General features: G+C 45.2%; 47 protein-coding genes and 4 tRNA genes (1 of these 51 only partly in view). 32 read left to right on the forward strand and 19 right to left on the reverse strand.

Translation table 11 applies throughout. The annotated features are described in order from the left end of the window. Positions 1-78: 78 nt before the first annotated feature. Complete coding sequence (locus FHS57_RS25945; protein WP_183978827.1) at positions 79-2466, forward strand: M1 family metallopeptidase; 2388 nt, start codon at positions 79-81, stop codon at positions 2464-2466. Between the two features lie 173 nt (positions 2467-2639). Continuing rightward, the gene (locus FHS57_RS25950; protein ID WP_183978829.1) at positions 2640-4016 is read left to right on the forward strand and encodes a TlpA disulfide reductase family protein; all 1377 of its coding nucleotides are present in this window, start codon (positions 2640-2642) and stop codon (positions 4014-4016) included. Here FHS57_RS25950 and FHS57_RS25955 read toward each other — a convergent pair. Beyond that, positions 3998-4669, reverse strand: coding sequence for an outer membrane beta-barrel protein (locus FHS57_RS25955; protein WP_183978831.1), 672 nt, complete (start codon positions 4667-4669; stop codon positions 3998-4000). The genes FHS57_RS25950 and FHS57_RS25955 overlap by 19 nt on opposite strands. An 86-nt stretch (positions 4670-4755) precedes the next feature. Between FHS57_RS25955 and FHS57_RS25960 the strand changes: the two genes are divergently transcribed. Continuing rightward, a complete protein-coding gene (locus FHS57_RS25960) occupies positions 4756-6798 on the forward strand; it encodes an FAD-dependent oxidoreductase (protein ID WP_183978833.1) in 2043 nt (680 codons plus the stop codon). Positions 6799-6906: 108 nt separating this feature from the next. Here FHS57_RS25960 and FHS57_RS25965 read toward each other — a convergent pair whose 3' ends face one another. Next, the gene (locus FHS57_RS25965; protein WP_183978940.1) at positions 6907-8139 is read right to left on the reverse strand and encodes a serpin family protein; all 1233 of its coding nucleotides are present in this window, start codon (positions 8137-8139) and stop codon (positions 6907-6909) included. Positions 8140-8305: 166 nt separating this feature from the next. Here FHS57_RS25965 and FHS57_RS25970 point away from each other — a divergent pair, with 166 nt between their 5' ends. From FHS57_RS25970 to FHS57_RS26070, 21 genes are all read left to right on the forward strand, one after another. After that, the gene (locus FHS57_RS25970) at positions 8306-8872 is read left to right on the forward strand and encodes an RNA polymerase sigma factor (RefSeq protein ID WP_183978835.1); all 567 of its coding nucleotides are present in this window, start codon (positions 8306-8308) and stop codon (positions 8870-8872) included. Between the two features lie 12 nt (positions 8873-8884). Further along, positions 8885-9712: a hypothetical protein gene (locus FHS57_RS25975; RefSeq protein ID WP_183978837.1), complete on the forward strand. Its 828-nt coding sequence runs from the start codon at positions 8885-8887 to the stop codon at positions 9710-9712. 50 nt (positions 9713-9762) lie between these two features. Beyond that, positions 9763-10806 (forward strand): outer membrane beta-barrel protein, encoded by a 1044-nt coding sequence (locus tag FHS57_RS25980; protein ID WP_183978840.1) that lies wholly within the window; start codon positions 9763-9765, stop codon positions 10804-10806. Between the two features lie 178 nt (positions 10807-10984). Then, positions 10985-11067: transfer RNA gene (locus FHS57_RS25985), tRNA-Tyr, on the forward strand. A 21-nt stretch (positions 11068-11088) separates the two neighbouring features. Beyond that, a tRNA-Gly gene (locus tag FHS57_RS25990) sits at positions 11089-11161 on the forward strand. Positions 11162-11313: 152 nt separating this feature from the next. Continuing rightward, positions 11314-11385 (forward strand) — tRNA-Thr (locus FHS57_RS25995). 146 nt (positions 11386-11531) lie between these two features. Continuing rightward, complete coding sequence (gene tuf / locus FHS57_RS26000; protein WP_028522379.1) at positions 11532-12716, forward strand: elongation factor Tu; 1185 nt, start codon at positions 11532-11534, stop codon at positions 12714-12716. A gap of 201 nt (positions 12717-12917) precedes the next feature. Beyond that, positions 12918-14690 carry a sensor histidine kinase gene (locus tag FHS57_RS26005; RefSeq protein WP_183978842.1) on the forward strand — a complete coding sequence of 591 codons (1773 nt, stop codon included), beginning with the start codon at positions 12918-12920 and terminating at the stop codon, positions 14688-14690. Positions 14691-14727: 37 nt separating this feature from the next. Beyond that, complete coding sequence (locus tag FHS57_RS26010) at positions 14728-15936, forward strand: TCR/Tet family MFS transporter (RefSeq protein ID WP_183978844.1); 1209 nt, start codon at positions 14728-14730, stop codon at positions 15934-15936. Positions 15937-16011: 75 nt separating this feature from the next. Continuing rightward, positions 16012-16082 (forward strand) — tRNA-Trp (locus FHS57_RS26015). Between the two features lie 15 nt (positions 16083-16097). Further along, positions 16098-16289, forward strand: coding sequence for a preprotein translocase subunit SecE (secE, locus tag FHS57_RS26020; RefSeq protein ID WP_122933100.1), 192 nt, complete (start codon positions 16098-16100; stop codon positions 16287-16289). 34 nt (positions 16290-16323) lie between these two features. Beyond that, on the forward strand, positions 16324-16878 hold the full coding sequence (nusG, locus tag FHS57_RS26025) for a transcription termination/antitermination protein NusG (protein ID WP_028522383.1): 555 nt from the start codon (positions 16324-16326) through the stop codon (positions 16876-16878). Between the two features lie 99 nt (positions 16879-16977). Beyond that, complete coding sequence (gene rplK / locus FHS57_RS26030; RefSeq protein ID WP_028522384.1) at positions 16978-17421, forward strand: 50S ribosomal protein L11; 444 nt, start codon at positions 16978-16980, stop codon at positions 17419-17421. Between the two features lie 31 nt (positions 17422-17452). Further along, a complete protein-coding gene (rplA, locus tag FHS57_RS26035; RefSeq protein ID WP_028522385.1) occupies positions 17453-18151 on the forward strand; it encodes a 50S ribosomal protein L1 in 699 nt (232 codons plus the stop codon). A 2-nt stretch (positions 18152-18153) separates the two neighbouring features. Further along, positions 18154-18687, forward strand: coding sequence for a 50S ribosomal protein L10 (gene rplJ, locus FHS57_RS26040; protein WP_183978846.1), 534 nt, complete (start codon positions 18154-18156; stop codon positions 18685-18687). A 114-nt stretch (positions 18688-18801) separates the two neighbouring features. Further along, positions 18802-19182: a 50S ribosomal protein L7/L12 gene (gene rplL, locus FHS57_RS26045; protein ID WP_028522387.1), complete on the forward strand. Its 381-nt coding sequence runs from the start codon at positions 18802-18804 to the stop codon at positions 19180-19182. A 340-nt stretch (positions 19183-19522) separates the two neighbouring features. Then, positions 19523-23380: a DNA-directed RNA polymerase subunit beta gene (rpoB, locus tag FHS57_RS26050; RefSeq protein WP_183978848.1), complete on the forward strand. Its 3858-nt coding sequence runs from the start codon at positions 19523-19525 to the stop codon at positions 23378-23380. 109 nt (positions 23381-23489) lie between these two features. Continuing rightward, the gene (gene rpoC / locus FHS57_RS26055; protein ID WP_183978850.1) at positions 23490-27821 is read left to right on the forward strand and encodes a DNA-directed RNA polymerase subunit beta'; all 4332 of its coding nucleotides are present in this window, start codon (positions 23490-23492) and stop codon (positions 27819-27821) included. Between the two features lie 138 nt (positions 27822-27959). Then, positions 27960-30269: a glycoside hydrolase family 20 protein gene (locus tag FHS57_RS26060; protein WP_183978853.1), complete on the forward strand. Its 2310-nt coding sequence runs from the start codon at positions 27960-27962 to the stop codon at positions 30267-30269. Between the two features lie 235 nt (positions 30270-30504). Continuing rightward, positions 30505-32862, forward strand: a complete 2358-nt coding sequence (locus FHS57_RS26065) for a TonB-dependent receptor (RefSeq protein ID WP_183978855.1) — start codon at positions 30505-30507, stop codon at positions 32860-32862. Between the two features lie 5 nt (positions 32863-32867). Beyond that, positions 32868-33800 carry a DUF4249 domain-containing protein gene (locus FHS57_RS26070; RefSeq protein WP_183978858.1) on the forward strand — a complete coding sequence of 311 codons (933 nt, stop codon included), beginning with the start codon at positions 32868-32870 and terminating at the stop codon, positions 33798-33800. A gap of 3 nt (positions 33801-33803) precedes the next feature. Here FHS57_RS26070 and FHS57_RS26075 read toward each other — a convergent pair whose 3' ends face one another. After that, a complete protein-coding gene (locus FHS57_RS26075) occupies positions 33804-35261 on the reverse strand; it encodes an ATP-binding cassette domain-containing protein (RefSeq protein ID WP_183978860.1) in 1458 nt (485 codons plus the stop codon). A gap of 74 nt (positions 35262-35335) precedes the next feature. Here FHS57_RS26075 and FHS57_RS26080 point away from each other — a divergent pair, with 74 nt between their 5' ends. Beyond that, positions 35336-36550, forward strand: a complete 1215-nt coding sequence (locus FHS57_RS26080) for an acyl-CoA dehydrogenase family protein (RefSeq protein ID WP_183978862.1) — start codon at positions 35336-35338, stop codon at positions 36548-36550. Positions 36551-36554: 4 nt separating this feature from the next. Here FHS57_RS26080 and FHS57_RS26085 read toward each other — a convergent pair whose 3' ends face one another. Together FHS57_RS26085 and FHS57_RS26090 are read right to left on the reverse strand one after the other, a co-directional pair. Then, positions 36555-40298, reverse strand: coding sequence for a sensor histidine kinase (locus FHS57_RS26085; protein ID WP_183978864.1), 3744 nt, complete (start codon positions 40296-40298; stop codon positions 36555-36557). Between the two features lie 103 nt (positions 40299-40401). Further along, positions 40402-40692 (reverse strand): HesB/IscA family protein, encoded by a 291-nt coding sequence (locus FHS57_RS26090; protein WP_122934537.1) that lies wholly within the window; start codon positions 40690-40692, stop codon positions 40402-40404. A 99-nt stretch (positions 40693-40791) separates the two neighbouring features. On the opposite strand from FHS57_RS26090, the gene FHS57_RS26095 reads away from it, so the two are divergent. Further along, positions 40792-41316, forward strand: coding sequence for a DUF7935 family protein (locus tag FHS57_RS26095; protein ID WP_183978867.1), 525 nt, complete (start codon positions 40792-40794; stop codon positions 41314-41316). A gap of 79 nt (positions 41317-41395) precedes the next feature. Here the strand turns inward: FHS57_RS26095 and FHS57_RS26100 are convergent, their stop codons facing one another. From FHS57_RS26100 to FHS57_RS26145, 10 genes are all read right to left on the reverse strand, one after another. After that, a complete protein-coding gene (locus FHS57_RS26100; protein ID WP_183978869.1) occupies positions 41396-42583 on the reverse strand; it encodes a T9SS type A sorting domain-containing protein in 1188 nt (395 codons plus the stop codon). A gap of 110 nt (positions 42584-42693) precedes the next feature. Next, on the reverse strand, positions 42694-44139 hold the full coding sequence (locus FHS57_RS26105; protein ID WP_183978871.1) for an anthranilate synthase component I family protein: 1446 nt from the start codon (positions 44137-44139) through the stop codon (positions 42694-42696). 216 nt (positions 44140-44355) lie between these two features. Beyond that, entirely contained in the window at positions 44356-44943 is a 588-nt protein-coding gene (locus tag FHS57_RS26110) for an outer membrane beta-barrel protein (protein WP_183978873.1), read from the reverse strand. Between the two features lie 24 nt (positions 44944-44967). Continuing rightward, entirely contained in the window at positions 44968-45522 is a 555-nt protein-coding gene (locus FHS57_RS26115) for a YqgE/AlgH family protein (RefSeq protein ID WP_183978875.1), read from the reverse strand. A 61-nt stretch (positions 45523-45583) separates the two neighbouring features. Then, on the reverse strand, positions 45584-46300 hold the full coding sequence (locus FHS57_RS26120) for a Dph6-related ATP pyrophosphatase (protein WP_229601454.1): 717 nt from the start codon (positions 46298-46300) through the stop codon (positions 45584-45586). Continuing rightward, the gene (locus FHS57_RS26125; protein ID WP_183978877.1) at positions 46297-46887 is read right to left on the reverse strand and encodes a DUF6580 family putative transport protein; all 591 of its coding nucleotides are present in this window, start codon (positions 46885-46887) and stop codon (positions 46297-46299) included. The genes FHS57_RS26120 and FHS57_RS26125 overlap by 4 nt, the downstream gene beginning before the upstream one ends. Positions 46888-47003: 116 nt before the next feature. Then, positions 47004-47225, reverse strand: coding sequence for a DUF2795 domain-containing protein (locus FHS57_RS26130; RefSeq protein ID WP_013927448.1), 222 nt, complete (start codon positions 47223-47225; stop codon positions 47004-47006). Positions 47226-47365: 140 nt separating this feature from the next. After that, complete coding sequence (locus tag FHS57_RS26135) at positions 47366-47863, reverse strand: NADH-quinone oxidoreductase subunit C (RefSeq protein ID WP_183978879.1); 498 nt, start codon at positions 47861-47863, stop codon at positions 47366-47368. 20 nt (positions 47864-47883) lie between these two features. Then, complete coding sequence (gene nuoB / locus FHS57_RS26140) at positions 47884-48408, reverse strand: NADH-quinone oxidoreductase subunit NuoB (RefSeq protein WP_028522406.1); 525 nt, start codon at positions 48406-48408, stop codon at positions 47884-47886. Positions 48409-48464: 56 nt separating this feature from the next. Further along, positions 48465-49172 (reverse strand): phosphatase, encoded by a 708-nt coding sequence (locus FHS57_RS26145; RefSeq protein ID WP_183978881.1) that lies wholly within the window; start codon positions 49170-49172, stop codon positions 48465-48467. A gap of 114 nt (positions 49173-49286) precedes the next feature. On the opposite strand from FHS57_RS26145, the gene FHS57_RS26150 reads away from it, so the two are divergent. Beyond that, the gene (locus FHS57_RS26150; RefSeq protein ID WP_183978883.1) at positions 49287-49727 is read left to right on the forward strand and encodes a DUF2147 domain-containing protein; all 441 of its coding nucleotides are present in this window, start codon (positions 49287-49289) and stop codon (positions 49725-49727) included. Between the two features lie 60 nt (positions 49728-49787). Then, positions 49788-50354, forward strand: a complete 567-nt coding sequence (locus FHS57_RS26155; protein ID WP_183978885.1) for a precorrin-2 dehydrogenase/sirohydrochlorin ferrochelatase family protein — start codon at positions 49788-49790, stop codon at positions 50352-50354. A 3-nt stretch (positions 50355-50357) separates the two neighbouring features. On the opposite strand, the gene FHS57_RS26160 is transcribed toward FHS57_RS26155, so the two are convergent. Further along, the gene (locus FHS57_RS26160; protein WP_183978887.1) at positions 50358-50681 is read right to left on the reverse strand and encodes a hypothetical protein; all 324 of its coding nucleotides are present in this window, start codon (positions 50679-50681) and stop codon (positions 50358-50360) included. Positions 50682-50757: 76 nt separating this feature from the next. Between FHS57_RS26160 and FHS57_RS26165 the strand changes: the two genes are divergently transcribed. Continuing rightward, positions 50758-51744: a glycosyltransferase family 9 protein gene (locus FHS57_RS26165; RefSeq protein WP_183978888.1), complete on the forward strand. Its 987-nt coding sequence runs from the start codon at positions 50758-50760 to the stop codon at positions 51742-51744. Here FHS57_RS26165 and msrC read toward each other — a convergent pair. Next, a complete protein-coding gene (gene msrC / locus FHS57_RS26170) occupies positions 51722-52222 on the reverse strand; it encodes a free L-methionine (R)-S-oxide reductase MsrC (RefSeq protein ID WP_183978890.1) in 501 nt (166 codons plus the stop codon). The two genes, FHS57_RS26165 and msrC, sit on opposite strands and share 23 nt — an antisense overlap. 57 nt (positions 52223-52279) lie before the next feature. On the opposite strand from msrC, the gene FHS57_RS26175 reads away from it, so the two are divergent. The 3 genes from FHS57_RS26175 to FHS57_RS26185 are packed head-to-tail and all read left to right on the forward strand — an operon-like array spanning position 52280 to position 55899. Further along, a complete protein-coding gene (locus tag FHS57_RS26175; protein ID WP_310587018.1) occupies positions 52280-54616 on the forward strand; it encodes an efflux RND transporter permease subunit in 2337 nt (778 codons plus the stop codon). Then, complete coding sequence (locus tag FHS57_RS26180; protein ID WP_183978892.1) at positions 54613-54855, forward strand: DUF4834 domain-containing protein; 243 nt, start codon at positions 54613-54615, stop codon at positions 54853-54855. The genes FHS57_RS26175 and FHS57_RS26180 overlap by 4 nt, the downstream gene beginning before the upstream one ends. Positions 54856-54870: 15 nt before the next feature. Then, complete coding sequence (locus FHS57_RS26185; protein ID WP_183978894.1) at positions 54871-55899, forward strand: VWA domain-containing protein; 1029 nt, start codon at positions 54871-54873, stop codon at positions 55897-55899. On the opposite strand, the gene FHS57_RS26190 is transcribed toward FHS57_RS26185, so the two are convergent. Next, positions 55896-57089, reverse strand: coding sequence for a S8 family serine peptidase (locus FHS57_RS26190; protein ID WP_183978896.1), 1194 nt, complete (start codon positions 57087-57089; stop codon positions 55896-55898). The two genes, FHS57_RS26185 and FHS57_RS26190, sit on opposite strands and share 4 nt — an antisense overlap. 191 nt (positions 57090-57280) lie before the next feature. After that, on the reverse strand, positions 57281-57671 hold the 3' portion of the coding sequence (locus tag FHS57_RS26195) for an OmpH/Skp family outer membrane protein (RefSeq protein WP_028522416.1). The gene runs 218 nt beyond the window's last position; the window shows 391 of its 609 coding nt (coding positions 219-609); its start codon lies off the right edge, out of view; the stop codon is at positions 57281-57283.

The raw sequence follows: 57671 nt of genomic DNA on the forward strand, positions 1-57671 counted from the left end.
GGCCGTACGCGTCTATGCCTTGACCTAATTTTGATTGATTTACCTTATTTTTACTATTCAACTAACAACCAAGTACCAATGAGAAAACAGTTTATTTTTTACTGGCTTATGCTCAGTACGGGCTTACTATTTGCCCAGCCCCCTGCTGCCAACTACCATGCCAATTCGCGTTTTGAGCAATTAGGCGCTCAACTCCCTACTCCAAATACGACCCGTACGGCTTCGGGAGCGCCTGGAAAAGACTTTTGGCAACAACGCGCCGATTACGACATCAAAGCGGAATTGGACGATGAACAACGCAAAATCACGGGAACCGAAACCATTACGTACCACAACTACTCACCCGATGAGTTAAAATTTGTGTGGTTGCAACTTGACCAAAATTTGTTTGCCAAAGGCTCAATCAATGCCCTTTCGCAGCACAATAGCATTCAGCCACAAATGTCGTCAAACGCTGTGCGTGGTTTAAACGCCCCAAGTTCAGTACGGACGAGCATTACTGGTGACAAAGAATATGATTTCAAAATCACGGCTGTGAAGGATGCAAAAACGGGTAAGCCGTTGGCATATACCATCAACAACACCATGATGCGCGTTGAGTTGCCTGCGAGCATCAAAACAGGGCAATCGTACGCGTTTTCGGTTGATTGGAATTACTTTATCAACGAATACTACGGCCGTGCGGGCTATGAGTTTTTTCCAAAAGATGGAAACTCTAACTACTTCATCGCGCACTGGTTTCCGCGTATGTGCGTCTATGACGACGTAAACGGATGGCAACACAAGCAGTTTTTGGGTCAAGGTGAATTTACCTTGACATTTGGAAACTATAAAGTGGCCTTGACGGTGCCTAATGACCACATCGTAGGAGCTACGGGAGAATTGCAAAACGCGGCTCAAGTGTTGACTTCTGAGCAACAAAAGCGGTTGGAACAAGCTAAAACAGCTACTCGCCCTGTGTTGATTGTGAGCCAAGAAGAAGCTGAAAAAGCAGAAAAGGGAAAGCCAACAGGCAAGAAAACGTGGGTTTTCAAGGCCGATAACGTTCGTGACTTTGCGTTTTCTACGAGCCGCAAATTCATTTGGGATGCGATGCAAATTGACCAAGCGGGCAAGAAAGTAATGTGTATGTCGCTCTATTCAAAAGAAGGAAACCCATTGTGGGGTAAATACTCGACGATGGTGGTAGCGCATACGATTAAGTCGTACTCAAAATACACAATTGACTACCCTTATCCAGTAGCGTACTCGTGCCACGCGAGCGGTGGCGGGATGGAGTACCCGATGATTTCGTTCAACGGTGGCCGTCCCGAACCCGATGGTACGTATTCGGAAGGTGTTAAGTATGGGATGATTGGGGTAATTATCCACGAAGTAGGCCACAATTTTTTCCCAATGATTGTGAACTCTGATGAGCGTCAGTGGGGATGGATGGACGAAGGTTTGAATACATTCGTGCAGTACTTGACCGAAAAAGAGTGGGACAAAGACTATCCAACGCGTCGCGGTGAGCCTCAGTACATTACTGATTACATGAAGCAAGGAACCGAAAATTTGGTACCAATCATGACGAGCTCGGACAACATTATGCAATACGGCCCTAACGCCTACGCTAAACCTGCGACGGGCTTAAATATCTTGCGTGAAACCGTCATGGGACGCGAATTGTTTGATTATGCGTTCAAAGAATACGCACGTCGTTGGGCGTTTAAAAACCCAACTCCTGCCGATTTCTTCCGTACGATGGAAGATGCCTCAGGTGTGGATTTGGATTGGTTCTGGAAAGGCTGGTTCTACGGCGTTGAGCCTGTTGACCAAGACTTAGTGGAAGTTGAATGGTTTGCCCTAGACACGCAAAATCCTGAAATTACTAAATCAAGCGCTAAGAAAGAAGCAGACGACAAGCGTAATACCGTGGCTCGTCAGCGCGATAAAGATTTTATCAAAGAATCGGTGGTAGAGAAAAATCCTGACATGAAGGATTTCTACAACTCGTATGACCCTTACAAAGTGACGGACGCTGATAAGAAAAAATACGAAACCTACTTGGCAAGCTTAACGCCCGACGAGCGTAAATTGGTAGAGTCAGGGATGAACTTCTATACGTTGAAAGTGAAGAACAAAGGAGGTTTGCCAATGCCCGTAATTGTGAAGATGCAGTTTGAAGACGGCACCGACTCAGTAGCGCGCTTCCCAGCGGAAATCTGGCGTTTGAACGACCAACAAGTATCTAAAGTCGTAACGACGAAGAAAAAAGTGGTGCAGTGGACGTTAGATCCATACCGTGAGATTGCCGACATCGACGAAGAGAGCAACAGTTTCCCACGTCAGCCAGCACAACCAACGCGTTTCCAGATGTTTAAAGGCGGAGGTTTTCAACGTGGTGGTGGTACTAACCCAATGCGTGAAGCTCAGCAGGCGCAACCTCCCAAAGCAGGTCAGCAAGGCGGCGCTAAAAACGACTAATATTTTTCAGATCTTAGACCTTCCAAGTTTTTGAAACTTGCCAGACCTTCCAAGTTTCAAAAACTTGGAAGGTCTAGTCAAACTCAAGCGGGGAATAGCGGGTTTTCAATAACCTGTTGTTCCCCGCTTTTTTGTGGCACAACATTTGCGTTTATTTTTCAAAACTCAAAAATATGCCGAATAAACGCTGGATTCTTTGTGCTTGTATTGTCATTCTGGCAAGTTGGAAACCTTCTTTTGCTCAAAAAAAACTACGAATTGAAGCTAAAATTGCCAATATAAAACCCATGCGGCTGATTTTGGCGCAGTATTTTGCAGGGCAACAAATGCCCGTAGATACCGCTATTTTGGGCGCCGACGGCCGTGTAGTTTGGCAGACCGATGCCATTCCCGAAGGCGTTTGTCGGATTGTAGGGTTAGGAAAAGGGCTTGATATTTTTGTGACGGGTTCGCAACAGTTTTCCTTTGAAGCCGATTACAAAGACCTGATTGCTAGTATTCGTTTCAAAAACTCCCCCGAAAATACCCTGTTTTTTGATTACCAACGAGAACTACGGCGGCGCTACCAAGCGGCATTGGCGGAGCGTCAGCGGATGGGGATAAAAGAGGACTCAGACCCGCGCTGGAAAAATCGTTTTCAAGAACTCAATCAACAAGTGAAGAAGTTTGTTGACTCACTTTATCAAAAACACCCTACCTACTTGAGCACGCGTTTTTTGAAAAGTTACCAAGAACCTAACTTGCCCATTTTGCCCGTTCAGAAATTATCGGCCAAAGATTCTCTGTATTTGCGAAACTACGCGTGGGAGCATTTCTTTGATAACGCTTTTCTTTCCGACGAACGAATGGTTTATACCTCCACCGTTCCCGCGCGCTTTGAACGCTTTTTGAAAGCGCTGCCTCAATTTGAAAAAGAGCATCGCCGCAAGTTAGTAGAGGGGCTTATTCAGAAAACCAAAGGAACGACCGAACTTCGCAAATACATCATTGGAGGGCTTGCCCAAAGGGTTGAATTAACATCTAATCCAGATTTTGACCAGCTTTTTGAGCAAATTGTGGATAACTATGTGGAAAACGATACAAAATTGTGGGATGCGAGTACTTTGCAGCGATTAAAAGAACTAAAAACCATAAAGGCCAATGTTGCTATTGGAAACACATTTCCTAAAATACCTCTCTCGACGGTGGACGGAAAGGCGTTTCATTGGGAAGATATCCACAGCGATTACACCCTTCTTTTCTTTTTTGACCCAGGGTGCACACATTGCCGAGAGGCTACGCCAGCGTTGGTGACAATGGCCAAACAATACGCCAATAAAATGAATGTAGTAGCCATTACGCTCGACCCCAACGAGGCGCAATGGAAGGCGTTTATCAATCAATTCCAAACCGAAGACTTTGTCAACGTCAGGGATTCAGCTCGCTCGATTGAGTTTCATAAACTAGGGGTCATAGAATACCCCACTATTTATCTGCTCGACCGAGACAAAAAAATAGTGGGGCGTTGGTTGAAAGTAGAAGAACTTCCGTCTTATCTGGTCAGTCGGTAAGAAGCCGTGAGTTGAAGGCCGCTAAAACGTTGTTGAAAACGACTATCTCGTAATTGTGCTTCGCCAGGCACCGCATACGCAATGTACATATCGCTTACGCCTTGAATGCTGGCCAAATAACGTACGCCAATGGAAAGCTTGTTCAGATTGAGCGCGACCCCTGCATGGTAGCCAAACGCATAGGTACGATAGGGCGAAAAAGTAAGGGGTGTTGAAGAATATTGCGACAAGAAATTCTTGAGGTTGCTGTCGTCAAACAATTGCAACGAAATGAGCGGCCCGCCCGTAAATTCCAAACGTTTGTGTTTGTAGCCTAACGAAAGCGGAATGTCTAACTGCCCATATTGAATGGACGTTTTATTCGTGCTTCCTGTCGATTCTAGTTCCCCTCCCTTAACAGAAAGTAAAGCTTCGGCCTGTAAAAAAACATTTTCTGTGCTGCGCACATACGCACCTATTACGTAGCCTGCCTTGCTACTTCCTTGGGTGGTTATGGTTTCGGGTGTGGCCGAGCTTGACGTCGCCCGACGCCCAAGAAAATCATCTCCTCTGAGCTGCGAAATCTGTAATCCCGCCTTTAACCCCCACTCTGCTCGTTGGGCGTTTGCCCCCAAGGCCGTCAAAACACAAAAAGCGGCAAGTAATCGTTTCATAAAACTCCTTTTTATAGTTTTAAAATAGATAAGTAATTTTCTAGTTTCAAAGTTCACTATCTTTTGCCCATAAATCCAACAAACGAATGAAAAAACACCTATTGGTTTTACTTAGCGTTCTTATTCAGTATGCGTATCAAAGCCATGCGCAAGAGGTAGATGTCTGTGTATATGGCGGAACATCGGCGGGCGTCATTGCTGCTTATACTGCGGCCAAATCAGGAAAAAAAGTCCTTTTGATTGAGCCTAGTCGGCATTTTGGCGGCCTTAGTTCGGGTGGACTGGGACAAACCGATATCGGAAATAAGTACGCAATTACGGGCGTGGCCCGCGATTTTTACCGTCGCATTGGCCAGCATTACGGCAAATTTGAACAATGGACGTTTGAGCCACACGTTGCTGAGCAATTATTTAATGACTACATCAAAAAAGCTAACGTATCCGTTTGGCTCGAACATCGTTTGGTAAGAGTTCAAAAACAAGGAGAAAAAATTCAGGCCATTGAAGTAACTGCTTCCGAATCAAAAGGGGAAAAAGTACGTCTCGTAAAAGCTAAAATGTTTATCGACTGTACCTATGAAGGCGATTTGATGGCCCAAGCTGGAGTTAGTTACATCGTTGGACGTGAAGCCAATAGCCAATACAACGAAACTTGGAATGGGGTACAAATGCACGACAAGCACCAATTCCCCGAAGGTATTGACCCGTACAAAACTCCCAGTGATCCTTCAAGCGGATTGCTTTGGGGAATTTCCACGGCAGCGCTAGCCCCAACAGGTTCGGGTGATAAGCTATTGCAAGCCTATAATTTTCGGTTGTGTTTGACAAAAGACCCTGCCAATCGAATTCCGATTACCAAGCCAGCGCGCTATGATTCAACGATGTATGAATTGTTGTTGCGTCAAGTGGCCGTCGAGAAACCTGCGCACATCAACTGGGGGGTATTGCACATTGCTGATATGCCCAATTCAAAGACGGATATTAACAACAAAGGAGGTCTTTCAACGGATATGATTGGTATGAATCATTCGTTTGCCGAAGCGGATTTCCAAACCCGAAAAAAAATCATCAAAGAGCACGAAGACTATACCAAGGGCTTTTTGTATTTCGTAGGTCACGACCCTAGAATGCCCCAACATTTGCGCCAACAAATGCTCGAATGGGGATACCCCAAAGATGAGTACCTTGACAATAACCACTTTTCGCACCAAATCTACGTCCGTGAAGCGCGCCGAATGGTGGGAGAATACGTGATGACGCAGCATAATTGTGAAGGCCGAGAAATTGTAAAAGATGGTATCGGAATGGCGGCCTACACCATGGATTCGCACAACTGCCAGCGGATACTTTTCAAAAACCCTACTACGGGAAAAATGGAGGTTCGTAACGAGGGAGATGTGCAAGTGGGCGGTTTTCCCCCCTACCCGATTAGCTATCGGTCGTTGATTCCTCGCAAGGCGGAATGTCAAAATTTGTTTGTCCCCGTATGCTTGTCAGCGACGCACATTGCTTATGGCTCTATTCGGATGGAACCTGTATTTATGGCACTTGGGCAAGCGGCGGCGGTGGCGGCAGTTCAGGCCATCAACAGTAAAAAAGCTGTTCAAGAAATAGACATTGAAACACTTCAAAGAACGCTAAAAATCAATCCACTCGTGGATGGTAGCCAGCCCGAAATTTTATTGGACAACGACGTTACTCCTAAAAATATTCAAGTTGTTGGTGATTGGCAAACCCTGAAAACGGGAAGTAAGTACGCTGCTACGCAGTTAACTGACAACTCCCTTGGGAAAACAGTAAAATCAGTTCGGTTTACGCCCGAAATCCCCCAAAACGGAGAATACGAACTCTATATATACAACCCCAATCCAACGGGGGGCGGAGGCAACCCAGGCGATGCCCAAAATCAGTCGAAAGCAAGTAAAACAACGCTAAAAGTAAAAGCAGGGAACCAAGAGCAAGAACGGGTCATTTCGACCCGCGAACAAGTGAGTGACTGGATTCGAGTAGGGAGTTTTTCGTTGGTCAAAGGAAACGGCAACTTTGTCGAAATAACCAACCAAAATGCGGATGGTATCGTTGTCGCAGATGCGGTATTGTTTGTTCCGAAGCACACAGTCAGACGATAGTCAGACTGTGCGATTCCTGCGTATCTGGTCTGACTATCGTGAAAGCAGTCAGACGGTAGTCAGACTGAAACGACTTCAATTGCTGGTCTGACTATCGTCTGGCCAGGGCTACGACGGATCCAGCATTTTGCCCATAAACAAAACGGTATTAGACGTTTTTTCACTGATGACAAACATAAACGGTCGGTCGGCGTGGTAGTAATTATTAGGCCCTACGGAGGTCAGTTCTATGCCAATGGTCGTGACAGCGGCAGCTTCCGTGCCTTTTTCATCGACGGCTACAAAAGTGTTTTGTTTCACAAATCCGACGTTTAAGCCACCCTTAGAACTAATTTTGGTCAAATCAGCGACACCAGGGATAAAAGCCGTCGGCATTCCCATGGTTTGAAGAACACTGTTTAGCTTTACTTCGTACTCTAAAGTAAACTTGGGTAATCCAATTTTAGCTTTTGGAATCTCTTTCATTGATTCTTGTAACTGTGACCACTCGTTAGCCGAAAAATTGGCAATCAAATTAGCGACTTGATTGCCATCTTTAGGAACAATCACCGTCATGGTATATTGGCCATTGCCGTAAGGAAGTTCATACGCAAAGTAAGTAGCACGAGTACCTACCCTGACATTGTCTTCCAAAAACATCATTTTCACGTTCTTGGTTTGGGTATCGGTCAGTTGGAACGGATAATCCGATGTTAGTTTTTCGGAGAAACTGGTTTTCCAATCACCCTTAAAATAGAGGGCATTCATCAAAAACATCACCATTTGTGGGTCGATGTTGTCCAGTACTTTTTTTATCTTTCCGTTCGTCTTGTCGCTGGCCCATTGGTTGAGCGGAGAAGCATCACTCCCCGTGTAAGAAGTAACGTCGGCCTTGAACCACGATTTCATGGTAGTTAGGAAATCCGTTTCGGGCTGAAAAGTATTTCGATACCACACCGAATTGGCCAAGCCGAGCGTCACTTTGGAGTCGGCCTGTGGCAATGCTTCCATCAGTTTTTGGTAAATTTGGTTGGCCTCAGTCGTTGATATTCCGCTGAGTTTAAGCGTTTGCTGGATTTCGTCGGCCGTTTTTCCGTTGGCGCCGTTGAGGAGCATCCCAAGGGCTGTGTGCAAGCTCAAGGGAGACACAAAAACGTTTTTGCTTTTTTGAGCGGCTTCATTGTTTAATGTTTTGAAAAACTCAAAAGCAAATTCGTTGGTTTGGTTAGAAAACTTCGATGGAATGCCAATGGGAGTCACTTCGTCAGAATTACTCGAAGAGGTGCAACCCAAGGCTGCCCAAAGTAAAAAAAGCGTGGCCGCAATGACCATGACACTTTGGAAAAATGAAGACGATTTCATGTTTGTTTCAGGGCTTAAGGCTCTTGTCATAGCAGTAGATTTTTTTGGTAAAAACTAGGACTATGACGCTGTTGAGGTAATAACGGTTGTAACCCAAAAAAAATTTTCAAACCCCATGCAACCTTTCTATTTGTTTTTTGCATCTACCCATTGAAACAGCCTAAACATGGTGAAAATATTACAACTATTCACAAACGAGGGCCAATTGGTCAAAGCCTTACAAAAAGGCGATCCCAAGGCGCAGCGGTATTTCTACGAGAAGTACTCCGCTCGAATGTTGGCAGTTTGTGTACGTTACCTGACCGATCAGATGGAAGCTGAGGATGTAATGATAGAGGGATTTATGAAGGTTTTTGAACGAATTGACCAATACAAAGGAGAAGGGAGTTTTGAGGGGTGGATGCGTCGCCTTATTACCAACGAAGCTTTGATGCGTTTGAGAACGCGGCGCCACATCGAAATCGACATTGACGCCCCCGAAGTACACCAACAGGTTCACTTTGAAGGGATTGAAAACAACCTAGAAGTGGAAGACTTGATGGCGGTCTTGGCAAAGTTGCCTACGGGTTATCGGACGGTTTTCAACTTGTATGCCATCGAAGGGTATTCTCACGCCGAGATTGCCGAACAGTTAGGGATAAATGAAAGTACCTCAAAGTCCCAATTGCACCGTGCAAGGGCTTTGTTGCAACAAATGGTTTCTGAAGTAGAAGGTTTAAAATGGAAAGCTTAAAACACTAAAAATATGAAAAAGCATCCAGTTGATGAGTTGTTCTCGCGCAAACTTCGCGACGCTGAAATAACCCCTCGCGATGAAGCTTTTCAAAAGTTTCAACAAAGGTTACAAACTAAAGAGCGTCGAATAGGCTGGTGGCAGCAAGGCCCTTGGCTGGCAGCGGCTGGCGTGAGCTTATTGCTTATGGCAGGCGGCGGCTGGTGGCTGATGAGCCAGCAACCGAGTGAGTCAGATACGGTGGCATTGTCAAAGACACCTTCCCCCAAAATAGTTGCTCCTAATCCTCCTCAAAATGGTGAGCAAAAAGCGGTTATTGCACCGTCCACCAATGAATTGGCCAGTCTCGACAAAAAGGCCAAAGCGGGAAGTCGTTCAGAAAGCCAAGTTCCTACTTTTTCGTCGGCAACGGCACCCACCTCGTCTAAGAGTAATTTGAAGACAAAAGAAGTAGTTCAGCCGTTGGTGCAAGAAACACAAGTAGCGCAAGTGGTTGAAACAACGCCTGCTAGTGAGCCTGTAAAACAAATGAAGTTAGAAGAACCTTCCAAAACTGTAGCATTGGCAAGCGCCATAACGGCCAAGCCAACCGAAAAAACGGTCGTACTTCAACTTCCTGAATTGGAAAAAACACTCGTTGCCGCCAATGACCCACAAACCAACGTTGCAGCAACGAATTCTTCAATAACCGATAATGATGTATTAGACAAACCTCGTAAATCGACAAGAATGGCGAAAGTATGGCAACAGCTTAAAAACGCCAAAAACGGAGAAAAAGTCGATTGGGATGAGGTCGGTTTTCATCCAAACAAGGTCGTTGCCAAAGCAATAGGTAAATAACCCAGTAACAATATCAGACCGTAATGACAACTTCAATAATTAATATAGCCATGAAAAATGTAATAACAGCCATCGTTTTAACCGTAGTGACTAGCATTGCTGCCTACGCCGAAAAGTACACCGTTCAGGGAGATACGCTCATTGTTCAGTTTGGGAACAATACCCGACTCATTGTTCAAGCCAAAGACAAGTCGGAGATTCGTAACCTAAAACAGTACGACCTCAATAAAATCATTCGCGATTTGGGAGCTACGCTGGATTCTAGTGGTAAGGAGACGTACATTTATATCAATGAACAAAACGGCCGTAAGTATCTAAAAGATACGGTGTTAGTGGTGAGTCGTAAGGATGGTGAGATTAAAATTTCCATCAATGACTCATCTTCTAGTTCTTCGACAGAAAAGAAGGAAGAAAAGTACGAAAAAGACAATGAGCCGTCGTCTAGTCACGATGATGGCAAAATCACGAGAAGCGTTACTCGGCGTTACAAAAGCCCTCGAAATGGTTTTGATGTACTCGTCGGACTGAACACCTACGCTCAAAATACGCCGCTTGCTTACAATAAGGAAGATTATGACTTATTACCTTGGGGTTCGCGATTTGTAAGCTTGAGTTGGGTAAGAGGTGCGGCCATCAGCCGAGGAAAAGATGCCTCATTGGGGCTTGATTTGGGGGTAGATGTGGCGTGGTACAATCTGATGTTTGACGGAAACAATACCGTCCGTAAAGATGCCAATTCCATTAGCTTTCCTACGGCCTCAAAAGACCTGCATAAGTCCAAACTCACGGCGGCTTACGTCAACCTATCTTTGATGCCAACGCTGGCGATTCACCGAGGGCCTATTTCTTATTTGAGCGTTGGAATGTATGCGGGCTATCGGCTCGACAGCTACACCAAAACCCAAGAGACTAGAAAAGGACGCTCGGAGCGAATTCACTCCAACTACTACCTTAATAACTTTCGATATGGTTTCGGCGCTGAGTTAGGCATTCGCCATTTTCCTGACCTTTTTATGCAGTATGACCTAGGTGAACTGTTTCAAACTAGCAAAGGACCTGCCGTACGAATGATTAGTTTTGGTGTTCGTTTATAGTGCTAGCAATTAGGCAATTACGGTGCTTTTGAAGGCAATTTAGAAGCACCGTAATTATTTTTCTTGAAAAAAAGTTTGTTTTTTTTTGCCTAAAAGTTTGAACTGAATTAAAAACAGCATACATTTGCGACTCCAAAAACGACAACAAAGTCTTTTGGAAGTTTTTTGAAAATAAGAAGGGGGTGTACCAGAGTGGCCAAATGGGGCAGACTGTAAATCTGCTGACGTACGTCTTCGGTGGTTCGAATCCATCCGCCCCCACCTTTTTACATAAGAATATCAGCGGGAGTAGCTCATTTGGTAGAGCGGTAGCCTTCCAAGCTTCAGGTGGCGGGTTCGAGCCCCGTCTCCCGCTCAAAATGGAGTCGTAACTTGAAAAGTTGCAAACATTTACCTCATAGGATTTTGTCGCTCCATAGCAAGTTAATTGTTACTTGTTAATTGTTAATTGGAAGTTTTAACTACAAATAACTGTTAACGAATAGCGATTAACTTTTTTGTTGAAAAGCCGTTATAGCTCAGGGGTAGAGCACTTCCTTGGTAAGGAAGAGGCCCGGGGTTCAAATCCCCGTAACGGCTCTGGCAGAAAAAATAGTTAACAATTAGGAGTTCTTTTCGCGGTAGTAGTGATAGCTATGGTCGTCATTTACCGTAAAACTCTGGACACTCAAGTTTTCTCTGTAAATCCATAATTAATACAAAACCAAATTTTAGTTAATAAAACAATGGCAAAAGAACAATTCGACCGGAGTAAACCTCACGTAAACGTAGGTACAATCGGTCACGTTGACCACGGTAAAACTACTTTGACTGCTGCTATCACCAAAGTTCTTTCAGAAAAAGGTTTGGCAGAAAAGAAAGATTTCTCGTCGATTGACTCCGCTCCAGAAGAAAAAGAGCGCGGTATCACTATCAACACTGCGCACGTAGAATATCAAACAGTAAACCGTCACTATGCTCACGTTGACTGCCCAGGTCACGCTGACTACGTGAAAAACATGGTAACTGGTGCTGCCCAAATGGACGGTGCCATCCTTGTAGTAGCTGCTACTGACGGTCCAATGCCACAAACTCGTGAGCACATCCTTCTTGCTCGTCAGGTAGGTGTACCTCAGTTGGTCGTTTTCATGAACAAAGTTGACATGGTTGACGATCCAGAGTTGTTGGAACTTGTTGAAATGGAAATCCGTGAATTGTTGTCATTCTACGAATTCGACGGCGATAACATTCCAGTTATTCAAGGTTCAGCTCTTGGTGGTTTGAACGGTGATGCGAAATGGGTTGCTACTATCGACGCATTGATGGAAGCAGTGGATAGCTTTATTCCAACTCCTGCTCGTGATACAGATAAGCCATTCTTGATGCCAGTTGAAGACGTGTTCACGATTACTGGTCGTGGTACTGTAGCAACAGGCCGTATCGAGCGTGGTATCATCAACTCTGGTGAGCCTGTAGAAATCTTGGGTATGGGAGCTGAAAACCTTAAGTCAACTGTGACTGGGGTTGAAATGTTCCGTAAAATCCTTGATCGTGGTGAAGCTGGTGACAACGTAGGTTTGCTCCTCCGTGGTATTGAAAAATCAGATATCCGTCGTGGTATGGTTATTTGTAAGCCAGGTTCGGTTAAGCCTCACGACAAATTCAAAGCTGAGGTTTATATCTTGTCAAAAGAAGAAGGTGGTCGTCACACACCATTCTTTAACAACTACCGTCCGCAGTTCTATTTCCGTACAACTGACGTAACAGGTATCATCACTTTGCCAGCTGGCGTTGAGATGGTTATGCCTGGTGATAACTTGACAATCACTGTTGAGCTTATCAACTCAATTGCAATGGAAAAAGGTCTTCGTTTCGCGATTCGTGAAGGTGGACGTACGGTAGGTGCTGGTCAGGTAACTGAAATCCTTTAATCCAAAAGGGATACACCAACTATAAAAAAGGGAAGCTCGCAAGGGCTTCCCTTTTTATTTTGTGATTAACTGAGTACATTGGCGTTCGTTTTCTCGGGTCAAATGATACCATTAAGGCTAGTTGTTGTTGGGATACTATTGGGGTGGATGTGTACGATTACCGTTCGTGCACAAGTTCCTGTATTATATCTTACTGATAAAATGGTAGATACAGAGCTATGGAAGCATCCTGCGCTTGAGTATCTTGCCGATACTTCTCAAAAACTGACAGTTCAACAGCTACGAAAAGATTCCTCATTTTTCTTCAAGCGCCCCCTAGGCATTTCTGCTGATTTAGGTTTTAACGATCAAGATGTTTGGCTACGCTTTAAGGTAAAAAAACAAACAGATAGACAGATTCATTGGGTAATTTCAAATGATTATCCTATGGTGGAAGAGCTTGATGTGTTTGTTTTTAATGAGCAAACGGGAGAAGTTAATCACCAGACTTTAAAAGAAGCTATCCCGGGCTATCAGCGAAATATTAATGTGCATCAGTGTGCCATTCCTTTAGAGCTTGTACCTCATGTGTTGTATTCTGTCTATATTAAGTTACGTACAGGCGACGCAAAAAAAATCCAGTTCAGAGTTGCCGAAACATATTATTTTTACGAAACCTACCTTGATGAACTCTGGTTTTGGAGCGGGCATTTAGGGTTTGTAATTTGCATGATTGTTGTGCAATTGGTATTTCTACTGGTAACCAAAGAGCGAAATTTCTTGCTTTATCTCCTCTTCTTAATGGGATACTTATTGGTGGCCATTGTAGGAGGATACGGTATCATCGACCAGCTATTGTGGCCAAACCACGTTTGGATGAAAGGCTATAGTATTGTGATTGCGGTCGTTATTAGCAACTTTTTAGGGGTGTTGTTTTATGCCCATGCGCTTCACTTGCGCGTATTAGCCCCTACCCTTTACAAGCTGATGCGAATAGATGCGATTGCATCGGTGGTGCTAAGCATTTGGATTTTCTTTTTTGAAAGACTTATTAGCCCCAACGTTTATTCGTGCGCTATCATCATTGTTTTTTTCTGTTTGGTTTCTATTTCCTGCATTGTGAGTTATCGGCGAGGCAATCCCTCGGCGATTTATTACCTTTTCGGGACGCTTTCTTATTTTATTGGGGTAATAGTTGTCTTGCTGTGGACTTTGGCTTACTTGACGCCCAATCTGTTTGTTATCAACGCCATGCACATTGGAAGTATGTTTGAAATGGTGTTTTTTATGTGGGCATTGGCGGATGATTATCGCCGAACGCGCGAAGAGCGAGAACAATCGCAAAAAGAGCTAATTCATACATTACGAACTCAAAACGAAGAAATTTCGAAAGCTCAAATTAAAGGACAAACGCTCGAACGAAAACGGGTTGCGGCTGATTTGCATGACTCGCTGGGGGGCACGCTCTCGGCAATTCGTTGGACACTGTCGTCGATTAACTCAGAGAGTTTGACGGAGCAAGAAAAACAGGTGTATGAGTCGTTGGTCGAAATGACCAATGAAGCACAGCAGCGGGTGCGGTTTTTGAGTCATAACCTCGTGCCCGAAAATTTAGAAGCAGATGGGTTAGCAATAAGCGTGGAGAAACTGACAGAAAAGCTTAACCGAAACAATAGAACGCGATTTAAAACCGAGATAAACCTCGATAAAAAATACGATAAACAAGTTGAATTTGAGCTATACAGCATTTCACTGGAGTTGATTAATAACATTATCAAGCATTCAAGAGCGAAAGAAGCGGTGGTGCGTCTTTATGAACAAGACAATCACTTACACCTTGACATTGAGGACGATGGCGTAGGAATGCAAGATTATAATCACCAAGGAAAAGGCTTAGGAAATATTCAAGAAAGAATTTCGTCGCTCAGAGGCACGTGGCAGATTGAATCCAACGGAAAAGGAACTCATGCGTCGGCGCAAGTGCCAATCTCCTGATTTTTTGCTACTTTTGTACCTTTGTTGTCCCCTTTATATGGCTGAAAAACGCAACTCTGCCCTTTTATTTATCTTTATAACGTTACTGATTGATGTAACAGGTATTGGGATAATTATTCCTGTATTTCCTAAATTGATTACCGAGCTCATTCATGGTGATTTATCCCAAGCCTCTTTATACGGGGGCTGGCTCACATTTGCATATTCGGTGATGCAGTTTATATTTTCCCCAATTTTGGGCGGTCTAAGCGATCAATACGGGCGTCGGCCTGTGTTATTAGCCTCTCTTTTCGGATTTGGAATAGATTATATCTTCTTAGGTTTTGCCCCGAGTATAGGATGGTTGTTTGTAGGACGCCTCATTGCTGGCGTTTTGGGGGCAAGTTTTACCACAGCAGGCGCGTACATTGCGGATGTAAGCCCACCTGAAAAAAGAGCTCAAAATTTTGGATTGATTGGTGCAGCTTTTGGCTTAGGGTTTATCATTGGCCCCATGCTTGGAGGGCTTCTTGGCCAGTATGGCGCCCGCGTTCCCTTTTTTGTATCGGCAGGCTTGGCACTTTTAAACTGGCTATACGGGTATTTTGTATTACCAGAGTCACTGCTTCCCGAAAACCGCCGTCCTTTTGATTGGAAGCGAGCCAATCCCGTGGGTTCATTGCGTCATTTAAAAAAGTACCCCATTATTTTTGGTTTGGTTATTCCACTGGTGTTGATATATATCGCAGGCTATGCCACGCAGAGTACCTGGACTTACTTTACCATGGAAAGATTTGGCTGGGATGAAAAATGGGTGGGGTATTCACTGGCATTTGTAGGAGTAATGGCTGCCCTTGTACAAGGTGGATTAACCCGCACGATTATCCCCCGTTTGGGCAATACAAAATCCATTTATTGGGGGTTAAGCGCCTATGGTATCAGCTTTTTTATGTACGCCTTTGCCAACCAAGGTTGGATGCTGTTTGCCATTACTATTTTAGCTGCCTTAGGAGGAATTGCAACACCTGCACTTCAAGCCATTATGTCAAATGAGGTGCCTGCCAATGAGCAAGGAGAGCTCAGGGGAGCGCTTACGAGTTTGATGAGCTTAACGGCCGTTGTAGGGCCAGTCATGATGACGAGTTTGTTTGCATACTTTACTACTTCGGCTGCCCCTATTATTTTTCCAGGCGCACCGTTTGCAATGGGTGGTGTTTTGACGCTTCTAAGTTTGGTTTTAGTGAAACAAATTTTATCACGTAAATGATTTTTTTTGTAAAAGGTTGCAATTGAAAAATTTGTTTCATACTTTTGCAGTCCGATTTCAAGAAGTATTATATACACGGGCATAGTTTAAAGGTAGAACTAAGGTCTCCAAAACCTTCGGTCTGGGTTCGAGTCCTGGTGCCCGTGCAACTTTTGCGCAAAATGAACTCAATTGTAGAATTTGTAAAAGCCTCATGGGACGAGGTTCGGCACAATGTCACTTGGCCCAAGCTTAATGACCTTCAATCTAGTACAACACTTGTACTCCTCGGCTCGCTTATTTTTGCGGCAGTGGTAGGTCTCATGGACTTCCTATTTGAGAACGCTCTCAATTTCATTTATCAGTCATTCTAGGGCTTTGCCCCGGTTATCCAAACGTTGAGCAGGTATGAGTAATCTGAATTGGTACGTTATCCGGGCTGTGTCTGGTCAAGAAAAGAAGATTAAATCTTATCTTGAAAATGAAATCGTCAGACAGGGCCTTCAAGAAGCTATCCCCGAAATTTTAATTCCGACGGAAAAAATTGTCGAAATGCGTAACGGTAAGAAACGCATCCGCGAGAAGAACTTTTTCCCTGGGTATATCATCATTTCGGCCGATTTAGCAAAAGGAGAAACACATCACCTTATTACGACAATGCCAGGTGTATTGGGCTTTTTGGGAAACACCAGTGGTAACTCAAAAATACCAGTGCCGTTGCGTCAGTCGGAAATCAATCGGATTTTAGGTAAGGTCGAAGATGCGGTAGAAGAAGTTGAAGCGCCAAAAGTAAGTTTCTTAAAAGGCGAGAGTGTTAAAATTACCGATGGGCCTTTCAGTGGCTTTATTGGAACAGTAGAAGAAATTTTTGACGACAAGAAGAAGCTCAATGTCGTTGTGAAAATATTCGGGCGTAGTACGCCCGTGGAGTTGGGTTACGCACAAGTCGAAAAAGAAAGCTGATTTTTCAGAATGTTGCCGGGAGTACGAGACAAAAAGCTTCCATGTTGTCTATCAGCCGTACGTCCGAACCGGTAACGCCAATTTAAACGTTTTAAAACGATGGCGAAAGAAGTAGCAGGTTACGTCAAACTGCAAGTGAAAGGTGGCCAAGCCAATCCTTCCCCCCCAATTGGACCAGCACTTGGTTCTAAGGGTTTGAACATCATGGAGTTCTGCAAGCAATTTAACGGTCGTACGCAGGACAAAATGGGTGTCATCTTACCCGTTGTAATTACGTACTACAAAGACAAATCATTTGAATTTGTTATCAAAACTCCACCAGCACCTATTTTGCTTTTGGAGGCTGCAAAAATTAAACTTGGTTCAGCTCAACCTAACCGTAAGAAAGTGGGTTCAGTTAGCTGGGATCAAGTAAAAACGATTGCTGAAACAAAGATGCCAGATTTGAATTGCTTTACGATCGAATCCGCAATGAAAATGATTGCAGGTACAGCACGTAGTATGGGGATTACAGTATCAGGTAAAGCCCCTTGGGATAACTAATCACGAAGCGGACGTAAAGACATTTTGAACAATGGCAAAGTTGACTAAAAAAAGAAAAGAAGCTTTAGCGAAATACGATGCTAAAATCGAGTATTCGTTCGAGAAAGCTGCAGAAATTCTGAAAGACATCACCTACACGAAGTTTGATGCTTCGGTAGATATTGATGTGCGTTTGGGTGTTGACCCCCGCAAAGCAGACCAAATGGTTCGTGGCGTGGTGGCTTTACCACACGGTACAGGTCGTGAAGTACGTGTATTGGTACTTTGTTCGCCTGATAAAGAAGCCGAAGCAAAAGAAGCTGGTGCTGACTTCGTTGGGTTGGATGAGTTTATTCAGAAAATCGAAAAAGGATGGACTGATGTGGACGTAATCATTACAATGCCAACTGTAATGGCCAAAATTGGTCGTTTGGGTAAAATCTTAGGTCCTCGTGGCTTGATGCCTAACCCTAAGTCAGGTACGGTAACGTTGGAAGTTGGTAAAGCAGTAAAAGAGGTAAAGGCAGGTAAAATTGATTTCAAGGTTGACAAGTTTGGTATTATCCATGCTAGTATCGGCCGCGTATCTTTTGGTCCTGATAAAATTGCCCAAAATGCTCAAGAGTTGATTGCGACTTTAATGAGGCTTAAACCTTCTTCGGCTAAAGGTACTTACGTAAAAAGCGTACACCTCTCAAGCACAATGAGTCCAGGTGTCATCATCGATAAAAGCACGATTGCAGGAATATAATTATGACACGCGAAGAAAAAGCCGTTATCATAGAGGAACTCAGCGACAAGTTCAAGGCGATTCCTTACTTCTATATTGTTGATGCCGCAGGCATGACAGTTGGAGAAACAAATAACTTACGCCGTAAGTGTTTTAACCAAGGAGTAGAGTATCGTGTTGTTAAAAACACGCTGATTGCAAAGGCACTTGAAACACTAGATACAGATTACACGTCATTTAACGAAAGCGTTTTGACTGGTTTCTCTGGCATCATGTTTCACCAAGAGTCAGGCAAAGTAGCAGCTAAATTGATCAAAGAATTTCGTAAAGAGTCAGGCAACGACAAATTGAAGCTTAAAGGTGCTTCGGTTGAGTATAGCCTGTTCATCGGCGAAAATCAATTAGACACGCTCTTGACCCTGAAATCAAGACAAGAATTAATCGGGGAAATCGTTGGCTTGTTGCAATCTCCTGCGAAAAATGTCGTATCGGCATTGCAAAGCGGAGGCGGCAAATTGGCTGGTATCCTCAAAACCCTTTCAGAACGCGAAGGGTAATTCAAGTACTACATTTGAACATTTGAGAAGTAGTCAATGGACCTTTTCAAATCTTCAAATTACTAAATTTTCAAATTCAAAAAAACTCGTAACAAATTTTAACATTACAATAAAATGGCAGATTTGAAAGCATTCGCAGAACAGCTTGTTAATCTTACAGTAAAGGAAGTAAATGAACTTGCTGCAATCTTGAAAGATGAGTACGGTATCGAACCAGCAGCAGCAGCTCCAGTAATGGTAGCAGCAGGTGGCGGTGGTGATGCAGCTCCAGTTGTAGAAGAAAAAACAGCTTTTGATGTAATCTTGAAATCAGGCGGTGCTGCTAAATTGCAAGTTGTTAAACTTGTAAAAGACTTGACAGGTCTTGGCTTGAAAGAAGCTAAAGAATTGGTTGACGGCGCTCCAAAACCATTGAAAGAAGGTATTGCTAAAGACGAAGCAGAAGCTTTGAAAAAGCAATTGGAAGAAGCTGGTGCTGAAGTAGAAATCAAGTAATTTCTGCGCTTAGCGCTCCCAAAATAAACGGAAATAGGCCTGACCTTGTGTCAGGTCTTTTCCTGTTTAAGTAAGTACCGCTGTTTTAGCTATTGAAAACAGCAGCAGTTAGTCGAAAATCAGAAATAATGCAGTTAATCTGACATCTAACTACAATAGCGTTTCTTCTTTAATGAGTTTCTGCCTGAAACACTTCGCTACTCGTAGGGGCGATGCACAGGGGCGAAATTCTAAAATCTACGAGGCAAGCTAAGTTTTTTGCAAACTAACTATTTGAGTCCTCGCGTTCAGTATCCTTAGAACGTCGCCTGGTTCTTATCCACCAAAAACTTGTAAAGCCTTGGTAACCAAACAAACTCCACGTAGAAGTTTTGCCCGGATTAAACCCGTTATTGATTATCCGGACTTCCTCGACGTACAGCTTCGCTCGTATCGCGAATTCGTTAATTTAGATACCGCCGCCGAAGAACGTCACAAAGAAGGGTTGTACAAAGTATTCCAAGAGAACTTCCCAATCTCTGATTCACGTGAAAACTTTGTCCTTGAATTCGTTGATTATGCACTAGATCCACCTAAATACTCTGTAAATGAGTGTATTTCACGTGGACTTACGTATTCGGTGCCATTGAAGGCAAAACTACGCCTGAAATGTAATGACGCCGATAACGAAGATTTTGAAACAATTGAGCAAGAAGTGTTCTTGGGAGCTATCCCGTACATGACTGAAAAAGGCTCTTTTGTAATTAATGGAGCGGAACGCGTTATCGTTTCTCAGCTACACCGTTCGCCAGGGGTGTTTTTCTCAATGAGCAAGCACACCAACGGTACTAAATTGTACTCGGCACGGATTATTCCTTTTAAAGGGTCTTGGATTGAATTTTCTACGGACGTTAATAACGTGATGTATGCGTACATCGACCGTAAGAAAAAGTTTCCAGTTACTACCCTCCTACGGGCGATTGGCTTCGGTTCTGACAAAGAAATCCTTGATTTGTTTGAACTTTCAGAAGAAATCCCTGCTACTTCTGCCAGCTTGAAAAAAGCCGTAGGCCGCCGCCTAGCTGCGCGGGTACTACGTACATGGACAGAAGACTTCGTGGATGAAGATACTGGTGAAGTAGTATCAATCAGCCGTAACGAAGTGTTGCTTGAGCGTGACTCTCTTATCACGGCTGGTGACTTAGACGTGATCCTTGATTCGGGGCAGAAATCAATTATTATGCACCGTGAGGACATGAACATGGCCGATTATAATATCATTTATAACACGTTGCAAAAAGACAGCTCTAACTCAGAAAAAGAGGCTGTTGAGCAAATCTATCGCCAATTGCGTAACGCCGAAGCGCCTGACGAACAAACCGCTCGTGAAGTAATTCAGAGCTTGTTCTTCTCAGATAAGCGTTATGACTTGGGGGATGTAGGCCGCTACCGTGTCAATAAAAAATTGCAATTGGATATTGCGATGTCAACGAAAGTATTGACGACGCAAGACATCGTTTCCATTGTAAAATACCTAATTGGTCTTATCAATGCCAAAGCCGTAGTCGATGATATCGACCACTTGTCAAACCGCCGTGTTCGTACGGTAGGTGAGCAATTATGGGCACAATTTGGTGTTGGTTTGGCACGTATGTCTCGTACCATCAAAGAACGTATGAACGTTCGCGATAACGAAGACTTCAAACCAATCGACTTGATTAATGCACGTACGTTGTCGTCGGTCATCAACTCGTTCTTTGGAACCAACCAGCTTTCGCAGTTCATGGACCAAACAAACCCACTGGCTGAAATCACGCACAAGCGTCGTATGTCAGCACTAGGGCCAGGTGGTTTGAGCCGCGAGCGGGCAGGTTTCGAGGTTCGTGACGTTCACTATACGCACTACGGACGTCTTTGTACGATTGAAACTCCTGAAGGACCAAACATCGGTTTGATTTCTTCGCTTTGCGTTTATGCAAAAACCAACAGCATGGGCTTCATCGAAACACCTTACCGCGTTATTAATGATGGTAAGTTGTCGAATGAACTTGTGTATTTGACCGCAGAAGAAGAAGATTCTAAATACATTGCCCAAGCCAACGCGTCGGTGGATGATAACGGAACCTTCTTGGTTGATAAAATCAAGACACGTTTTGAAGGTGACTTCCCAATGGTAGAGCCTGCGCAGGTGTCTTTGATGGATATTGCAGCAAACCAGATTGTATCGGTAGCGGCTTCGATGATTCCATTCTTGGAGCACGATGACGCCAACCGTGCCTTGATGGGTTCAAACATGCAACGTCAGGCGGTGCCATTGCTCCGCCCACAGGCGCCAATTGTAGGGACAGGTTTGGAAGGCCGCGTAGCTCGCGACTCACGTGCTTTGGTGGTAGCCGAAGGCAACGGGGTAGTTGAGTTTGTGGATGCAACCAAAATTGTTATTCGTTACGAACGTTCGTACGAGCAGCGTTTGGTAAGCTTCGATAGCGACATCGTAACGTATGACTTGATTAAGTTCCGTCGTACTAACCAAGATACTTGTATCAACCTTAAACCGATGGTTTTGAAAGGCCAACCGGTAGAGAAAGGTCAAATCTTGAGCGAAGGATACGCGACTGAAGGGGGTGAATTGGCACTTGGACGTAACCTCCTCGTGGCCTTCATGCCTTGGCAAGGGTATAACTTTGAGGATGCGATTGTAATTTCTGAGCGTGTAGTACGCGAAGATATTTTTACTTCGATTCACATCGAAGAGTACGACCTTGAAGTACGTGATACAAAACGCGGTGAGGAAGAATTGACAGCGGAAATTCCGAACGTAAGTGAGGAAGCTGTTAAAAACCTCGACGAAAACGGTATCGTTCGCGTAGGAACGGAAGTAAAAGAAGGAGATATTTTGATTGGAAAGATTACGCCAAAAGGAGAATCTGATCCAACACCAGAAGAAAAACTCCTCCGTGCCATCTTTGGAGATAAAGCAGGCGATGTGAAGGATGCTTCACGCAAAGCACCTCCGTCGATGAAAGGGGTAGTCGTAGATACCAAACTTTTCTCTCGTCCAGGCCGCGATGAGCGCGTAAAACAAAAAGATGAGTTGAAAGTGTTGATGAAGAGCTACGGACGCGACTTGAGCAAACTCCGTGAAGTTCTTATCGACAAAATGGCAGAATTGCTTGATGGTAAAACGGGTGCGGGAGTGAAGCACAAGTTTGGCGAAGAAATCATGAGTAAAGGCGTGAAATTTAGCCGCGTAAACATCATCAACAATATCTTCCCAGATAAAAACCCGTACCGTGACGAAGGTGGCTACGTTGTTCCAGAAGAAGTAAACCTTTTGGGTGACTTAATCATCGAAGGCTGGACGGACGACCCAACGACCAACAAGCTGTTGTTTGAGATGGTGAAAAACTATCAAAAACGCCGCAACGAGATTTCGGGACGTTTCAAACGTGACCGCTTTACGTTGGAAGTTGGAGACGAATTACCTGCGGGTATCGTGAAATTGGCGAAAGTATATATCGCTAAGAAACGTAAACTCAAAGTGGGTGATAAAATGGCGGGTCGCCACGGTAACAAAGGGGTTGTGGCTAAAATCGTTCGCGATGAAGACATGCCTTTCTTGGCCGACGGAACACCAATGGACATCGTATTGAACCCTCTAGGGGTACCTTCGCGTATGAACATCGGTCAGATTTACGAAACCATCTTGGCATGGGCAGGTCGTAAATTAGGCCGCAAATACGCAACGCCAATCTTTGATGGTGCTACCGAAGATCAAGTAGTGTCTGAATTGAATGAAGCAGGTATTCCTGAATTTGGACGTACACCACTTTATGATGGGCAATCGGGTGATAAATTTGACCAAGCAGTTACAGTAGGTATCATGTACATGCTTAAACTAGGTCACTTGGTGGATGACAAAATGCACGCTCGTTCGATCGGGCCATACTCACTTATTACGCAGCAACCATTGGGTGGTAAGGCACAGTTTGGTGGACAGCGTTTCGGAGAGATGGAGGTTTGGGCGCTTGAGGCGTTTGGAGCTTCTCACATCCTTCAAGAGATTTTGACAGTGAAGTCCGATGACGTAATTGGACGGGCAAAAGCGTACGAGGCAATCGTAAAAGGTGAAAACCTTCCGAAGCCAAATATTCCAGAATCATTCAACGTATTGATTCACGAATTACGCGGTCTTGCCCTCGAAATTACGATGGACTAATCAATGTTTGGGGTTTACTGTTTTGGATTTATGGTTGGTAATACAACGCTAAACTTGAGATAGTAAACTCTAAACCCTAAACAAAAATTTCACACAAATCATATCGAAAATGTCATTCAAGAAAAACAAGAAAATCAATAGTGACTTTTCGCGGATTACCATCAGTTTGGCTTCGCCAGAGTCTATTCTGGAAAGCTCATACGGTGAAGTAACGCAACCCGAAACCATCAACTATCGGACCTATAAGCCTGAGATGGGTGGACTTTTCTGCGAGCGTATCTTCGGACCCGTAAAAGACTGGGAATGCCACTGTGGTAAATATAAGCGTATTCGTTATAAGGGCATTATCTGTGACCGTTGTGGGGTGGAAGTAACGGAGAAAAAAGTACGTCGTGAACGTATGGGACACATCGAATTGGTGGTGCCTGTTGCTCACATTTGGTACTTCCGTAGCTTACCTAACAAAATTGGTTATTTGTTAGGCTTGTCAACCAAGAAATTGGACCAAATCATCTACTACGAACGTTACGTAGTAGTTCAACCAGGTGTGAAAGCAGAAGATGGAGTCAATAAAATGGACTTCTTGACTGAAGATGAATACTTGGATATTATGGATCGTCTTCCACGTGAGAATCAACTTCTTCCAGATACAGACCCGAACAAATTCATCGCTAAGATGGGGGCTGAAGGGCTAGAGTTGTTGTTGTCACGTACGCAATTAGACGAACTTTCGTACGAATTGCGCCACAATGCCGCAAACGATACTTCGCAACAGCGTAAAGCAGAAGCGTTGAAGCGTTTGAAAGTCGTGGAAGCACTTCGTGACGCAAACACCCGCATCGAAAACCGTCCCGAATGGATGGTGATTCGGATGGTGCCAGTGATTCCACCAGAACTTCGTCCGCTTGTACCTTTGGATGGTGGACGTTTTGCTACGTCTGACCTTAACGACCTCTACCGTCGTGTAATCATTCGTAACAACCGTTTGAAGCGTCTGATTGAAATCAAAGCGCCAGAAGTAATCTTGCGTAACGAAAAACGGATGTTGCAAGAAGCGGTTGACTCGCTATTCGACAACAGCCGTAAAGTAAACGCGGTACGTTCGGAAGGTAACCGTGCCTTGAAATCACTTTCAGATATGTTGAAAGGAAAGCAAGGTCGTTTCCGTCAGAACTTGCTTGGTAAGCGGGTTGACTACTCAGGTCGTTCGGTAATTGTGGTAGGTCCAGAGCTCAAACTTCACGAGTGTGGTCTTCCCAAAGACATGGCGGCAGAGTTGTTTAAGCCGTTTATTATTCGCAAGCTGATTGAGCGTGGTATTGTTAAGACGGTAAAATCGGCAAAGAAAATCGTTGACCGCAAAGACCCCGTTGTTTGGGACATCTTGGAAAACGTATTGAAAGGCCACCCTGTATTGCTTAACCGTGCTCCTACCCTTCACCGTTTGGGTATCCAAGCCTTCCAACCTAAGTTGATTGAAGGAAAAGCGATTCAGTTGCACCCATTGGTATGTACGGCCTTCAACGCCGACTTTGACGGTGACCAGATGGCGGTACACGTACCACTAGGTCAAGAGGCTATTTTGGAAGCATCGTTGTTGATGTTGTCGTCGCACAACATCTTGAACCCTGCCAACGGAGCGCCAATTACCGTACCTTCACAAGACATGGTATTGGGTCTTTATTACGTAACAAAAGGACGTAAATCGACCCCTGAAGTGCCTATCGCTGGAGAAGGAATGACATTCTACGGTGCTGAAGAAGTAATCATCGCCCTCAACGAAGGAAAAGTGTCTAAACATGCGCACATCAAGTGCCGTGTGACAGTTCGTAACGAGGATGGTTCGCTTGAGAAAAAATTGATTGAAACGGTTGCAGGACGTCTATTGTTCAACCAGTGCGTTCCTGAATCCGTAGGATATATCAATGAATTGTTGACGAAAAAGAAACTTCAACAAATCATTGGGCACGTCTTCAAGATTGCGGGTAATGCACGTTGTGCGCAATTCTTGGACGACATCAAGCAACTTGGTTTCCAAACAGCCTTCAAAGGTGGTTTGTCAATCGGTTTGGGAGATATTAAAATCCCAGATGTGAAATGGCAACTCATCGAAGGTGCAAAAGAAGAAGTTCAAGGTGTGATGGACAACTTCATGATGGGTCTTATCACCGAAAACGAGCGTTATAACCAAATCATCGACGTTTGGACACGTACCAACACGAAATTGGCCAATACGCTTTTGACCCAATTGGAGAACGACCAACAAGGCTTTAACTCCGTTTATATGATGATGCACTCGGGAGCCCGTGGTTCTCGCGAGCAGGTACGTCAGTTGGGAGGTATGCGTGGTTTGATGGCGAAACCTCAGAAAAACCTTGCTGGGGGCGTTGGAGAAATCATCGAAAACCCAATCCTTTCAAACTTTAAGGAAGGTCTCGACGTACTTGAGTACTTTATCTCTACCCACGGTGCGCGTAAAGGTTTGGCCGATACGGCCTTGAAAACAGCCGATGCGGGTTACTTGACACGTCGTTTGCACGATGTAGCTCAGGACGTGGTTGTGAACGAGGTTGACTGTGGTACATTGCGCGGTATCGAGATTTCGGCATTGAAAGACAACGAGGACATCGTTGAGCCATTGTCTGAACGTATCTTGGGACGGGTTTCTGTACACGATGTACTTGACCCACTTTCGGGTGAGTTAATTTTGTCATCAGGCCAAGAAATCACCGAAGAAATCGCGGCTCGTATCGACGAAACGAGCATCGAAACCGTAGAAATCCGCTCAGTATTGACTTGCGAAACCCGCAGTGGGGTTTGTTCAAAATGCTACGGACGTAACTTGGCGTCGGGGCGCATGGCCGAAATCGGTGAGTCGGTGGGGGTTATTGCCTCACAGTCAATCGGTGAGCCAGGTACGCAGCTGACACTTCGTACGTTCCACGTTGGGGGTACTGCGCAAAACATCGCCGTAGAAGCCAACATCAGAGCGAAATTTGAAGGTAAGATTGAGTTTGAAGATATGCGTACCGTAGAGTCAACGGATGCGGAAGGAAATCCAGTAACGATTGTAATGGGTCGTTCGGGTGAAATTCGCATCGTCAGCGAGTCAAACGGACAGGTATTGATTGGTAATAACGTTCCTTACGGAGCGACATTGCTTGTGAAAGAAGGTGAGCGCGTTACCAAAGGCCACGAACTTTGTAACTGGGATCCTTACAACGCCGTAATCTTGTCAGAATTTAACGGTTCTGCTCAATACGAATCAATCGAAGAAGGTATCACTTTCCGCGAAGAAATCGACGAACAATCGGGCTTCCAAGAAATGGTAATCATCGAAACACGTGACCGTACCAAAAACCCAGGTATCTTGGTAAAAGGTAAGAGCCCACTCTTGACCGACGCCGATGAGAAGATTTACAACTTGCCTGTAGGTGCGCGTTTGGTAATCAAAGATGGTTCAAATGTAAAAGCAGGTCAGCCTTTGGCGAAATTGCCACGTACACTCGGTAAAACGCGTGACATTACGGGTGGTTTGCCACGGGTAACGGAATTGTTTGAAGCACGTAACCCATCAAACCCAGCGGTAGTTTCTGAAATCGACGGGGTGGTTATCTACGGAATTGTAAAACGTGGTAACCGCGAAATCAATATCGAGTCGAAAGACGGTACACGTAAGAAATACCTTGTGCCTTTGTCGAAACACATCTTGGTGCAAGATGGTGACTACGTGAAAGCGGGTGAACCACTTTCTGATGGTGCCATTACGCCAAGCGACATCTTGTCGATCAAAGGCCCAACGGCGGTACAAGAATACTTGGTAAACGAAATTCAGGAAGTTTACCGTCTCCAAGGGGTGAAAATCAACGATAAGCACATTGAGTGTATTGTACGCCAAATGATGCAGAAAGTTGAAATCATGGAAGCTGGAGATACCAACTTCTTGGAAATGCAACCCGTAGATAAGTGGACGTTCCGCGAAGAAAACGACCGTGTACTTGACATGAAAGTGGTAGAGGATTCGGGTGATTCTGAAAACGTGAAGCCAGGGATGTTGATTTCGGCGCGCCGTTTGCGTGACGAAAACTCTACCCTCAAGCGTCGGGATCAGCGTTTGGTAGTGGCACGCGATGCCAAAGCAGCCGTTGCACAACCAACCTTGATGGGTATTACGCAGGCGTCGTTGGGTACCGAAAGCTTTATCTCAGCCGCGTCTTTCCAAGAGACGACCAAAGTGTTGAGCGAAGCGGCGGTACGCGGAAAACGCGATACGCTCGATGGCTTGAAAGAAAACGTAATTGTAGGTCACCTTATTCCAGCAGGAACGGGTGTACGTCGCTACCAGAAAAACATCATTGGTTCGAAAGAAGAACTCGAAACCGTGACTGAATCACGTGAGCGTAGCAGCTCGCGTCGTAGCAAACGTGAATTAGCAAACTAACAGGTTTCCCCGTGAGTTTATAGAAGAAAACGCCCCGACTTCGGTTGGGGCGTTTTTGTTTTTGGCCGCTTACACACTAATTTTTCGATTGCTGCCGTTTTTTAGTTCCTTTGTTCCCCAAACGACGATTATTTACGTATGAAGAAATTACTTTTTGTTTTCTCCCTCGCTTTCATTTGTTGTACCTCTCTTTATGCCCAAGACAATAGCTACAACTTGGTGCCTTTTCCTGCGCAGTTCAACGGCGGCGACGGGCAGTTTGTGGTGAATGGGCAGACCAAAATCATTGTCACTGCCAAAGATGCCTTACTGAAACCCATTGCGCAATCGTTGGCCAGTGCGCTTAAAACAGCCTCTAAATTGAATTTGGTGGTTGCGCCCGCCGCTCCCCCGACGGCGACCAACACCATTTTTATTCGTCTGAACAAAGCCTTGGGCTTAGGAAACGAAGGGTACAAATTGGTGGTAGGGAAAGAACGCGTGATTCTGGAATCGGCGACGCCACAAGGGGCTTTTTACGGTTTACAAACTATCCTTCAACTGTTACCCACGGCGGTTTTTAGCCCTATGCCCGTCGAAAATGTCGCGTGGACAATGCCTGTTTGCCAAATTCAAGACAAACCCCGCTTTGTCCACCGAGGATTGATGCTCGACGTAGCGCGTCATTTTATGCCTGCTTCGTTTGTCAAAAAATACATCGACCTACTAGCCCTGCACAAAATGAACGTATTGCACTGGCATTTGACCGATGACCAAGGCTGGCGCATTGAGATAAAGAAGTACCCCAAACTCACACAAGTGGGCTCAAAACGCAAGGAAACGCTTGTGGGGCACTACTCAGAAAATTACCCTCAGAAATACGACGGAAAAGAGTATGGTGGGTTTTATACCCAAGCCGAAATCAAAGACATCGTGAAGTACGCTCAGTCGAAATACGTCACGATTATCCCCGAAATCGAACTGCCAGGGCACGCAACGGCGGCGTTGGCGGCTTATCCAGAGTTAGGCTGTGAGCCTTCAAAAAACTACCAAGTGGGCACCAAATGGGGCGTGATGTACGACGTGTTTTGCCCCACAGAAAAAACCTTTACCTTTTTGCAGGATGTGTTGACGGAAGTAATGGCGCTTTTCCCCAGTAAATACGTACACATTGGCGGTGACGAATGCCCGAAAGACGCGTGGAAGAAGAGTACGTTTTGCCAAGAATTGATTAAAAAACAAGGCTTGAAAGACGAACACGAGCTGCAAAGTTACTTCATAAAGCGCATTGAGAAGTTTGTCAACTCCAAAGGGAAAAGCATTATTGGTTGGGATGAGATTTTGGAAGGTGGCGTTGCTCCCAACGCGACTGTTATGAGCTGGAGAGGTACGTCAGGAGGCATCGAAGCGGCTAAACAGAAGCACAATGTCATCATGACGCCGACGACCTACTATTACCTCGATTATTACCAAGGTAATCCTGCCAAAGAACCGTTGGCGATTGGTGGGTATTTGCCCATCGAAAAAGTATATGGCTACGACCCCGCCGACGGCTTTGACGAGGCGTCTAAAAAATACATTTTGGGCGTACAAGGAAACCTTTGGACAGAATATGTGCCAACACCCGAACAAGTAGAATACATGACGTTTCCTCGGGCTACGGCCATTGCGGAATCGGCTTGGATGCCTTCGGGCGTCAAAAACTTTGAGGATTTTGCGATGCGTTTGAAAGAACATTTAAAACGGTTGGATTACCTCAAAGTCAATTATTCAAAACGTATTTTGGACATTCGGGCGGTGACGCAGTTCAACAACCAAGGGCAGTTGCAGGTGCGTTTGGATAAATTAGACTCAGATAGTAAAACCTACTACACTACCGACGGCAAGCAGCCTACGACCAGCTCGACGGAATACACCATGCCGATTACGTTGGACAAAATCACGACCATCAAGGCCATTACGACCGCTGGCGCTACTTTTGAGGAAAAATTCTTCGTGCATCGCGCCAAAGGAAAACCCTACAAATACGCCAATGCTCCTGACGATTGGGCTGACCCTGATAAAAAGAAATTGACTGACGGGCAAGTAGCTCAAAGCCCTCAAAATAGTGCGGAATGGGTACAGATTTCGGGCAAAGATTTGGAAATTACGATTGATTTGGGCGAGGTAAAACCCGTGACCAAAGTGTCGGCCAATTTCTTGAAACTGATTTTGTACAATATCTTCCCGCCAACTTCGGTAGAAATTGGCCTCTCGCGCGACGGCGAAAGTTTCAAAGAAGCCTTGGCGCAACCTGTGACGTACCAACTAGAAGGTGGATGGCAAATTTTACCCGTTGTGGCCGACTTTAAAACTGCGCGGGCGCGTTACATTCGGGTTCGGGCTAAAAATGCAGGAAATGCCCCCGCAGGTCATCCAGAAGCAGGTCGTCCGACCACGATTTCAATGGATGAAGTGGTGGTAGATTGATAAAATAAGCTATTAGACATACCCAACAAGAAAGGCGCTGTACCCACAGCGCCTTTCTTGTTGGTGGGAGTATTCTTCCCGTTCACGCCACTTTTTTGGCACTTTGTCCCAATTTAGTCTTATTTTTTTAAACAAAAACGTAGGTTTACCTCGTTTTTATAACGAAAAAGTACAAATGTAAACTTCTTCTTTTATCCATTAACAAGTAACGGTGGCTTGCCACTTATTGTCAGCTATGAAACATATCTTTAGTATTTTGCTGTGGCTTGGGATGGCCACGTGGGCGTACAGCCAAGAAAAACGAACGATTAGCGGGTACATCAAAGATGCCTCCAATGGCGAAAGTCTGATTGGGGTATCGGTGTATGTTCGGGAAATAGGGAACGGAACCGTGACCAACGACTACGGCTATTATGCCTTGAACCTGCCAACGGGTGTCTCTTACACGCTGGTTTTCAATTACATTGGCTACGAAAAAGTAGAGAAAAAAGTGACGCTTACTGACGATTTAAAGCTCAGTATCGAACTCAAGGACGAAAGTGTGAAGCTGCAAGAAGTCATTGTCAAAACCACGAAAGAAGACGAGAATGTCAAGAACATTGAGATGTCGGTCAACAAGGTGGAAATGAAAACCATTCGCCAAATGCCAGCCTTGCTCGGGGAAGTGGATTTGGTGCGAAGCATTCAATTGCTCCCTGGAGTGACGAGCGTGGGCGAAGGAGCCAGCGGGTTCAACGTCAGGGGAGGAAATATTGACCAAAACTTAGTCCTGCTCGACGAAGCACCTGTCTTCAACGCCTCGCACTTGTTTGGGTTTTTCTCGGTTTTTAACCCCGATGCGGTCAAAGACGTAAAACTCGTTAAAGGTGGGATTCCTGCGCAGTACGGCGGCCGTATTTCGTCGATTTTAGACGTGCGTTTGAAAGAAGGAAATGCCAAAAAACGCGAAATCAACGGCGGAATTGGGACGATTTTCTCCCGTTTGAGCTACGAACAGCCGTTTGCTAAAAGCAAAGGGTCGTTCATTGTGGCAGGGCGTCGTTCGTACATCGACGTATTGGCGAAGCCGTTCTTGAACGGAGATTTAAAAAACTCACGTTTTTATTTCTATGACCTTACGGCCAAAGCCAATTACCGCATTGATGACAAAAATACAGTCTTTGCGTCGGGCTACTTCGGGCGCGACGTTTTTGGGGCGGACTTTGGTTTTGAGTGGGGAAACCAAACGGCAACGGTTCGCTGGAACCACGTTTTTAACAACAAATTGTTTATGAATGCCACCGCATTCTACTCAAATTATGACTATGGTTTAGAATCGGATCGTAACAATAAGAACAAAAGCGGGGATAAATTTAAGTGGAATTCGAGCATTAAGACGTGGAGTATGAAGCCCGATTTTACGTACTATCTTACGCCTAACAACACCGTTACTTTCGGCGGACAGTACATCAATTACAGCACCAAACCAGGCACAGCGACGGCGATTTCGAGCGGCGAAGAACGAAACATTAGCTTAGACCCACGTTATGCTGACGAGTCGTCTTTGTACATCGGAAATGACCAAAAACTCAACGAATGGCTGTCGTTTCAGTACGGAATTCGGTATTCGTATTTCCGAAATTTAGGCCCAGGGACGGCTTACGAGTTTTTAGAAGTTGTAAAAGGGGATCGAAAACTCCCCGTTTCGGAGAAAAAATACGAATCGGGCGTGATAAATACGTATGGCAATTGGGAGCCACGTTTTTCGACTAAAATAGAGGTAAGTCCTTCTACTTCCATCAAGGCAAGCTATAACCGAACAGCTCAGTACTTGCATCTATTGTCAAACACGGCGGCGAGTTCGCCGTTGGATGTGTGGACGTTGAGTTCAAAAATTATTAAGCCACAACTAGCCGACCAAGTGGCATTGGGTTGGTTTCAAAACTTTCAAGAAAACATGTACGAGGCTTCGTTGGAGGTGTATTACAAGAAGCTTCAAAACCAAATTGATTACGTAGCCAACTCCGATTTGTTGCTCAATACGTACCTCGAAGGTGACCTGCTTTTTGGTAACGGTCGGGCGTACGGAGCCGAGGTGTATGTGAAAAAAAATCGTGGCAAGCTGACGGGCTGGGTGAGTTATACCCTTGCGCGTACGGAACGTAAAATAGAAGGCATTAACAATGACAATTGGTTTCCTGCGCGTTTTGACAAAACCCATAACCTTTCGACGGTGGTATTGTATCAACTCAACGACCGTTTGAGCTTCTCGGCCAATTTTGCTTTCAATACGGGGACTCCTGCGACTTTCCCTACCAACCGCTTTGAATGGGGAGGCTGGACGTTGCCGCAAAATGTGGACAACAGCCGCAACGCTGCCCGCATCCCCGCTTACCATCGTCTCGATTTAGGTGCGACGCTTAAATCGAAGAAAAAACTCTTTGGCAAAGGCCAAGGCGAGTGGGTACTCAGTGTTTATAACGTCTATAATCGTCGTAATCCGTTTTCGATGTATGTGCGTCAAAATGAGGATAATAACCTCAAAACCGAAGCCGTTCGCTACGCGGTGATTGGCTCGGTGGTTCCTGCCATTACGTACAACTTTAAATTTTAATCGCTATGAAAAAGAATACGCTTCATACTTTTTTGACCTATACTACCCTCGCATTTTTGACCGTAGCAACCCTCACGAGCTGCGAAGATGTGGTGGATTTGGACGTAAAATCAGGTGCCCCACAGCTAGTAGTCGATGGTTGGGTAACGAACCAACAAACCAGCCAAACCATTCGCCTGACCGAATCGGCGGGGTATTTTGATAACAGCCCCGCAAAACCAGTCCTCAACGCGACCGTGACCGTTACCGACGATAAAGGCGGGGTATTTTCTTTTGTTGACCTTAAAAAAGATGGAAACTACGTTTGGAAGCCAGTGGCTGCCAGCGATACCATCGGGCGGGTAGGACGAACTTACACGTTGCGCATCAAAATGGGAACCGAAGAATATACCGCCGTGAGCAAGCTCAATCGGGTTCCTAAAATTGACTCAGTGACCTATTTCTTTGACAAATTACCGATTGCTCCCGCCGATGATGCACCCCAAGAAGGCTATACGGCGGAGTTTTTTGCCCGTGACCCAACTGGGGCGGGAGACTGCTACTGGATAAAGAGCTACAAAAACGGTAAGTATTTCAACAAAACGACCGAAATCACCATCGCGTACGATGCCGCGTTTAGCCCAGGCGCCAACAGCGATGGTTTGCGCTTTATTTTGCCCATTCGTCGGGCTATTTCGCCTGAGTTTTACAAAGAAAAAGACACCGTCAAAGTAGAGCTGTACAGCATTCCGTTGGAAGGGTACTATTTCTTAAACCAAGTACGGGCTGAGTCGAACAACCAAGGACTGTTTGCAACGGCTCCGTCCAATATTTATAGCAATATAAAAAATACCAATCCAACGGGACGCAAAGCGTTGGGCTTCTTTGGCGCGGCGGCGGTTAGCACGTTTACCGAAGTGATTGATGCCAAAAAAGCAAGACCCAAAGACGGCAATTAGGCCTTAACAGACAACGCCTTCGGAGAGGCGGAGGGTTTGGGTAACGCAGCTCGGGATTTCGTAAGGATAATGAGAAACGTAAATGAGCGTTTGCTCTTGCGAATCACAGACGGCGTTTACAACCTCCTTAAAATGCTCTACGGCGGCAAAATCTAGCCCTTGGCAGGGTTCGTCTAAAATCAGCAGTGGTGGATGCTTCACCAATGCTCTGGCCAATAAAACGAGGCGTTGCTGGCCTTTGGAAAGGTTTTTAAATAATTTATCAAGTAACGAACCCACGTTGAGCCATTCGGCAACGGCGTGGGTTTGTTGTAGTTGGTCTTCCGTTAGTTTTCGGAAATACACCCCCGTAGCGTCAAAAAAGCCCGAAGCAATGGTTTTAAAAACGGTGGTTTCTTGGGGAAAATACAAATGTAATTCGGGAGAAACGTGTCCAATTTTGTTTTTGACGTCCCACATCGACGGCCCACCTCGTTTGAGGTCAAACAAGTCATAATCATTAGCAAAACGTTGAGGATTGTCGGCGGTTAAAATACTCAACAACGTCGATTTTCCCGACCCATTGGGGCCAACAAGCGCCCACTTCTCCCCTTTTTTGATTTGCCAATTGACGTTGTCGAGCACTTTTTTACCACTGTAAGTAATGGTGATGTTGCGCAAGTTGACCGCCAACGAAAAATTATACGTTGGAGAAATCGGGACTACTTCGCGGGGCTGAAACGTAGCTTTGTCGGTTTCAGAAAGTGATTCTTCTTCCGAAATAATTCTCCCTTCTTTCAATCGAACCACGTGGGTGACGCTTTGGGGAATTTCGACCGAAGACGTAACCAACACAATGGTCACCCCTGCTTCTTTGAGGTGCGCAAGGGCGTTTCTGAGTACTTCGCGCGAGTGGACGTCCAAGCCCGAAAAAGGGTTATCCAAAAGCAATAATTGCGGTTTTTTGAGCAGCGACCGCGCCAAAAGCATCCGCCGAGTTTCGCCGTTGGACAAGGTCACAAAGTGGCGGTCGAGCAGGTGGTCGATGGAAAGCAACTGGCAAGTAGAAAGTAAATCGGCTTCGCTAATGGTGTTAGGCGGGAGTATTACCGAATGGTTGTCAACGGTTCCGACGGGCTTGAGTTGATTGGTCAGCACTTCACGAACGGTGGGTGCCACTTCCGCTTCGTGGCTATGAAAACGCTGCTGGTAATACTGCGCAGCGGATCTGATGATGCGATTGAAAGAGTAATCAGACGGAACCAGTTCGGCTACTTTTGAGAGTAACACATCGCCGTAATCGTGGGTCAATTTTCCGCGCCAAATCGGCCATTTTCCCGCCAAAACCTCTAATAATGTGGATTTTCCACTTCCATTTTCTCCAATGATGGCCCACTGTTCACCCGTTTGAATGGTGAGCGAAAGGTCGGATAAAACAACGGTGTCGTAGCGACGAACAAAAGCGTTTTGGAGTGTAATCATGAACTTTGTCAAAGTTTGGGACTTTGACAAAGTTAGTAGTCTAAATACTTTATATTTGCTTAAATCTATACTTTATGGAATCACTTTTTGTTACCGAGCGCATTAAAGAGCTCCTTCCGAAAATCAAAGCCTTCATTGAGAGTGAGTTATACCCACTCGAAACCCCCGAATACCTTGCCCATGACTTTTCGCACGTTGAGCCGATTCTTCAGCAAAAACGGCAGTTGGTCAAAAAAGCAGGTTTGTGGGGATTGCACTTGCCCGAAGAAGACGGCGGGCTAAACCTCACGCTCTGCGAATTTGGTCAAATCAGCGAAGTGCTGGCCAGTTCACCTTTTGGGCATTTTGTGTTCAACACCCAAGCGCCCGACATTGGGAATACCGAACTAATGCACAAATATGCCCCCACGCATTTGAAAGAGCAGTACTTAAAACCATTGATGGATGGCGATATCCGTAGTTGTTTTAGCATGACGGAGCCCGAATTTGCAGGGTCAAATCCTACGCGTATGGGTACGACGGCGGTCAAAGACGGGGATGATTACGTGATTAATGGCCACAAATGGTTTACCAGTAGTGCCGACGGCGCGGCTTTTGCCGTGGTGATGGCCGTAACCAATCCCGATGCTGCTCCGCACAAACGGGCCAGCCAAATCATCGTTCCGATGGATACTCCTGGGGTAAAACTGGTACGCAATATCCCCATCATGGGCCACGCGGGCGATAGCTGGGCGAGCCACGCCGAGATGCTCTACGAAAACGTTCGAGTGCCTCAGTCAAACCTAATTGGTGCCGAAGGGGCAGGGTTTTTATTGGCGCAAGAGCGCCTCGGCCCTGGTCGGATTCACCACTGTATGCGTTTTATCGGGATTGCCGAGCGAAGTTTTGATTTGATGTGCCGCTATGCTGCTAGTCGGGAAATGGAAGAGGGCGTTTTTTTAGGAGAAAAGCAGTTTATCCAAGGATTTATTGCCGAAAGTAGGGCCGAAATCGACGCTGCACGTTTGCTCGTGTTGCGTACAGCCAAGCACATTGACGAGCGCGGAGCAGCGGCCGTGCGGGACGAGATTTCGATGATTAAGTTCTTTACGGCCAACATGATGCTTCGGGTAATTGACCGCGCCATTCAGACTCACGGCGGGCTAGGTATGACCAGCGACGTACTGTTATCGTACTGGTACGCCCACGAGCGAGCGGCACGTATCTACGACGGAGCCGACGAAGTACACAAAACCGCCTTGGCAAGAGGTATTTTGAAAGGCTATGGCCTTGATACCCGAAAAAAATAAAAGGTTATTTTACTTCCGACAGCAGCGGGCTGTGGGTAAGCGGAAGCGATAAGAAAAAGGAGGTGCCGACTCCATCTTCCGTTTCAAACCAAATAGTCCCTCCAGCGTGTTCTACGCCTCGTTTGGCAATGGCCAAACCGAGGCCAGAGCCGCCTTGTTTGGTGCTAAAGTTGGGTAAAAATACCTTCGGACGAATGGGTTCGGGAATCCCGTTCCCGTTGTCCTGTACTTCAATATAAACGTTGCCTTCATCGGTACGGAGTCGTAGCGAAATCTCAGGACGGCGGCCTTCGGGCACGGACTGAATGCCGTTGATGATGAGGTTGGTGATGATACGCCCAATGAGCTGTCGGTCGCCCATGACATTGACCCGCTGTACCCGAATATCTCGTTGCAGGGTGATTTTTGGGTCGTCAGAATACAAATCGGCGGCTTTGTTGAGAACCGAAGAAATTTCAAACAGCTCGTTCTTGGGCAACGGCATTTTAGCAAAATCCGAGAACGACGTCGCAATGTCACTGATGTTGTCGATTTGGTCGATGAGCGATTCAAACGTCCGCCGAATCCGCTCGCTTTGGGGCATATTTGGCGGCAAATCACGTAGCATCGTTCGCTGAAGTTGCTGAATCGTCAGCTTCATCGGCGTCAGTGGGTTCTTGATTTCGTGCGCAACTTGCTTGGCCATTTCCCGCCAAGCCGATTGTTTTTCGTTTTTGGCCAACTCTTCTTTGCTTTCGCTGAGTTTTTTGAGCATATCGTTGTACGACTTCACCAACGTCCCGATTTCATCGTCTGATTTCCAATCTACGGGCTCATTGAGCTGGTGTAAATTGATGCGACGAAACTTCTGCGTCATGATTCGGAGCGGTATTGTCAAAAGGTTAGATGCCCAGTAGGACAGCACCAAAAACACCAAAAACATAATGGCGAAAACGCTCAAAATCGTCGAGATAACCTCAATAATTTGGCGGTCTAACTCGGGTTTTGAATCAAAATGCGGAATACTAAGTACCCCAAGAGGTTTACTATTGCTACTTGCTCGTAGGGTTACGTAAGCGGTACGGTATTGTTTTTTTCCCAACGATTCGTCCAGCAAAACCTCATTTTCGCGGTCTTGTATCAGGTGAATATAGGCGTCAGGGTTAATCCATTTAGAGAGCAGCTTACTTTCGTAAATGAGCGGTTTGGTGGTCATGTACAACGTACCGTCGTTCGAGAAAAAATTGATGTCAACGTTGGCATCGCGGGCAATTTTTCCCAGCTCTTCTTCCATCGAGTCCTTGCTACGAATGCCATCTAGCTGTTCCTCAAGGTAAGGGACAAAGTTGGTAGCAATGTTTTTGGTGCTGGAAAGGTACGAGCTTTCTTGGTTGTTGAAATAATTGGTACTAATGACACTCAACGTAATCAAAACAATCAAAATAAGCGGTAAGAAAAAGGCTACATTTAGTAAGATTTGGATTTTGGTCGTATAACTGATTTTCAGCCGTCGGAATCCATATTTGAGCGCATAAACGGCAATAATACAGATGACGTACAGCACTAAAACCAAGTACAAAAACGAAAAGTTGGAAGTCAGGCTTTTAAATGGATACGACTTTGACGATACCACCACATAGCGTTTGTTTTTGTCTCGGCTTCCTACGTGTTTGTAATCGTACAAAAGGAGTCCCGTATCAAAAAGTGTGGAATCATCTAGCACCGTAAGGGGCATTTTACGGTCGTAATTGTAGCTGCCCGAGCTGTACATAAGCTCCTTTTGGGCGTCATAAATAGCGTAACTATATTGCCGTGTTTCGGGAGTTGGGACAAACTTTTTGTCCATCAACAACTCTGGATACACATTCTTGGGCTGGTCTTCGCGGGGGTTTAGATTGAGCACGACCCACCCTAGCAAGAGCGAATCTTGCCGAATGTCAATCAGGCTGAGGTATTGTTTTTTGAAGTTATTGACAAGGTCATTGATAAAAAACAAGGAAGGGTAATTGGTCTGGTACTTCACTTGCCGATACGGGTGTGTGTAATCATCGAAGTTGAGGGCATCAAACGTATTATCAAGCGGCTGACCATCGGCTTTGAACGAAAGTACCTCAATGTCGTATTTGTCGAAATATTTATCTAAGTGAATACTTTTTACTTTTTGCTGAATCCGCTCGCGGGAGAGAATGGTATCACTGATAAATGTTTCCTGAATATCGACATCTTTACTGATGGCATCTTTGGCGCGGTCGAGCAAAAACTCGCCAAAAGGGTCGTTTTCAGCGATGATTTTTTGGCCAAATTCCTTCTTGTTCGTGATGTCTTTGCGGTCTTCTTCGGTATAAACAACGTAGGTCGTTACCAATGCCCAGAAGAATGCTCCCGTGAAATAATAAATGGTGGTTCGATACCGAAACGAATAGAGAATACGAGGAAACCGTGAGAAATAAAGTACAATAAAATAAATGGCGTGAATCCACAAAACCCAAGTAAGCTGGCCGCCAAAAATCCACAAAAGCAGTACAAATACGCCACAACTCAGCAAAAAAATGAGCGTTCCTTGAACGCGATTTTTGGGGTTGAAGCGAATAAACAAACTGACAAATAAATGTGTTCCAAGGAAATAAATACTTGAAATACAGATAAATATAATAATGCAGACAATCTTGAGAACCGAGAATGAAATGCTCAAGGTGATGTCGAGGGTAAACTGCGATTTTTCGTAGATGTTTTGTAGTTCAGAAAAACATCCGTAAAAGACCCCAAAGCTAAGAATGACAAATAGCCCAGACAATAATACTTTGGGAACGCCCGAAACACGAAGTAAACTTGAGTAAATTTTGGAACGAAAATAAAAATCTGCCAAATACAACACCAAGACAAAAACAACGATGGAGTTGAGTAGCAAGTCGCCCAAAGATGGAGCAATGGGCGATGAAGCGTAAAATTTAGGGTTAAAAATATCGTTCTCGTAAAACACAAACGGAACCCCAAAATACAGCATTCCAAGGCGTAAGAGCATTAAATACAGGGCGAGCAAAACAAAAGCGCGCTCATAATGACGCTCGCGGCTCCATCGGAGTATCCAACGGATGACGTAAATCCCCAAAAAGAAAATACACAATGCACCCCAAATAATGCTGTTGACAGGAGTCGTTTGGTTGTAGGTCTCAAATTTGGGGGGAGTAATTGAAAACAGGAAATGGGTGTTGTTGTCGAGGACGTTGCTGTAAATAGGCCCCAAGCGCGTCGAAATCTGCTGAGGGTCAATCGAAAATAGCTCAGTGTTGTAGCCCGACTGAAAGTAGTTGTTTTTGTTTTTATAGTGGCTGTATAAATTAATCACCGAAACGACATCAAGGCGGGTGTCATTCTGAACTAGCTGTCGCCGACTTACCAGAAACTTCCCTTGTTCAAAGGTAACTAGCTGGGTTTGGGCAATTTTACGAATTGATTCGTATTCGGGAATAAAACGATAATCGGACCAAAAAACCAGTTGCCCGTTTTGAAAGATATAATAGGGGTATTTGGTTGGACGACGAAAGGCGGAGAATTGACGAGAACTGTTTTGGGAGGCAATCGTCATGATTTCTCCTAGTTCTTTGTGGGAGAGATCCAGTTCTTGTTTTACGCGTTCTTTGACAGCCGAAAAATATTTTTCCTCTGATGCTCCTAATGCGCCTCTTTCAAAGACAAAAAACGATAGCAATGCCAACAGAAAAGAAGCAAAGGCCAGAAAAGCAAAAATATGTCGTTTAACTTGCTGCACGAACGTTAAATATAGGGTTTGAGTTTATTCACAACCCTCCCTAAAATCGTGCCAAAAGTTACTTTTATCAAGAAGTATTAATAACTATCTCGCTGTCAGCTAATTATTTTACGACCGTAAAGCCTGCCCCATTGTCAGTTTCTTCAAAATCGACTTCCGTGCCTATGACATACATTAAGTGGCGTTTGTCGATGATTACTTTGATGGCGTCAATGTCATACACTTGGTCGTGTTCGGTAGGCGTATCAAATCCTAGCAAAAATTGCCCAACGCACCCGCCACCTTTCATTCCAACGCGCAGACCGTAGCTGTCAGGTATTTTATTGGCCGTAAGGGTGTCAATAATTTCGCGTTTTGCCGTCTCTGAAATCCGAATAGGTTGAGCGTTTGCCATGTTGTTTTGTACGTTTGTCGCTACCCGACGCACTATTTTGATGATACTTTGCGTTCTTTGCGGGAATAAACCTTGTGTAGGTAATCAAACAACAAATCAATGGAAATCGTCACCGACTTATTGAAAATTATTCTTCCATCGGCATTGGTACTGTATGCCATGTACCTAACTGTAACGGCATTTTTGAAAAAACAATTGACCGAAAAAGAAGTAGAGTTACAGCGTAAAAACGTAGAAATTGCGTTGCCGATTCGTTTGCAAGCATACGAACGAATGTGTTTGTTTTTGGAGCGAATTACGCCCAATAACCTACTCATTCGCACCAACGGAGTAGCTACGCAAGCCATTGAATTTCAACAAATTCTTTTGCACGAAGTTCGGGAAGAATTTAACCATAATCTATCGCAACAGGTTTATATGAGTAATGATGCGTGGGAGCACGTGCGTTCGGCGCAACAAGAAGTAATCACGCTCATTAACCAAGCCGCCGCAGAAGTAAAACCAGACGCCGCGCCGATTGATTTATCGAAAAAGATTTTTGAAAAAATCGTTCAAGAAAACCGAAACCCAACGGCATTGGCGCTCAAGTTTGTCAAGGATGAAATTCAGCGGGAGTTTATGTAAAAGGGGGAACACAACCTCTCGAAAGTTCAAAACAAAAACCTCTCGAAAGTTTTAAACTTTCGAGAGGTTAGCTAGCTAGCTAGCGAGTAACCCATAGTTTTTGAGAAACGCGGCCTCGGTCAGGCGTTTGGTATGTCATAAAATAAAGCCCATTCTCCAGGATTTTATGGGGGCGAATCGTAAGGCTATTGTTAGAAGTTGCCTGAATTTCAAACGGAATTTCTTGTCCCAACATCGTTATCAGTCGCAAACGGTCAAGCTCAAGATTATCAAACTGTAGGCGGACACTGCTCCCGTCCGATGGGTTTGGATAAATAACAAACTGCGTTGCCTCGGTTTGAGGGCTAACAGCTATAATTTTTGAATAATCCGACGTGCCGTCTTTGTCCACCTGTTTGAGTCGGTAATAATTGACGCCAGGGAGTGGTGCTTCATCCAAAAAGCTGTAATTTATAACTTGACGAGAGTCGCCTGCGGAGGTAAGTTTCCCAATCGTAGCAAATTCTTTTAAATCGGTACTCCGCTCCACGTTAAAATGGCTACTGTTGATTTCGAGCGCCGTTGCCCACGAAAGTCGTACCCGTTCAGCTTCTGCTTTTCCCCGAAAATACATCAATTGAACAGGGACAATATTTGACCACGATAGACTCGACAAGAAGATACTTTGGGTACTAAGCGAACCATTTCTAGCGTCACTTCCACTGCCGTAAGTGAGCGTAAAGCGTTTTACGCCGCTATTACGAAAATTGACCGTTGCGCGGGTAGTATCTAAGGGGTCGGTATTGAAACCAGACAATACTTTAATGTGTGGGGCTGTCCCGTTAGACAAAAAGGCAGTATTGGGGTTATAAGTAATTGTGGGTAAAATGCCTGCATTTTTGTCATCGTAAGCTTCGATAGCCACGCGATCTTGGTAATTACTAAAGCTCAACTCGCGGTCAATTCCCAATAAAGCAAACGATAAATTTGTGACAGGGTCGCTAAAAGTGAACGAAATCGTAACGACCTGCGTACGGCTTCCGAGGTTCATACTCAACCACAGCCCCCGCGAGTCAGTGCGTGGGGTGTTATTGTTAAAACGGTTGGTTGACCCTTGAATGTTGGCTGTTACGGTTACGGCAGGTGTACCTAAGTTCGTAAAAGTATGTGACAACGACCCGTCGGGAAGCCATTTGGTGGTTTCTGATTCCGACGTTAGGTCAACAAAGCCCTGCCCAAACGAAAGTTGAGTGCAAAGTACCGCCAACAAAACCAATAAACCCCTCATAAATCGTAAACAGTTACACATTCTCGTTGTTATTTTGATTCTACAAAATATATACGTAAGAAATGAAACAAAGATAGTTAAACTTTGTAAAAAAGTTACATTAAGCTTTCTTACAATTCATTAGCAAACTCAATTGCCTTTCTCAAGGCGGCTAGCTTGTTGTTCACTTCTTGCATTTCAGAGGCAATATTTGACTTGGCTACAACTCCCATGCCAGCTTGGTAAAACAACGTATTGTTTTTACTCAAAAATGTACGAATCGTAATGCAGTGGTTGAAGTCGCCGTTGAAACTAATATGCCCAAGTGCGCCGCCATAAATGCTACGATTGGTACGTTCGAGGCGATTGATGATGGTCATGGCGTTGTGTTTGGGTGCTCCCGAAAGCGTTCCTGCGGGGAATGTATCTGCCACAAGTTGAAGCGGATTTACCCCTTCACTCATCTTGCCCGTTACTTTTGAAACAAGGTGGATAACGTGCGAGAAAAACTGAGCTTCTTTGTAGGTTTCTACTTTTACCACGTCGCAGCTACGGCTCAAATCATTACGGGCAAGGTCAACGAGCATCACGTGTTCGGCCGTTTCTTTGGGGTCAGCGGCGAGTTGGCGGGCTAGTTCGGCGTCTTTTTCGTCGTCGCCAGTGCGGCGGAAAGTACCTGCAATGGGGTGGATTTCGGCGTGGCCGTTTTTGATAAAAATTTGTTTCTCGGGCGACGAACCAAATACTTTGTAGCCGCCAAAGTCGAAGAAAAACAAGTAGGGTGAAGGGTTAACCGAACGCAAAGCACGGTAAACGTTGAACTCGTCACCTTCAAATTTTTTGCTGAATCTTCGCGACGGAACAATCTGAAAAACGTCGCCGCGTAAGCAGTGGTTGATGCATTGTTGGATGATACCCTCCATTTCGGGGTCGGTTACGTTGCTCTGCTCACTTTCTTGGGCTTTAAAGCGGAAAGTAGCCATTTTAGGCGCTTTTACAATCATTTCGAGCGAGTCTAAGTCCATACCCATCGACTTGCTATGATTCGCGTCGTCGCGCGTTACGCCATAATCGTGTTCAAAAAGATATACTTCGTCTTTGAAGTGGTTGAAGGCAATCACAAACCGGTACACCCGATACACCATCTGCGGAATGGCATTGTCAGGGGTTTTTTCTTGAATCTCAATGTCTTCAAAATACTCAACCGAATCGTACGTAATATGTCCAAACAAGCCTCCGTTGATGAAAGGGTGCTCGTTTTTAGGGGCGTCGAAGCGGTGAATAAAATCATGCAACGTCTGCATGGCCTGTTTGCGATAAGGCAAGCGGAACGTTTCTTCACTGCCATCAGGAAAGGTTTGAGTGACAACGTCTTCGTCGATGACAAAAGAAGCAACGGGGTCGCAAGCGATGACGCTAAAGCCGTGTTCCATGCCGTGGTACTCGGCACTTTCGAGCATTACGGTATAAGGAAACTTATCGCGAAGTTTGAGATAAACGCCCACGGGCGTAAGCATGTCACCTAGCAATTTTCTGCTTTGGGTACTGATTTTGAAGGTAGTGTCGGTGGTTGTCATGTATCATTTGAGATTGAGGTGCATAAAAATAAAAAGCCCGCTGTTTGATGAACAGCGGGCTTTTTTGGGTAAAAAAGTGAGCATAGTGCTATCTGTTCATCTCGGAAAAGAAGAACGCCACCACCAGCTTGTATTTTTTACGTTTGGATTCATGTCACAAAAGTACAATCGTGTTTTAAAAAACCAAATTTTTATTTTGAGAGGTGTTGAGAACCCTTACTTTTTCTTGTAGAAGTTATAGATGACCGATACCTGCAACGTGCGGTTGTAGAGCGACTCGGTAGAAGTGCTCGAAATATTGGTAAAACCGTGTACGTAGCGAAGGTTGAGGCTAAAGTCTTCGGCCATGTCCATAAAATCAAAGCGAAGTCCAGAGCCTAAGCTAAACTCATTTTTACGAAGGGGAACAATTGTGTTTGGGTTGTGAAGCAAGTAGCTGATTTCGGGAGCTACTTCCAACGTAAGACCTTCGGTGATGGTATAGCCTACCGTTGGTACAAAACTTCCGTAGTTGAAGTTATTCCGAACTACCTGAAATTCACCCTTGAACGTTCCTCCGCGTACAGAAAGCTGTACTTCGGGCTGGAACACCCATTTTCTATCGGGCGTACGATAACGAAAAAACACGCCCAAATTAGGGTGTGATTGGCGTTTGAGGCTGTAAATAAAGTTTGGAGAATAGGTACTTCGCGCAATGTTCAAGCCTGCCTTTACCCCAAAATGTGGTTTAAGATAGAGCGTTTGGGCGGAAGAACCGAAGGTTAAAAACGCGAAAAAAAGTAATAATTTGTGTCTCAAATTCATTGTGATAGTTAATTAAATAGTCATCTAATTCAAGCTAGGGTCGGTTGGAAAATGTGATTTGACCCTATACTCGCCTCCCATTCGTCTCAAAACTGCTCTCCACAGCTGTTCGGAAGGAGTGGTAAATAAAAATGATGGATCGGCATCGGCCACAATCCACGCATTTTGGTTGATTTCTTCCTCCAGTTGCCCTCCCGACCAGCCTGAATACCCAATGAAAAAACGTATATCTTGCTCGGTTATTTTGCCAACGTTGAGAAGGCTTACAATTTGTTCAAAATCACCACTCCAGAAACAGTTTTCGCCTACTGGAATGGCGTCTTCAATAAACGGGAGTTGGTGTAAAAAATGCAAGGTGTTTTGCTCGACAGGCCCACCCAAGTACAACGGAAGGTTGTTGACAACGGGCTCGCGCAAAACGTCGTTTAAGCTCAAATTGGTGGTTTGATTAAGGACTAGCCCAAACGTACCTTGCTCGTTGTGCTCGCACATAAACACAACACTTCGCTCAAAATTGGAGTCGTCTAAGAAGGGTTCTGCAATCAAAAGTTTTCCTGTAGTGGGCTTTTTTATTGGCACAATCTTCGTCTGTTTGTGAAATAAGACCTTTCAGAAGACAAAAATAAGGTTTTTTTCTTGGTTACTGAATAGGCATTGGAGGAACTAAATCGGTAAAAAAATAAGTAGTCGTGATGGCAGTGCCTTCGGCGGTGGTATAATGGTACGTTTTTTCGACCGTTTCTCCGATTTGAAAACGGATTGGTTCTGAAAAATAGGGAGCGTCAAAAACAAAGGTGTGAAACTCCCCATTTTCGCCGCAAGGGTCGATGTGTGAAGGTAAATCTTTGACAAAATCGGCATCCAATACCCGTCCGCAAAACGATTTGTCGAGCACATCGCCATTGACACTCACGACGATAGTTTGAAAACCGTTTGTCCAAAATTCGTTTAATAATTCGAGAGAAGCCCGTTTCCACAAGGGAAAAACGCCCGTCAGTCCCAGGGGCCGCAGTCGCTCTTCGCGGTGTTGCCGAAGGTCTTCTAAAAAAATATCACCAAAGACCGAATGCGTTATGCCCGATGCTACCAAAGGCGTCAATGTCTCAGCCATGCGGTGGTGGTATTCTTCCATCGAAACGGTTTCGGGCAGTCGAAGCTTGACGAGCGGTAGCCCTAGGGCTTGTGCTTGTTGGTCAAGAAGTTCTTCGCGCACACCGTGCATCGACACCCGCCCATACGCCTCATTGACGGTCGTCAGTAGCTGCGTTACGTCCATGGTGGGGTGTTGCAAAACGTGATAAAGAGACAAAGCAGAATCTTTGCCTCCCGACCAGTTCATGAGGGTTTTGTGTTTCATTTAACCACCGATAACTGTGGAAAACGAACTTTGAGTAATTCAAAGCCACCAAAGAAAATCGCACCGTAGGCAAGCGTACCTGCTAGGAAATTGCGCATGAAAGGAAAACCTTGTGCCAATGCTTGTTGTAGCCCTGCCCAGTCGCGACTGAGAGGAAGCTGCGTGCGAATGTCAGTTCCGCCGCTTAACCAGACCGTAAAATCAGATAAAACCCAATGAGTGACGGCTGCCGCAATGCTGGCTACGACAATGTTTTTGAGGCTTACCTTTTTTAAAAGTACGTTGCCAAGGAGGACAACCAATGCGAAAATGCCATATACCCAGTACCAGCCGTCGTAAATAAAACCATATTGGCCGCCATAAATCACGTTATTGATGACCATATCGCTGATAAAAAGGGTCAGAAGAGGGAAAAACAAGGCTTTTCCGCGCTGCGAAAAATAAGCGCCTGCAAATAGCCCCATGGCCCCAATGGGCGTGAAGTTGGCGACGGCGGAGGGCTGTGCTACGTTGATGATGCGAATCAAAGCAAGGACAAGAATGAAGCACAGTAGGGTCGTAAAACGAGGATTGATTGATTGTTTCATAATTTTTTGATAAATGGTATAGAAAAAAGGGAAACCCTCTCTTCGGCCTTATCAAAACAAGGCAAAAGAGAGGGTCAGCAAAGTCGCTCTTTAACTGAAGACTACAGAGAAATTGATCAGTATTCGTCTTCGTTGAAGAAGAAGTCGTCTTTGGTAGGGTAATCTGGCCAAATCTCCTCGATACTTTCGTAGGGTTGGCCATCGTCTTCAAGTTCTTGAAGGTTTTCGACTACTTCTAACGGTGCTCCTGTGCGAATAGCAAAGTCAATTAATTCATCTTTTGTAGCGGGCCAAGGCGCGTCTTCTAAATAGGAGGCTAGTTCCAATGTCCAATACATACTCTCTTCCTTTTATTGGTTCTAAAATAGGTTAATTATCCAGTCGAATTGTGAAAATCCAACGTTTTTGGGCTGGAAAATGTTGCGAAGGATAGTATTTTTTTTGAATATGTCAAGAAGTTTTTTTTAAGCCCTGATAATCAATAAATTACTTTTATGCCATGATAGAATTCTTGCGCTTGGTAGTCCTTCCGAAGCGGGTGTCCATGCCAATCGTTGGGAAGTAAGATGCGCCGCAAGTCGGGATGGTTCTCAAAGAAAATTCCTACCAAATCGTACGTTTCCCGCTCGTGCCAATCGGCCGTTCGCCAAATGGAGGATACCGAAGGTACCTTGGGCGGTGTGCCATCAGCAGGGCGCTCAACGGTGACTTTGATGGCTAAATTATGCTCATACGGAATCGACGTCAAATGATAAATCACTTCCATCGTGTTGGCGGCTGGGCCATTGTCGATGCCCGTAACACAAGCCAAATAATCAAAAAACAGGCGTTCGTCGTTGGCCAAAAACTGACACAGTTCGAACAACTGGTTTGCCTGAATTTGCACAATGGGTTGGTTGGCTTTTTGGTTGACGACAGAAAACGAATCTATCCCAAACTGTTCGGTCAGTACCTGCGTTATTTCTGAAAATATCATGAGGGTAAGGCTCAATTAGGCTACACGTTTTCTTTTTCTATTTCGAGCAAAAGCGTAGGTGCAAGCGGGTGTTCGTTGCTAATTTTTTCCTGTAGTTTCAAAAACCCACCAATCAATGCCTCGGGGCGCGGTGGGCAGCCAGGTACATATACATCCACGGGGATGATTCTATCTACTCCTTTCACGACGTGGTAGCCATGCTCCCAATAAGGCCCGCCGCAGTTGGAGCAGCTTCCCATCGAAATCACGTAGCGAGGCTCTGGCATTTGCTCATAAAGGCGTCGGATGCGGTCGGCCATTTTGAACGTTACGGTGCCTGCCACAATCATCACGTCCGACTGGCGAGGCGAAGGCCGCGGAAAAATTCCGAAACGTTCCAAGTCGTAGTTGGACGCGTACGAGGCCATCATTTCGATGGCGCAACAGGCCAATCCAAATCCCATCGGCCAAAGCGACGAAAGCCGCGACCAATTGAGCAAGTCTTCGACGCTGGTGACAATCACCCCGCCATCTCCTGTTTTGAGTCTATTGTTTTGTAAATCCATGCTACGCGTTATCGGAGTGCTAAACTTTGACAAAGTTAGGTAAAACGTTGTGAAAGTTAGACGGACTGTGGTTCAAATTGGCCGTTGACAAGGGTGAAAAACTGACTTTGAATGGCTTGTCGCTCGGTGAGGTAATTGTTGTAATGAGGATAAAACCGCAACCGCTCGTCGATGGTTTGGTCGTGGACTCCCTGCAAGCCAAGCATCAACTCACAACCTTCGCGCACGGCAAAGTTTCCGCCGTCTTGGGCTGTGATATAATCAACAAGCTTGTTTTTGATGACGTACTGCTGAAAAAGTGGGTTGCCTTTGTGGCGTATTAAAATTCGCACGCCACACTGCTCGGCGATGGACAAGTCGAGGGCGTCGTCAAAAAAGAAAGCTACTTCGCTGGCTTTCAGACCTCGGCTGCTCATAAAATGTTCGAGTGCTTCGATTTTATGTTTTATCCGAAAATAACAGGCATGGTAATGTTCTCGCTGCACAAGCTGAAACGACAACAAATTTCGCTCCCCCGAAATGACCGCCGTGTAAGGCATAGATGCTTGCGAAAGCCACCAGCCAAAACGCAAGAGGTTGGTTCCCATGGAGTCAACTTCGCTGAAATTGCTGCTGCCTTGTTCGTTTTTGGTGCCGTCGTTAAAGACGCCATCCCAGTCAAAAATAAAAGCTTTGACCGACGATAGTTTTTCGGCCAATTCAGAAACTGGCGTAATAAATTCTCCCCCAAGTTGGGTAAAAATAGCGCTTATGTCAGAAGTCATAAATAAAAAAATACTACAAAAACTTTGTATAACAATATTTTGAGTCGGTGGTTGTATCTGTAATAAAAACAGAAGAACTTGCGTTCGTTATTCAAACTAAAATCCAAACTCGAAATGAAACAAGTAAAAGTAGTGCTTTTCATGACATTTTTGTCGCTTCAACTCTTCGCGCAAGGAAATCCAGATGCTTGTTTAGGGACGTGGTTGACGGGCTCTAAAAAAGGACACGTCCAAATCTATAAACAAGGTGACAAGTATTTTGGTAAAATTATTTGGCTCAAAGAACCCAACGATGAAGCTACAGGCAAACCCAAATTGGATAAAAATAACCCAGACGCACAAAAAAAATCGCGCCCTATCTTGGGCATGGTTAATTTGAACAACTTTGCTTACGATGGCAACAACGTGTGGGAGGGTGGTAAAATCTATGACCCTGAAAACGGAAAAGAGTACAGTTGTAAAATGAAATTGGTGAGCGCTAATCAGCTCGACGTAAGAGGGTTTATTGGCGTGTCGCTCATCGGACGTACCGATAATTGGACAAGAGTTAAATAACGAATGAACAATATCAAAGGGAAAGGTTGTTGCAGAAGAGCAACCTAAAACAACAAACTCGTGAATACGCTTTTTCCTGTTTTCTTGAAACTTGAACAACTTCACGTACTCATCGTAGGTGGTGGGTACGTGGGGTTGGAAAAACTAACGGCCGTGTTGGCCAATTCTCCCCAAACGCAAGTAACGCTCATTGCGCCCGAAATCCGCGAAGAAATTAACGAATTGGCGGCTTCGCACCCTAGCGTTGAATTGATTTATGACCGTTACGAACCACATTTTCTAGAAGGTCGCGATATTGTAATTGTTGGTACCAACGACAAAGCGGTCAATCACCAAGTACAACAAGACTGCAAAGCCCGTAAAATTTTGGTCAACGTGGCCGATACACCCGAGTTGTGTGATTTTTATTTGAGTTCGGTCGTGAAAAAAGGGGATTTAAAGATTGCGATTTCGACCAACGGGAAGTCGCCGACCTTCGCCAAGCGTTTTCGAGAGGTGTTAGAAGAGATTTTGCCCGATTCGCTGCAAGCAACGTTGGATAACTTGCAACAAATTAGAAACAAACTCAAAGGAGATTTTCAGGATAAGCTCGAAAAACTCAATGAAATCACCAACGTGATGAAATAATGTTTAAAACAGATTTAGCGAAAAAGCCTTGTCTTTGAAAACAAAGAAATAAAGCAGGCCAAACAAGATGAGGTAGCTGATAATGAGCCACTTCTTCTTTTGTTCAAATTCCTCGTGGTGGTGGTAGTAGTCGTAATACATGGACGCGGAGAGGCCAAAAATCATGAAAAACCCACACATAACGGCGCAGTGGATGCGGTACGCCACAAATTCGTGGAGAAAACTTGCTCCCAACAATATGTAAAGAAGCCACAAACCAAAGCCTGTACGGTACAAATAGACGCTCAAACGGCGGTCGTTTTTGATGTCAAAAAGTTTATCTAACATAATTCGGAAGGCTGTTTTTTAGTAAAATTAGTTAGTTTTGTAGTAAAAGTCAAGTTTCTACGAACCCTATACGTTCATGCCATTAAAAGTTTTGGTGATTCGGTTTTCTTCCATTGGTGACATTGTGCTGACGACGCCCGTGGTACGATGCCTCAAAACGCAACGTCCTGATATTGAACTCCATTACGTGACCAAGGCTTCGTATCGGTTTTTGATTGCCGACAATCCCTACATTGACAAAATTCACGTGTTAGAAGAAAGCCTTTGGGGGCTTATCGGGAAGCTACGGCAAGAGAAGTTTGATGTGGTCATCGACTTGCACAATAACCTCCGTACCCTCCAATTAAAAACGGCGTTGGGAGTCGAATCGTATAGTTTTAATAAGTTAAACTGGGAAAAATGGCTGTTTGTCAACCTCAAGGTGAAGGCCATGCCCAATGTCCACATCGTAGATCGGTACCTTGATGCCGTCCGAAAGTTGGGGGTTGTCAACGATGACCGAGGGCTCGATTATTTTATTCCTTACAAAGACATCATTGAACCCGATTGGCTGCCCCTCACGCACCAACATGGCTACGTCGCCTATGCCATCGGCGGGCAACACGAAACCAAAAAACTACCGTTGGAACGGATGATTGAGCTTTGTCAAAAAATTAATTATCCGATTGTGTTATTGGGGGGAAAAGAAGATGCCGAAAATGGAGAAGCGATTGAGCGGGCCTTGGGAAAAGAACGGGTGTATAATGCGTGCGGCAAATGCAATTTCAACCAGTCGGCGTCGCTGGTGCAGCAATCGAAATTGGTTTTTAGTCACGATACGGGCCTGATGCACGTGGCGGCGGCTTTCAAGAAAAAAGTGTATTCGATTTGGGGAAATACCGTGCCCGAGTTTGGGATGTATCCTTACCAAACCAACTTTGTCATTCTGGAAAACCGCCAACTAGATTGTCGTCCGTGTTCTAAAATTGGCAATAAACGTTGCCCCAAAGGACATTTTAAGTGCATGAACGAGCTTTCGCTTCAGTTTGAAATCAAAGAGCTTAAACCACAGCAGCGGCCATAAGGTGGCCAATCAGCGCGGTGATTTTCTCCAAGCCTTCGGCGTCCACTTCTGAAAAATCATTGAGCTGGTCGCTGTCAACATCAAGCACCATTGCTACTTCGCCGTTGGCATCAAAAACGGGTAAAACAATTTCAGATTTTGAGGCCGAACTGCACGCAATGTGCCCAGGAAACTCTTCTACGTTGGGTACAATGATGGTTTCGCGGCGGGTATAACAAGCACCACACACGCCCCGATGATACTGGATGCGGGTGCAAGCAATGGGGCCTTGGAAAGGGCCAAGTACCAGTTGCCCGTTTTTAGAGAGATAAAAACCTACCCAAAAAAATTGAAATGCTTCTTTGAGGGCTGCCGTAATATTGGCAAGGTTGGCAATGAGGTCGGTTTCTCCTTCCACAAGGGCTTCGATTTGTGGATAAAGGTGCTCATAAATAAGAGCGCGGTCGGTTGTTTGCGGAAGATGAAGTGTTTCGGCCATCCGTTGATATTCTTTACATTTGTGGTTGTTCGACGTTTACTTTAACCCCCTATTGACGTGTTTTGGCAAGCCACCTCCCAATTTATTCTAAAGAATCGTACGGTACTACTGGGTTTGGTGGTGCTGCTGACAGGTTTTATGGGGTTTCAAGCCTCCAAAGTTCGACTTTCTTACGAATTGGCCAAAATTTTACCCGCTTCAGATACAAATTTTCAGCTTTACGAGGCATTCAAAGCAAGGTACGGTGAAGATGGAAATGTGCTTGTGATGGGCGTAGCAACCGACCAAATGTTTCAGCGGGAAGTATTTAGCGATTGGTACGAACTCAATCAAGCAATCAAAAAAATTGAAGGGGTGAAGGAGGTAGTTTCTAACGCCAGTTTGAGGGAAATTGTGCGCAACGATAGCCTGAAACGCTTTGATTTTGTCCCTATTGTCGTTCAAAAACCCCGTTTACAGTCGGAAGTTGACTCGATACGGCTCAAAATCAACCGACTACCTTTTTACCAAGGCTTTATTGTCAGCGAAGACGGCAAGGCGCATTTGATGGCCGTAACCCTCGACCAGCACAAACTCAATGATGAAAGTCGAGGAGAATTGTTGGAGGCGATTTTAAAAGCAACGGCTGCCTTTGAGCAAAAGCACTCCTTAAAAGTGCATTTGTCGGGGTTGCCTTACATCCGTACCGAATTTTCGGCCAAAGTAAGCCGTGAAGTCGTCATGTTTACCATTTTAGCTGTGCTGGTAACGGGCTTGATTTTGATGTTTTTCTTTCGGTCGTGGTGGGTGATGCTGATTTCTTTGGGAGTGGTGCTGATGGGGGTTGTGTGTAGCGTAGGCTACATGGTGTTGTTTGGGTACGAAATTTCGCTGTTGACAGGGCTGATTCCTTCGCTCATGGTGGTGATTGGGGTGCCTAATTCCATTTTTTTGACCAACAAATACCACGAAGAGTTTGGCAAAACCAAAGACAAGCCGCAAGCTTTGGCAACGGCGGCGGAGAAAATTGGAGAAACCACCTTTTGGGCCAACATGACCACCTCCATTGGGTTTGGAGTATTCTATTTGACGGGTAGTAAGTTGTTGGTGGAATTTGGATTGATAGCGTCTTTGAGCGTGATGACAATGTACGTGATTTGTTTGGTATTAATCACCATTTTGTACAGCTATCTTCCTGCTCCCAACGCCAAGCACCTTGCGCGTTTGGAAGGAAAATTTATCAGCCGTTTTCTTCAACAAGTCAATGATTTGGTAAAACACCGCCGTCGGTTCATTTACTTGACAGTGGGGGTTTTGGTGTTAGTGTCGGCGTATGGGCTAAGTCGAATCACCGCCATCGGCTTCATTGTGGATGACTTACCCAAGAATGACCCTATTTTGACTGATTTACAATTTTTTGAACGCCATTTTCACGGAGTCATGCCTTTTGAAGTAAGCATTGACACGGGGCGGCCTGGGAGGGTATTTGCGCCGCAGACGTTGACCAAAATACGGCAGATGCAAAAAGAATTTGCGACGCACCCTGAGTTTACCAAGCCGCTGTCGTTGGTCGAAGCCATCAAGTTTATTTATCAAGCCTATCGTGGCGGAGACCCCAAGTATTTTGTGCTTCCAGGGGCGTTGGAGTTGAACAAGCTGGCTGAATACACGGGGGCGGCCAAAGGGACGGAAGCTAATTTTGGAAGTTTTATTGATACGACGCGCCGTTATACGCGGGTGAGTTTTCAGGTAGCCGATATTGGTACCAAACGCATTGATGCCTTGTACGACCTGCTTCAACCCAGCATTGACAGCATTTTTAACATCAACCCCGAGACAGGGACGTGGGTTGACAAAGAAGACCGATACGAAGCAAAAATTACGGGCAACAGTGTCGTGTTTACCAAAGGCAATGATTATTTGCTCCAAAACCTCATCGAAAGTACGCTATTGGCCATTGGGTTGATTTCGGTACTGATGGTGGTTTTGTTTGGAAATTGGCGAATGATTTTGATTGCCATCATTCCTAGCTTGGTTCCGTTGGTGATTACGGCGGGCATTATGGGTTTTGCAGGAATTCACCTTAAACCCTCAACAACGCTTATTTTTAGCATTGCTTTTGGGCTTTCGTCCGATGGAACGATTTATTTTTTGACCAAATACAAAGACGAATTTCGTAACAAAGGCCGAACCGTTGCTGAGGCCGTTTCTCAAACAATTCAGTTTACGGGAATCAGTATGTTTTACACGGCTATTATACTCTTCGTAGGATTTGCTATTTTTACAGCTTCGACGTTTAAAGGCACAGTGGCGCTGGGAATTTTGGTTTCTATTACCTTGTTAATGGGAATGTTGTCCAATTTAATCCTTCTTCCTGCGTTTTTGTTGTGGATAAATAAAAAACTAGAACAATGAAAATACTTTTTAATATCATACTCATCTTCATTATGTTGGTGGCTTTTGTCCCTGCGTTCCGCCGCTTTTTGTTTTGGCTGTTGGTGGGGCGTCAGTTGGTCAAAGAACAACGTAAAAATACCCCAGCGGCCCAACAACGCCGAGAGGGAGAGATTAGGGTAGAGAAAAAACCTTCCAATTCAGGAACGTCGCGTTTTGAAGGTGGAGAATACGTGGATTACGAGGAAGTGAAAGACTAACCCTTTGGATGTATTATGTGGGACTGGCTTTCTTTGGAGTGGTTTACGTTGGCAAAACTACGCGCATTTTCGTGGACACATCCGTACTATTTGTACGGTATTTTGGCCATTCCCGTGGCATTTTGGCTACGAAATGTGTTTCATGCCGGGGCGGTTCAGCGGCTAGGAATCACATTTGTCGATAAAGATGCGCCTAGAAGCTGGTCGGTGGCGCTGCGGTATTTATTTCCTTTGACGGGTTTTCTTGCCCTAAGTTGTTTGCTGATAGCACTTGCGCGCCCACAACTCATCAACACCTTGACCGAACGAGATGCCGAAGTGATAGACATCATGTTGGCTTTGGATATTTCGGATTCGATGTTAGAAAAAGACTTGCCCCCCAACCGCTTGGCATCGGCCAAAAGCGTTGCCAAATCGTTTATTGGCGGTCGTTTACAAGACCGAGTGGGGTTGGTGGTGTTTGCGGGAGAAGCCTTTACGCTTTGTCCCCTTACCAATGATTACGAACTGATTTATGGGTTTTTGGAGGAAGTAGATCACCGCATGATTACGGTGGCTGGAACGGCCGTGGGGAGTGCTTTGGCGGTTTGTATCAACCGATTGCGGGAAAGCCTGGCGAAGTCAAAAGTGGTTATTTTATTGAGTGACGGAGAAAATACCGCAGGGAATCTTGACCCAACTACCGCCGCGCAACTTGCCAAAGCCTTTGGCATACGGGTTTATACCATTGCCGTTGGTAAACCATTTATTAGCAGGGCAGTACGCGATTCTGTAGGAACAAAGCTGGTGCATTCGGTAGCCGACGAGGCCATGCTCAAAACCATTTCTTCCACCACCAATGGCCATTTCTATCGAGCTACCGACAATACCACGCTTGCACAAGTGTTTCGCCAAATTGACCGATTGGAACGGGTCAATGTCAAAAATCGACGTTACCAAGAAGTCAAAGATTATTACCGCATTTACCTCAATTGGGCGATTACCTTCTTCTTAGGCTTACTGCTGCTCAAGGCCACTTTTGTCGCCAACGTCTTGGAAGATTAATTGTTTACCACTGCGGTCGCTACCTGAGTTTTGCTTGCCCTGGCAATGGGGTCAGGTACTCCGTCGGGGTCATTGGAAGCGGTTCCTGAGGTTGGAATATTTATCCCCTTAATTAAAAGTAAACCTGCCACGTGTGGTGCCGCCATGGAAGTGCCAGAGAGAATGGCATAACGGCCATTGGAATAGGTGGAAAGGATACGAACCCCGTAAGCGGCGACATCCACCGCGTCGTTGCCATAATTGGAAAAGCTCGCAAAACGTCCCGTACTATCTACCGCTGACACCGTGAAAATATTGCTGTGATTAAGTCTCGCGGGTGAGAAACCACTGGCAAGCTTGGCGTCGTTTCCTGCGGCAATGGAAAACAAAATTCCCAAATTTGCGGCAGTTTGCACCTCGCGGTCGAGGGTAGTTGAAATACCTTCTAATCCCAAACTCATATTGACGACATCGCCCGCTTTGCCATTTTGGCGGATGTAAGAAAGCGCCGAAATCACGCTCGACAGTCGCCCTTCGCCCAACTGATCTAGTACTTTGAGTGCCACTATTTTGGCGCCTGACGCAACGCCCATTACCCCCAAAGTGTTGTTTTTTGCCCCAATGATACCCGCTACGTGGGTGCCGTGCCCGTTGTTGTCTTCGGCAGTAGTGATGCCACTGATGAACGATTGACTGCGTTGGGTGTCGATGTTGAGGTCAGGATGGTCGAGGTCAACCCCCGTATCAATGACCCAGACCGTTTTGTCTTGGAAGTTTTCTCCGTTGCCATACCCTGTTTTTCTGACGTTCCAAGTAACTGAGGTCGAACTTACTACTTCTAAACACGAACATAAACCAACTTTTCGGTCGGGTTCAATGAGTTCAATGCTGGGGTCAGTTTGGAGGGAATGAAGTTCTGTTGGGGTGAGGCTGGCAAAAAAGCCTTCGCGGTGTCCTTTGAAGGTAGTACGAATCGCTTTTGAGGAAAGGTTGTATTTCTGCCGCAGTTGGTCAGAAACGAGGGCTATTCGGGCAGTAGTGCTGGATGTGCTGGAAACCTCTTTGAGCGTAATAATGTATTCACCCTCAATAATGTCGCCGCTGGTGGCGGAAGCAGTCACTAAACAATCAGCCGCAGGGGTCGTTGATGTAATTTCACGCTGACAGCTTGCAAGCCCTACCAAAGTCAGGAGTACGAATACTTTTTTCATTCTGTGTTAAGACGGGTTGGTTAAGAAAAAAGTAAACGTGAAGGGTCATAAAGAAGCGCTACGAAGGGGTGAACGAAGATTGGTAAGTTGTTTGGAAAGTAACGCGGTTGTCCCTCAAAAATTGTTGTGTAAACAAAAAGCGGCAGCACTTCGATGGAGAAATGCTGCCGCTTTTAACGCCTAAGACGTGCTTATTTTTTAGCTTTAGCTGCGTCTTTTTCTTTGTATTCTTTGTTAAGTCCTTCTACGATTTTCTTGGTTACGTCAAGGCTGGCATCGGCAAACAAAATACCGCCACCTTTGCTGTAGCCCAATACAAACTCGTAGCCACTTTCCTTGTTGTATTTTTTGATATAATCGAAGATGTTGGTATAAAACTCTTCTGTTTTCTTCAAACGTTCTTCTTCCAACTTACGAAGTTGCTCATCGCGGTATTTCGTAATGTCTTGCTCTTCTTTGCCTAACTGCGCTTGCGCTGCTTGTGCTTGGTCTTGCGAAAGAGCACCTTGTTGGGCACGTTGTTGGAAGAAAGCCACTTTATTTTGGAACGTGCGTCCTTTGTTAGCTAAGTCGTTTTCCAAC

It is taken from the genome of Runella defluvii (assembly GCF_014195535.1).
GTDB lineage: Bacteria > Bacteroidota > Bacteroidia > Cytophagales > Spirosomataceae > Runella > Runella defluvii.

What these genes read in the sequence shown, in the direction of transcription:
- rplK (WP_028522384.1), top strand. Translation starts at nt 16,978, where the DNA reads ATGGCGAAAGAAGTAGCAGGTTACGTCAAACTGCAAGTGAAAGGTGGC.
- FHS57_RS26125 (WP_183978877.1), bottom strand. Translation starts at nt 46,887, where the DNA reads ATGAAACAATCAATCAATCCTCGTTTTACGACCCTACTGTGCTTCATT.
- FHS57_RS26060 (WP_183978853.1), top strand. Translation starts at nt 27,960, where the DNA reads ATGAAGAAATTACTTTTTGTTTTCTCCCTCGCTTTCATTTGTTGTACC.
- FHS57_RS25955 (WP_183978831.1), bottom strand. Translation starts at nt 4,669, where the DNA reads ATGAAACGATTACTTGCCGCTTTTTGTGTTTTGACGGCCTTGGGGGCA.
- FHS57_RS26145 (WP_183978881.1), bottom strand. Translation starts at nt 49,172, where the DNA reads ATGACTTCTGACATAAGCGCTATTTTTACCCAACTTGGGGGAGAATTT.
- FHS57_RS25965 (WP_183978940.1), bottom strand. Translation starts at nt 8,139, where the DNA reads ATGAAATCGTCTTCATTTTTCCAAAGTGTCATGGTCATTGCGGCCACG.
- FHS57_RS26075 (WP_183978860.1), bottom strand. Translation starts at nt 35,261, where the DNA reads ATGATTACACTCCAAAACGCTTTTGTTCGTCGCTACGACACCGTTGTT.
- FHS57_RS26165 (WP_183978888.1), top strand. Translation starts at nt 50,758, where the DNA reads ATGCCATTAAAAGTTTTGGTGATTCGGTTTTCTTCCATTGGTGACATT.
- FHS57_RS26105 (WP_183978871.1), bottom strand. Translation starts at nt 44,139, where the DNA reads ATGACAACCACCGACACTACCTTCAAAATCAGTACCCAAAGCAGAAAA.
- FHS57_RS26095 (WP_183978867.1), top strand. Translation starts at nt 40,792, where the DNA reads ATGGAAATCGTCACCGACTTATTGAAAATTATTCTTCCATCGGCATTG.
- rpoC (WP_183978850.1), top strand. Translation starts at nt 23,490, where the DNA reads ATGTCATTCAAGAAAAACAAGAAAATCAATAGTGACTTTTCGCGGATT.
- FHS57_RS25960 (WP_183978833.1), top strand. Translation starts at nt 4,756, where the DNA reads ATGAAAAAACACCTATTGGTTTTACTTAGCGTTCTTATTCAGTATGCG.
- FHS57_RS26110 (WP_183978873.1), bottom strand. Translation starts at nt 44,943, where the DNA reads ATGAATTTGAGACACAAATTATTACTTTTTTTCGCGTTTTTAACCTTC.
- FHS57_RS26010 (WP_183978844.1), top strand. Translation starts at nt 14,728, where the DNA reads ATGGCTGAAAAACGCAACTCTGCCCTTTTATTTATCTTTATAACGTTA.
- FHS57_RS26065 (WP_183978855.1), top strand. Translation starts at nt 30,505, where the DNA reads ATGAAACATATCTTTAGTATTTTGCTGTGGCTTGGGATGGCCACGTGG.
- nusG (WP_028522383.1), top strand. Translation starts at nt 16,324, where the DNA reads ATGAGTAATCTGAATTGGTACGTTATCCGGGCTGTGTCTGGTCAAGAA.
- FHS57_RS26160 (WP_183978887.1), bottom strand. Translation starts at nt 50,681, where the DNA reads ATGTTAGATAAACTTTTTGACATCAAAAACGACCGCCGTTTGAGCGTC.
- FHS57_RS26135 (WP_183978879.1), bottom strand. Translation starts at nt 47,863, where the DNA reads ATGATATTTTCAGAAATAACGCAGGTACTGACCGAACAGTTTGGGATA.
- rplA (WP_028522385.1), top strand. Translation starts at nt 17,453, where the DNA reads ATGGCAAAGTTGACTAAAAAAAGAAAAGAAGCTTTAGCGAAATACGAT.
- FHS57_RS25945 (WP_183978827.1), top strand. Translation starts at nt 79, where the DNA reads ATGAGAAAACAGTTTATTTTTTACTGGCTTATGCTCAGTACGGGCTTA.
- nuoB (WP_028522406.1), bottom strand. Translation starts at nt 48,408, where the DNA reads ATGGATTTACAAAACAATAGACTCAAAACAGGAGATGGCGGGGTGATT.
- FHS57_RS25975 (WP_183978837.1), top strand. Translation starts at nt 8,885, where the DNA reads ATGAAAAAGCATCCAGTTGATGAGTTGTTCTCGCGCAAACTTCGCGAC.
- secE (WP_122933100.1), top strand. Translation starts at nt 16,098, where the DNA reads ATGAACTCAATTGTAGAATTTGTAAAAGCCTCATGGGACGAGGTTCGG.
- FHS57_RS26100 (WP_183978869.1), bottom strand. Translation starts at nt 42,583, where the DNA reads ATGAGGGGTTTATTGGTTTTGTTGGCGGTACTTTGCACTCAACTTTCG.
- FHS57_RS26090 (WP_122934537.1), bottom strand. Translation starts at nt 40,692, where the DNA reads ATGGCAAACGCTCAACCTATTCGGATTTCAGAGACGGCAAAACGCGAA.
- FHS57_RS25980 (WP_183978840.1), top strand. Translation starts at nt 9,763, where the DNA reads ATGAAAAATGTAATAACAGCCATCGTTTTAACCGTAGTGACTAGCATT.
- FHS57_RS26005 (WP_183978842.1), top strand. Translation starts at nt 12,918, where the DNA reads ATGGTAGATACAGAGCTATGGAAGCATCCTGCGCTTGAGTATCTTGCC.
- FHS57_RS26150 (WP_183978883.1), top strand. Translation starts at nt 49,287, where the DNA reads ATGAAACAAGTAAAAGTAGTGCTTTTCATGACATTTTTGTCGCTTCAA.
- msrC (WP_183978890.1), bottom strand. Translation starts at nt 52,222, where the DNA reads ATGGCCGAAACACTTCATCTTCCGCAAACAACCGACCGCGCTCTTATT.
- FHS57_RS26185 (WP_183978894.1), top strand. Translation starts at nt 54,871, where the DNA reads ATGTGGGACTGGCTTTCTTTGGAGTGGTTTACGTTGGCAAAACTACGC.
- FHS57_RS26080 (WP_183978862.1), top strand. Translation starts at nt 35,336, where the DNA reads ATGGAATCACTTTTTGTTACCGAGCGCATTAAAGAGCTCCTTCCGAAA.
- tuf (WP_028522379.1), top strand. Translation starts at nt 11,532, where the DNA reads ATGGCAAAAGAACAATTCGACCGGAGTAAACCTCACGTAAACGTAGGT.
- FHS57_RS26180 (WP_183978892.1), top strand. Translation starts at nt 54,613, where the DNA reads ATGAAAATACTTTTTAATATCATACTCATCTTCATTATGTTGGTGGCT.
- rplL (WP_028522387.1), top strand. Translation starts at nt 18,802, where the DNA reads ATGGCAGATTTGAAAGCATTCGCAGAACAGCTTGTTAATCTTACAGTA.
- FHS57_RS26190 (WP_183978896.1), bottom strand. Translation starts at nt 57,089, where the DNA reads ATGAAAAAAGTATTCGTACTCCTGACTTTGGTAGGGCTTGCAAGCTGT.
- FHS57_RS25970 (WP_183978835.1), top strand. Translation starts at nt 8,306, where the DNA reads ATGGTGAAAATATTACAACTATTCACAAACGAGGGCCAATTGGTCAAA.
- FHS57_RS26120 (WP_229601454.1), bottom strand. Translation starts at nt 46,300, where the DNA reads ATGAAACACAAAACCCTCATGAACTGGTCGGGAGGCAAAGATTCTGCT.
- FHS57_RS26130 (WP_013927448.1), bottom strand. Translation starts at nt 47,225, where the DNA reads ATGTATTGGACATTGGAACTAGCCTCCTATTTAGAAGACGCGCCTTGG.
- FHS57_RS25950 (WP_183978829.1), top strand. Translation starts at nt 2,640, where the DNA reads ATGCCGAATAAACGCTGGATTCTTTGTGCTTGTATTGTCATTCTGGCA.
- rplJ (WP_183978846.1), top strand. Translation starts at nt 18,154, where the DNA reads ATGACACGCGAAGAAAAAGCCGTTATCATAGAGGAACTCAGCGACAAG.
- FHS57_RS26070 (WP_183978858.1), top strand. Translation starts at nt 32,868, where the DNA reads ATGAAAAAGAATACGCTTCATACTTTTTTGACCTATACTACCCTCGCA.